At 41.1% G+C, this 57,671-nt stretch carries 48 protein-coding genes (1 of these 48 running past the window's edge); 28 read left to right on the forward strand and 20 right to left on the reverse strand.

The window, feature by feature from the left end; translation table 11 throughout:
• Positions 1-48: 48 nt before the first annotated feature.
• The 9 genes from hutZ (at position 49) to ACM2FC_RS03515 (ending at position 11,852) form a co-directional block, all read left to right on the forward strand.
• Positions 49-576, forward strand: coding sequence for a heme utilization protein HutZ (hutZ, locus tag ACM2FC_RS03475; protein WP_498479433.1), 528 nt, complete (start codon positions 49-51; stop codon positions 574-576).
• 159 nt (positions 577-735) lie between these two features.
• Entirely contained in the window at positions 736-2,187 is a 1,452-nt protein-coding gene (gene xylB, locus ACM2FC_RS03480) for a xylulokinase (protein WP_498479434.1), read from the forward strand.
• A 180-nt stretch (positions 2,188-2,367) separates the two neighbouring features.
• Complete coding sequence (locus ACM2FC_RS03485) at positions 2,368-3,540, forward strand: XylR family transcriptional regulator (RefSeq protein ID WP_498479435.1); 1,173 nt, start codon at positions 2,368-2,370, stop codon at positions 3,538-3,540.
• Positions 3,527-4,540: an aldose epimerase family protein gene (locus ACM2FC_RS03490; protein ID WP_498479436.1), complete on the forward strand. Its 1,014-nt coding sequence runs from the start codon at positions 3,527-3,529 to the stop codon at positions 4,538-4,540. Before ACM2FC_RS03485 ends, ACM2FC_RS03490 begins: the two co-directional genes overlap by 14 nt.
• Before the next feature lie 111 nt (positions 4,541-4,651).
• On the forward strand, positions 4,652-5,971 hold the full coding sequence (gene xylA, locus ACM2FC_RS03495; protein WP_498479437.1) for a xylose isomerase: 1,320 nt from the start codon (positions 4,652-4,654) through the stop codon (positions 5,969-5,971).
• 371 nt (positions 5,972-6,342) lie between these two features.
• The gene (locus tag ACM2FC_RS03500) at positions 6,343-7,794 is read left to right on the forward strand and encodes a sugar porter family MFS transporter (protein ID WP_498479511.1); all 1,452 of its coding nucleotides are present in this window, start codon (positions 6,343-6,345) and stop codon (positions 7,792-7,794) included.
• A 108-nt stretch (positions 7,795-7,902) separates the two neighbouring features.
• A complete protein-coding gene (locus ACM2FC_RS03505; protein ID WP_498479438.1) occupies positions 7,903-8,640 on the forward strand; it encodes an SDR family NAD(P)-dependent oxidoreductase in 738 nt (245 codons plus the stop codon).
• Positions 8,641-8,757: 117 nt separating this feature from the next.
• Positions 8,758-9,765: an ABC transporter substrate-binding protein gene (locus ACM2FC_RS03510; protein WP_498479439.1), complete on the forward strand. Its 1,008-nt coding sequence runs from the start codon at positions 8,758-8,760 to the stop codon at positions 9,763-9,765.
• 101 nt (positions 9,766-9,866) lie between these two features.
• A complete protein-coding gene (locus tag ACM2FC_RS03515) occupies positions 9,867-11,852 on the forward strand; it encodes an ATP-binding protein (protein ID WP_498479440.1) in 1,986 nt (661 codons plus the stop codon).
• A gap of 104 nt (positions 11,853-11,956) precedes the next feature.
• Here ACM2FC_RS03515 and ACM2FC_RS03520 read toward each other — a convergent pair whose 3' ends face one another.
• The 4 genes from ACM2FC_RS03520 to ACM2FC_RS03535 all read right to left on the reverse strand — a co-directional run bounded on the left by ACM2FC_RS03520 (position 11,957) and on the right by ACM2FC_RS03535 (position 15,444).
• Positions 11,957-12,124: a hypothetical protein gene (locus ACM2FC_RS03520; protein WP_498479441.1), complete on the reverse strand. Its 168-nt coding sequence runs from the start codon at positions 12,122-12,124 to the stop codon at positions 11,957-11,959.
• A 302-nt stretch (positions 12,125-12,426) separates the two neighbouring features.
• Positions 12,427-13,365, reverse strand: coding sequence for an ornithine cyclodeaminase family protein (locus ACM2FC_RS03525; protein ID WP_498479442.1), 939 nt, complete (start codon positions 13,363-13,365; stop codon positions 12,427-12,429).
• Positions 13,366-13,367: 2 nt separating this feature from the next.
• Complete coding sequence (locus ACM2FC_RS03530; protein ID WP_498479443.1) at positions 13,368-14,357, reverse strand: threonine/serine dehydratase; 990 nt, start codon at positions 14,355-14,357, stop codon at positions 13,368-13,370.
• Between the two features lie 166 nt (positions 14,358-14,523).
• Positions 14,524-15,444, reverse strand: coding sequence for a LysR family transcriptional regulator (locus ACM2FC_RS03535; protein ID WP_498479444.1), 921 nt, complete (start codon positions 15,442-15,444; stop codon positions 14,524-14,526).
• A 138-nt stretch (positions 15,445-15,582) separates the two neighbouring features.
• Between ACM2FC_RS03535 and ACM2FC_RS03540 the strand changes: the two genes are divergently transcribed.
• Complete coding sequence (locus ACM2FC_RS03540) at positions 15,583-16,356, forward strand: substrate-binding periplasmic protein (RefSeq protein WP_498479445.1); 774 nt, start codon at positions 15,583-15,585, stop codon at positions 16,354-16,356.
• 72 nt (positions 16,357-16,428) lie between these two features.
• On the opposite strand, the gene gnd is transcribed toward ACM2FC_RS03540, so the two are convergent.
• The 7 genes from gnd to ACM2FC_RS03575 all read right to left on the reverse strand — a co-directional run bounded on the left by gnd (position 16,429) and on the right by ACM2FC_RS03575 (position 26,242).
• On the reverse strand, positions 16,429-17,877 hold the full coding sequence (gnd, locus tag ACM2FC_RS03545) for a decarboxylating NADP(+)-dependent phosphogluconate dehydrogenase (protein WP_498479446.1): 1,449 nt from the start codon (positions 17,875-17,877) through the stop codon (positions 16,429-16,431).
• A gap of 21 nt (positions 17,878-17,898) precedes the next feature.
• Positions 17,899-18,615, reverse strand: a complete 717-nt coding sequence (gene pgl / locus ACM2FC_RS03550; protein ID WP_498479447.1) for a 6-phosphogluconolactonase — start codon at positions 18,613-18,615, stop codon at positions 17,899-17,901.
• Positions 18,612-20,114, reverse strand: a complete 1,503-nt coding sequence (gene zwf / locus ACM2FC_RS03555) for a glucose-6-phosphate dehydrogenase (RefSeq protein ID WP_498479448.1) — start codon at positions 20,112-20,114, stop codon at positions 18,612-18,614. The genes pgl and zwf overlap by 4 nt, the downstream gene beginning before the upstream one ends.
• 695 nt (positions 20,115-20,809) lie before the next feature.
• Complete coding sequence (locus ACM2FC_RS03560) at positions 20,810-23,686, reverse strand: HD domain-containing phosphohydrolase (RefSeq protein WP_498479449.1); 2,877 nt, start codon at positions 23,684-23,686, stop codon at positions 20,810-20,812.
• A gap of 151 nt (positions 23,687-23,837) precedes the next feature.
• Positions 23,838-24,497 carry an NAD(P)H-dependent oxidoreductase gene (locus ACM2FC_RS03565; protein WP_498479450.1) on the reverse strand — a complete coding sequence of 220 codons (660 nt, stop codon included), beginning with the start codon at positions 24,495-24,497 and terminating at the stop codon, positions 23,838-23,840.
• Positions 24,498-24,540: 43 nt separating this feature from the next.
• On the reverse strand, positions 24,541-25,560 hold the full coding sequence (gene curA / locus ACM2FC_RS03570; RefSeq protein WP_498479451.1) for an NADPH-dependent curcumin/dihydrocurcumin reductase: 1,020 nt from the start codon (positions 25,558-25,560) through the stop codon (positions 24,541-24,543).
• Between the two features lie 88 nt (positions 25,561-25,648).
• Positions 25,649-26,242, reverse strand: a complete 594-nt coding sequence (locus tag ACM2FC_RS03575; protein WP_498479452.1) for a TetR/AcrR family transcriptional regulator — start codon at positions 26,240-26,242, stop codon at positions 25,649-25,651.
• 181 nt (positions 26,243-26,423) lie between these two features.
• On the opposite strand from ACM2FC_RS03575, the gene ACM2FC_RS03580 reads away from it, so the two are divergent.
• Positions 26,424-26,867 carry an SRPBCC family protein gene (locus ACM2FC_RS03580; RefSeq protein ID WP_498479453.1) on the forward strand — a complete coding sequence of 148 codons (444 nt, stop codon included), beginning with the start codon at positions 26,424-26,426 and terminating at the stop codon, positions 26,865-26,867.
• 4 nt (positions 26,868-26,871) lie between these two features.
• On the opposite strand, the gene ACM2FC_RS03585 is transcribed toward ACM2FC_RS03580, so the two are convergent.
• The 3 genes from ACM2FC_RS03585 to lhgD form a co-directional block, all read right to left on the reverse strand.
• On the reverse strand, positions 26,872-27,525 hold the full coding sequence (locus tag ACM2FC_RS03585) for an aquaporin (protein ID WP_498479454.1): 654 nt from the start codon (positions 27,523-27,525) through the stop codon (positions 26,872-26,874).
• Between the two features lie 481 nt (positions 27,526-28,006).
• The gene (locus ACM2FC_RS03590) at positions 28,007-30,835 is read right to left on the reverse strand and encodes an FAD-binding and (Fe-S)-binding domain-containing protein (protein ID WP_498479455.1); all 2,829 of its coding nucleotides are present in this window, start codon (positions 30,833-30,835) and stop codon (positions 28,007-28,009) included.
• Positions 30,836-30,870: 35 nt separating this feature from the next.
• Positions 30,871-32,091: an L-2-hydroxyglutarate dehydrogenase gene (gene lhgD / locus ACM2FC_RS03595; protein ID WP_498479512.1), complete on the reverse strand. Its 1,221-nt coding sequence runs from the start codon at positions 32,089-32,091 to the stop codon at positions 30,871-30,873.
• 223 nt (positions 32,092-32,314) lie between these two features.
• Here lhgD and ACM2FC_RS03600 point away from each other — a divergent pair, with 223 nt between their 5' ends.
• Positions 32,315-34,675: a Lon protease family protein gene (locus ACM2FC_RS03600; protein WP_498479456.1), complete on the forward strand. Its 2,361-nt coding sequence runs from the start codon at positions 32,315-32,317 to the stop codon at positions 34,673-34,675.
• Positions 34,676-34,813: 138 nt separating this feature from the next.
• Entirely contained in the window at positions 34,814-35,953 is a 1,140-nt protein-coding gene (locus ACM2FC_RS03605) for an ABC transporter substrate-binding protein (RefSeq protein WP_498479457.1), read from the forward strand.
• Between the two features lie 57 nt (positions 35,954-36,010).
• On the opposite strand, the gene ACM2FC_RS03610 is transcribed toward ACM2FC_RS03605, so the two are convergent.
• The gene (locus ACM2FC_RS03610) at positions 36,011-37,348 is read right to left on the reverse strand and encodes a 6-phospho-alpha-glucosidase (protein WP_498479458.1); all 1,338 of its coding nucleotides are present in this window, start codon (positions 37,346-37,348) and stop codon (positions 36,011-36,013) included.
• 81 nt (positions 37,349-37,429) lie between these two features.
• Positions 37,430-39,055, reverse strand: coding sequence for an alpha-glucoside-specific PTS transporter subunit IIBC (locus ACM2FC_RS03615; protein WP_498479459.1), 1,626 nt, complete (start codon positions 39,053-39,055; stop codon positions 37,430-37,432).
• Positions 39,056-39,340: 285 nt separating this feature from the next.
• Between ACM2FC_RS03615 and ACM2FC_RS03620 the strand changes: the two genes are divergently transcribed.
• From ACM2FC_RS03620 to ACM2FC_RS03630, 3 genes are all read left to right on the forward strand, one after another.
• Positions 39,341-40,039 (forward strand): GntR family transcriptional regulator, encoded by a 699-nt coding sequence (locus ACM2FC_RS03620; protein ID WP_498479460.1) that lies wholly within the window; start codon positions 39,341-39,343, stop codon positions 40,037-40,039.
• A gap of 194 nt (positions 40,040-40,233) precedes the next feature.
• The gene (gene rarD / locus ACM2FC_RS03625; protein WP_498479461.1) at positions 40,234-41,133 is read left to right on the forward strand and encodes an EamA family transporter RarD; all 900 of its coding nucleotides are present in this window, start codon (positions 40,234-40,236) and stop codon (positions 41,131-41,133) included.
• Between the two features lie 109 nt (positions 41,134-41,242).
• Positions 41,243-41,407: a hypothetical protein gene (locus ACM2FC_RS03630; protein ID WP_498479462.1), complete on the forward strand. Its 165-nt coding sequence runs from the start codon at positions 41,243-41,245 to the stop codon at positions 41,405-41,407.
• Positions 41,408-41,491: 84 nt separating this feature from the next.
• Here ACM2FC_RS03630 and ACM2FC_RS03635 read toward each other — a convergent pair whose 3' ends face one another.
• The gene (locus ACM2FC_RS03635; protein WP_498479463.1) at positions 41,492-42,280 is read right to left on the reverse strand and encodes a hypothetical protein; all 789 of its coding nucleotides are present in this window, start codon (positions 42,278-42,280) and stop codon (positions 41,492-41,494) included.
• Between the two features lie 579 nt (positions 42,281-42,859).
• On the opposite strand from ACM2FC_RS03635, the gene ACM2FC_RS03640 reads away from it, so the two are divergent.
• The 3 genes from ACM2FC_RS03640 (at position 42,860) to ACM2FC_RS03650 (ending at position 46,658) form a co-directional block, all read left to right on the forward strand.
• Positions 42,860-43,663 (forward strand): substrate-binding periplasmic protein, encoded by an 804-nt coding sequence (locus ACM2FC_RS03640; protein WP_498479464.1) that lies wholly within the window; start codon positions 42,860-42,862, stop codon positions 43,661-43,663.
• A gap of 456 nt (positions 43,664-44,119) precedes the next feature.
• Positions 44,120-44,956 carry a hypothetical protein gene (locus ACM2FC_RS03645; RefSeq protein ID WP_498479465.1) on the forward strand — a complete coding sequence of 279 codons (837 nt, stop codon included), beginning with the start codon at positions 44,120-44,122 and terminating at the stop codon, positions 44,954-44,956.
• 484 nt (positions 44,957-45,440) lie between these two features.
• The gene (locus ACM2FC_RS03650; protein WP_498479466.1) at positions 45,441-46,658 is read left to right on the forward strand and encodes a hypothetical protein; all 1,218 of its coding nucleotides are present in this window, start codon (positions 45,441-45,443) and stop codon (positions 46,656-46,658) included.
• A gap of 137 nt (positions 46,659-46,795) precedes the next feature.
• Here ACM2FC_RS03650 and ACM2FC_RS03655 read toward each other — a convergent pair whose 3' ends face one another.
• Positions 46,796-47,098 carry a hypothetical protein gene (locus ACM2FC_RS03655; protein WP_498479467.1) on the reverse strand — a complete coding sequence of 101 codons (303 nt, stop codon included), beginning with the start codon at positions 47,096-47,098 and terminating at the stop codon, positions 46,796-46,798.
• Positions 47,099-47,318: 220 nt separating this feature from the next.
• Between ACM2FC_RS03655 and malI the strand changes: the two genes are divergently transcribed.
• Positions 47,319-48,365, forward strand: a complete 1,047-nt coding sequence (malI, locus tag ACM2FC_RS03660) for a Mal regulon transcriptional regulator MalI (RefSeq protein WP_498479468.1) — start codon at positions 47,319-47,321, stop codon at positions 48,363-48,365.
• Here the strand turns inward: malI and ACM2FC_RS03665 are convergent.
• Entirely contained in the window at positions 48,362-49,897 is a 1,536-nt protein-coding gene (locus ACM2FC_RS03665; RefSeq protein ID WP_498479469.1) for a PTS transporter subunit EIIC, read from the reverse strand. The two genes, malI and ACM2FC_RS03665, sit on opposite strands and share 4 nt — an antisense overlap.
• 584 nt (positions 49,898-50,481) lie before the next feature.
• Here ACM2FC_RS03665 and ACM2FC_RS03670 point away from each other — a divergent pair.
• The 3 genes from ACM2FC_RS03670 (at position 50,482) to ACM2FC_RS03680 (ending at position 52,454) form a co-directional block, all read left to right on the forward strand.
• A complete protein-coding gene (locus ACM2FC_RS03670; protein WP_498479470.1) occupies positions 50,482-50,709 on the forward strand; it encodes a heavy-metal-associated domain-containing protein in 228 nt (75 codons plus the stop codon).
• A gap of 183 nt (positions 50,710-50,892) precedes the next feature.
• Positions 50,893-51,654 carry a DUF4344 domain-containing metallopeptidase gene (locus ACM2FC_RS03675; protein WP_498479471.1) on the forward strand — a complete coding sequence of 254 codons (762 nt, stop codon included), beginning with the start codon at positions 50,893-50,895 and terminating at the stop codon, positions 51,652-51,654.
• 191 nt (positions 51,655-51,845) lie between these two features.
• Positions 51,846-52,454, forward strand: a complete 609-nt coding sequence (locus ACM2FC_RS03680; RefSeq protein ID WP_498479472.1) for a hypothetical protein — start codon at positions 51,846-51,848, stop codon at positions 52,452-52,454.
• A gap of 90 nt (positions 52,455-52,544) precedes the next feature.
• Here ACM2FC_RS03680 and ACM2FC_RS03685 read toward each other — a convergent pair whose 3' ends face one another.
• Complete coding sequence (locus tag ACM2FC_RS03685) at positions 52,545-52,808, reverse strand: EF-hand domain-containing protein (RefSeq protein WP_498479473.1); 264 nt, start codon at positions 52,806-52,808, stop codon at positions 52,545-52,547.
• A gap of 238 nt (positions 52,809-53,046) precedes the next feature.
• Here ACM2FC_RS03685 and ACM2FC_RS03690 point away from each other — a divergent pair, with 238 nt between their 5' ends.
• From ACM2FC_RS03690 to ACM2FC_RS03710, 5 genes are all read left to right on the forward strand, one after another.
• The gene (locus ACM2FC_RS03690) at positions 53,047-53,478 is read left to right on the forward strand and encodes a cupin domain-containing protein (RefSeq protein ID WP_498479474.1); all 432 of its coding nucleotides are present in this window, start codon (positions 53,047-53,049) and stop codon (positions 53,476-53,478) included.
• Positions 53,479-53,677: 199 nt separating this feature from the next.
• Positions 53,678-55,318, forward strand: coding sequence for an ABC transporter substrate-binding protein (locus tag ACM2FC_RS03695; RefSeq protein ID WP_498479475.1), 1,641 nt, complete (start codon positions 53,678-53,680; stop codon positions 55,316-55,318).
• A 74-nt stretch (positions 55,319-55,392) separates the two neighbouring features.
• Positions 55,393-56,115: a substrate-binding periplasmic protein gene (locus ACM2FC_RS03700; RefSeq protein WP_498479476.1), complete on the forward strand. Its 723-nt coding sequence runs from the start codon at positions 55,393-55,395 to the stop codon at positions 56,113-56,115.
• An 85-nt stretch (positions 56,116-56,200) separates the two neighbouring features.
• On the forward strand, positions 56,201-57,580 hold the full coding sequence (locus ACM2FC_RS03705; protein ID WP_498479477.1) for a ferredoxin reductase family protein: 1,380 nt from the start codon (positions 56,201-56,203) through the stop codon (positions 57,578-57,580).
• 9 nt (positions 57,581-57,589) lie between these two features.
• Positions 57,590-57,671 carry the start of a 4Fe-4S dicluster domain-containing protein gene (locus tag ACM2FC_RS03710; protein WP_498479478.1) on the forward strand. The gene runs 134 nt beyond the window's last position, so 82 of the gene's 216 nt are visible here — the first part of the coding sequence; it begins with the start codon at positions 57,590-57,592; the stop codon falls past the right edge of the window.

Here is a 57,671-nt window from a genome sequence, read left to right on the forward strand (position 1 = left end):
CTAGATAACCTTAAAATCAACCCCATGTACTCAAGGAAGAGATGAAGTATGGTCTTATCGGATGAAGAAAAACAGCGACGCTTACAAGGGCGACTAGCGCCAGAGATAAGAGAGTTCATTGAGCAATGTAAAACATTGCAATTGGCGACAGTTGACGAACAAGGCAATCCAAACGTCAGCTATTCTCCGTTTGTTCGAAATCAATCGGGTTACTTCATTCTCATCTCTTTCTTGGCTCGCCACGCACAAAATATCAACCAAAACTCTCAAGTCTCTATGATGATGATTGAAGATGAAGCTTCAGCTGAGCAAATATATGCTCGCAAACGTCTTACGTTTGATGCGGTGGGAACTTTGGTCGAACGGGATACTCAACTTTGGCAAGACGTTGTGACACAAATGGTTGAGCACTTTGGTGATATCGTGGCAGATCTAACCCAATTGCAGGATTTCAACTTAGTTCAATTTCAGCCAGAGCAAGGGTTATTCGTTAAAGGTTTTGGCAAAGCCTTTCAGCTGACAGGTGATGAGCTAGTAGATATCACCCATGTAAAAGGAACCAATAAAAACAGCTAAGTACCCTGTAAAGTATGCTCAAAATAGCAAATGTAGCTTTTCACAGAACCTAGCGCACAAAAAACATTTCTTCATAACCGGATGTCGATTTTCGTAATTGTCCAAGCTCTTTTTGAAATTTACCTTAAGTTTAAATGATATAACGTGAAGGTATTGAAGATGTATATTGGAATCGATTTAGGCACCTCTGGAATCAAGGCAATAGTATTGGACGAAAGCGGCATTATTGTCGCCTCGAAAACAGAGTCGCTGCGAGTCTCCCGTCCGAAGGATTTGTGGTCGGAACAAAACCCTGAACATTGGTGGACAGCACTCAACAAAGCGATTCTGGGTTTAAAAGAGCAGGTCGACCTGTCAAACATCATCTCTATCGGACTTTCTGGGCAAATGCACGGGGCGACGTTAATCGACAAGGAAGGCAAAGTTATTCGCCCGTGTATTCTGTGGAATGATGGCCGCAGTTCGCAAGAGTGCAGTGAAATTGAAGAAATGGTACCAAATTGCCGTGAAATTACGGGTAACATGGTGATGGCTGGCTTTACCGCGCCTAAACTGCTTTGGGTGAAAAGAAACGAGCCAGAAAACTTTGCCCGCATTGATAAAGTGCTTTTGCCAAAAGACTATTTACGATTCCGCATGTCTGGTGATTTTGCTTCCGATATGTCCGATTCTGCGGGTACCAGCTGGCTAGACGTGAGAAATCGTTGCTGGAGCGATGAAATGCTCTCAGCCACGGGTTTAACGCAAGATCACATGCCTCGTCTTTATGAAGGTACCGAGATCACTGGGCTACTCAGCAATGAGCTCGCGAACGAATGGGGAATGCCTTGTGTACCGATAGTTGCTGGTGCTGGAGACAATGCTGCGGGAGCCATCGGTGTTGGTATTGTTGAACAGGGACAAGCTATGCTGTCTCTAGGAACTTCGGGCGTTTATTTCTCGGTTACAGATACCTTCACATCTGACCCAGAAAACGCACTTCACTCCTTCTGTCACGCGGTTCCAAACAAGTGGCATACTATGAGTGTTATGTTGAGTGCAGCCTCCTGCCTAGCTTGGTTTGCAAAAACGGCTGAGTTCACTGATGTCAAAGATATGATTGATGAAGCTGAAAAAGCAGAGAGTTCAGAGTCAGTACTTTTCTTACCTTATCTCAGTGGTGAGCGCACCCCACACAATGATCCACAAGCTAAAGGCGTATTTTTTGGCCTAACCCCAGCAACCACTCGTGAGCAAATGGCTCTTGCTATTTTGGAAGGGGTCGGTTTTGCATTGGCAGATTGTATGGACGTATTACATGAAGCAAGTGGTTTCCCTGATGATATTTCTTTAATTGGCGGAGGAGCACGTTCAGTATTCTGGCGTCAGATGCTGGCAGATATATTCGGAATCTCTGTATCTTATCGCGCTGGTGGCGATGTCGGCCCTGCACTTGGTGCAGCGAGACTTGCTCATGTAGGTGTAAAACCCGAGAAAGACATCTCTTCGATCTGCCCGATCACTTCTCTTGTACAAACGTACGAGCCTACACCTGAAAAGAATAAGCAGTATATGATTAAACGCCGTAAATTCAACGAGCTGTATAACCGACTAAAAGGATTCACGATTTAACATATAAGATCTTAATGGCCTGCACTTCTTCAAGAGGCTGCGGGCCCGACTTTATATATCTGTGCCATATATTGAGTAATGGATGAGGAATAGATCACAGATTTAGTGAAAGCAAAAATGATATACCCTTCATGCACAGTCACATCGGCTGTGCATTGCCAGCAATATAAAGATGTCCAAATGAGTAAAATATACCGCATTCTATTACTGTTTAACGCTAACAAAATCTATGATCGTGAGATACTCGAAGGTGTTGGCAAATTCATTTCTTCTACCAAAGTAGATTGGGAAGTCTACGTTGAGGATGATTACCTCATCGATAGATCTTCAATCAATGACTGGTATGGTGATGGGATCATCGCTGATCTCGATGACCCCGATATTGCTGAAGCGTTGGCGGGGTCGACTATACCGATTGTTGGCGTAGGTAGTTCATATGAGCACCGCAAAGATTACCCACACTTTCCATATGTAGCGACAGATAATAGAGCGATTATAGAGCTAGCGATCGACCATCTAACACAAAGAGGGCTGACTTCTTTGGCTTTTTATGGCGCTAACCCAAGTTCCTATAACAGGTGGGCAAGAGAGCGAGAAAAAGCCTTCATATCGATCACAAAAGAACGTGGTTACAATAGCTCGGTTTTCCGTGGCTTTGATACCACTGCTAGAAACTGGAACTTTTGCATGAACCGAGTCACTGACTGGGTTCAACAATTGCCAAAACCAGTTGGTATCGTTTCGGTGACTGACGCAAGAGCCAGGCACATTATTCAAGCTTGCGCGAATATGGAAATACTCGTTCCCGAAAATGTCGCCGTAATTGGTATCGATAATGACGATATTGCGAGAAGCTTAAACAAGATATCACTCTCTTCAGTTGCTCAAAATGGCAATGAGTTGGGGTTTGTTGCGGCGCAAAAGTTACATCAAATGCTTCTGCAAAACGCTAATGTTTCTGAGCTGACAAAAATTGGTCCGCTAAGGATTCACGAACGACAAAGCAGCGACTTTCATGCTATCAACCACCCCTTGATTATGACCGCTCTGCATTTTATTCGTGTGAACGTTAATAAGGGTATCAAATCGTATCATGTCTTCGACGCTTTAAATGTGTCCCGCTCTAAGCTGGAAGCACTGTTTAAGAGTGAATTAGGCACAACGGTACACGATCAGATTTTTACGATTCGACTAAAAAAAGCGTGCCAGCTACTGAAGTCGAAAAATAAGTCTATTGATGAAATTGCCGAGCTTTCTGGATATCCGTCTACTCAATATATGTACTCCGTTTTTTCAAAAAAGCTGGGGATGACCCCAAAAGAGTATAGAGAAAAAGACCATGAGCCTATTTAACGAACCCTTAAGCCCTTACCATATTCACCCTTTAACCAATGACAATGGTGTTCAAGTAGATATCTCTCCCCTTGGGGCGACCATTGTCAACTTCTTGGTCCCCACCCAAGAAAAAATCATCAATATTGTTCTAGGTTACGACACGCCAGACGAGTATTTGTCTGGCGATTTGTTTTTTGGTGCTGTCGTGGGGCCCTGGGCAAACAGAATAAAAGCTGGTCGATATTACGATGGTGAAGACTATATTCAACTAGAGCAAAATGAGGGAGCGAACCACCTTCATGGCGCTGGAGCAAATTTGCATAAGCGTATATGGAATATCGAATCCAAGTCTACAAGCAGCATTACGTTGTCGCTATATGTTAGCAAAGGCGAAGGCGGCTATCCGACGGATATAGCAATAGAGGTCAAATATACCTTAGATGCCTATAACCAACTTCTGATTGATTACAAAGCGGTACCCGAGGCCAGTTGTCCAATTTCTATCACGCAACATAGCTATTTCAATCTGAGCGGTCAAGGGAGTGTGTGTGGCCATCTTGTTCAGCTCAATTCGGAAGCTTTCCTTCCGGTTGATGAAGAGTCAATTCCTATAGGAAGCGCGAAAGACGTTTCGGGAACGCCATTTGATTTTAGCTCGCCCACTGTGCTTGGGAGCAACCTGTCAAAATCTCATGTTCAAGTTAGCCAAGCGAAAGGTATCGATCATGCTTTTATCATTGCAGATTCAGCTAGCCCAGCGGCTGTTATCGAAAGCCCGATAACGGGATTACGGTTAGAAATGAAAACGGATTTGCCTGCATTTCAATTTTACACTGGAAACTACATTAATGATGTCCGTGGAAGGAAAGGGTCTACATACAATAAACATGCAGGCCTTTGTTTAGAAAGTGGATTTTTGCCTAATCAGCCGAACATCTCAGAGGCAAAAGATTGCTTTTTTAGTCCATCAAAACCGTTCATGTCACGAACAATCTATAAAATAACCCAGAAAAAATGAGAGATTGAACACATTAAACACTGGGTCACTATTCAATAGCAAAAATCGTAATTGTTGAAAATTACATAAAAGTTAGCATGTCACCACTAACATAGAAAAGTGGTGACAATAATGACTGAATATTTCAACGGCGTCGATAAAGTAACATTTGAAGGTAAAGAATCTACAAACCCATTTGCTTTTAAAGCTTATGACGCAAATAAGGTAGTTCTTGGTAAAACAATGGCAGAGCACTTGCGTTTTGCAGCATGTTATTGGCACAACTTTGTAGGTGTCGGTTCAGACCCATTTGGTAACCCAACTTATGACCGCAACTGGCTAAAAGGCAGCAACCCAATGGAGATTGCTACCAATAAAGCGGACGCGGCGTTTGAGTTTTATAGCAAATTGGGCGTGCCATATTACTGCTTCCACGACACAGATGTAGCACCTGAAGGAAGCAACCTTAGAGAGTACATCGAAAACTTTGGCTTTATGGTTGACTATCTTGAGAAGAAACAAGAAGAAACCGGTCTGAAGCTTCTGTGGGGTACAGCAAACGCATTCTCTAATCCTCGCTATATGTCTGGTGCAGCAAGCAACCCTAATCCAGAAGTTTTCGCGTATGCTGCAACTCAAGTATTTAATGCTATGAACGCGACCAAGCGTCTCGGTGGTGAGAACTATGTACTTTGGGGTGGACGTGAAGGTTACGAAACTCTACTCAATACAGATTTACGCCAAGAGCGTGAGCAGCTTGGCCGTATGATGCAGCTTGTCGTTGAGCATAAGCACAAGATTGGTTTCAAAGGCACAATTCTCATTGAACCTAAACCACAAGAGCCGACTAAACACCAGTACGACTATGATACTGCAACAGTATATGGCTTCTTGAAGCAATACGGCTTAGAGAAAGAGATTAAAGTAAATATCGAAGCAAACCATGCGACACTTGCGGGGCATAGTTTTCAGCATGAAATCGCAACGGCCATTTCTCTCGGTATTTTCGGGTCGATCGATGCGAACCGTGGTGACGCTCAATTGGGATGGGATACTGACCAGTTCCCAAATAGTGTCGAAGAAAATACGCTCATTATGTATGAAGTACTTAAAGCAGGTGGCTTTACGACTGGAGGGTTAAACTTCGATGCTAAAGTTCGTCGTCAATCGATCGATGTGAATGATCTTCTAACAGGCCATATCGGTGGCATGGACACAATGGCACTGTCTTTAGAGCGTGCTGCGAAGATGATTGAAAATGACCATTTAGCTAAAGTGGTTGCAGAGCGATATGCAGGTTGGAATGGAGAACTTGGCTCGAAGATCCTCAACAAAAACTTCTCTCTAGAAGATATTGCAAATTATGCGTTGGAAAATGACTTAAATCCAAAAGAAGTAACAGGTAGCCAAGAGTCACTTGAAAACTTCGTAAACCAAGTAATTTATAGCTAATTACAATACGTATTAATTACTAAAAGGATGGTTTAGCCATCCTTTTTTTGTGCTTGTGGTATTACCAATTATTTGGCAAATAATTGAAGCGATTTAATATAAAGTTAATCGCTCATTACTATCTTTATGGGTAATTTTTGTTAAATATTGATATGCAATTTATTTTATAATAATATTGTTGGGATAGCTTAAAATAAACAATAAGTTATGATAGTTACAATGAGTGATGACGTACGATTTTTTTATGTGGTTGCTTGTTGAAATAAAATATTTCTCACAACTTAAACTAATTTAAATATGTCTGACCGAAATCACACATAGCTGTTTTAATAATCATATTGGCTAATTACGTAATACAGCTCTGAACCTGAATTGACGAAAATACTACAAACAATTCTAAGGGGGCATATTACATGAGAAAGTCTACGAATTTAATGTTAATAACCATGGTGGCGGCACTTGGTGGTTTGTTATTTGGTTATGACACAGCTGTTGTAGCGGGAGCGGCAGAGTCACTGCAAGTTTATTTCCATTTATCGCCAGCAGAGCTTGGCTTTGGTGCATCATCAGCACTTATCGGGTGTGTAATCGGTGCGATTATCGCGGGTGGCTTGAGCACAAAGTATGGGCGAAAAGGTACTTTGCTAATGGCTGCTGCGGCATTTTTTATCTCAGCGGTTGGCACAGCGATGCCATTCCCATTTGAGTCTTTTGTATTTTTCAGAATCGTTGGCGGAATAGGTGTCGGTATCGCATCAATGGTTTCACCAATGTTTATTGCAGAAATTGCCCCACCCAAAAAACGCGGAGCCTTGGTATCTTGCAACCAATTCGCCATTATTTTTGGTATGTTGCTCATCTACTTTGTCAACTACGGTATTGCTTTGATGGGCGACGACGCTTGGTTGAATACCATCGGTTGGCGTTGGATGTTTGCTAGCGGCGTGGTACCTGCAGCGCTGTTTTTTGGTCTTCTTTTATTTATTCCAGATACACCTCGCTGGCTAGCAATGAAAGGCAGAGAGAGTGAAGCGAAAGACTTGCTCCGTCAAATCAACAAAGGTAGTGATATTGATGAGCAGTGGCAAGAGATAGAACAATCATTACATTCCACAAGCAAAGAGAAGATCAGCATCGTAAAGTCTGGCTTCGCGGGCGTGCTGTTTATTGGTATTGCACTAAGCGTTTTACAACAGATCACAGGTATAAACGTCTTCTTATACTACGCACCAGTGATATTTAAGAGCTTAGCGTCTTCAGGTACTGATGTTGCAATGTTAGAGACGATAATGGTTGGCGCGGTTAACTTATTGTTTACTGTCATTGCGATTTTTACCGTCGACAAATTTGGGCGAAAACCATTGATGATGGTCGGGGCGGGAGTCATGGCTCTGTCTATGTTCGCCATAGGTACTGCCGCATACCTTGATGCTGTGAGTGGGTACTTAATTGTGTTTGTGTTAGGGTATATCGCGGCATTTGCTCTATCTCTTGGTCCTGTTACTTGGGTGTTATTATCCGAAATTTTCCCCAATAAAGTCCGGGCTAAAGCTTTGTCCATTGCAGTATTCGCACAATGGGTTGCCAACTATTTAGTATCGCAAACTTTTCCAATGATGAACGCCAAGTCATCTTACTTGTACCAAGCTTACCATGGAGGTTTCCCCTTCTGGCTATACGGAGCATTTGGTATTGTGACTATTTTCTTTGTCGCAAAATGGATTCCAGAAACGAAAGGTAAATCTTTAGAAGAGCTAGAAAGAATTTGGGAGAAAAAGCCTAAAGTTGAGGATATGGGTTATGAGATTTCACATAGTAAATAATCTATGAATGGATAGCTAAAAGAGGCCAATGCTTTGAACTGCATTGGCTTTTTTTATTGTCGCTTGATTTAAGATAACCGTTTTTCGGTTATCAAACAGGAGTAAACAATGGCAGTTGCTTTTGTTAGCCGGGGCAGTAAAGGTATTGGATTAGAAACCGTTAAACGGTTGTTAGAGCATGGTCATCAAGTGATCACTTGTTCTCGACACGCAGAAACATGGGATAAAGCGGTTAATGATTCTCCCGAATTAACGTCGGTTGACTATATTCCGATAGATATCACGGATGAAAGGGCGCTGGCGGAGCTATTTTGCTACATTGGTGAGAACTATTCAAAATTAGATTTGTCGGTAAATAACGCCTCCCCTAAACTTGCATCAGGAGGCAGTTTCAGCCAAATACCAGTCGAAGATCTTCGTAGTACTCTAAATAACGATTTTTGGGCTCAGGCATTATGTTTAAAGTATCAGTTAAACCTCATGTCTCATGGTGCTTGTATCGTTAACATATCGTCTGTAAACGGGCTAAGACCGACACCTAGTGCCGCCATGTATTCTGCTGCGAAGCATGCAACTGAGGGGCTTACTCGTTCAGTAGCTGTGGATGCGATAAAGAAAGGTATTAGGGTTAATGCCGTCGCTCCTGGTGTTACATGGACTCCTAGGTGGCAAGAGAAACAAGCATCGGAACCGGATATTCGAGAGCAAGTGTCTAAAGTTGTTCCCGCGAATCGTTTTGCAGAGGTTGGGGAGGTTGTCGATGCAGTAATGTATCTATTGTCTGACAATGCGAGATATATTGTTGGTCATACGTTAGTTATCGACGGAGGACTATCTCTGACTTAATGGGTAAAAAATTCTTCGTTACTAGGTGAAATTTAACTAGTTTCTTACCGTGTTAATTTGACGATAAGCCGCGTTCGTCTATGCTCAAATAAGTGTGAGAGATAGAGGAATTCATGGATGAATAAGAAGCTATTAAGTGTGATTATTGTCGTTGTGGTACTTGGGATCATTGGCGCGTTAGTCATGCAAAACAGCTCTCAGCAACCTGCTCAAAACTCTAGTCAAACGACTGACAATAAAATTGTCGTGTCACACAATCTATGGCCGGGATATTATCCTATTACTATTGCGCAAGAAATGGGATTCTTCAAAGATGAAGGTATTAATGTAGAAACTCACTTTTCTGAAGATCAACTTCCTCAAATTTCAGAATTTTATGCTCAGAAGTATGATGCACTAGCCTTACCTTTAGGGAGTATCGTAAGTGCAAGTGGTAAGTACCCCGATGCTGATGTACGAGTGGTTTATGCCATCGATGACTCTGTTGGTGGTGATGCAGTGGTTGCGCGCGCTGGAATAGAAAGCATCAAAGACTTAAAGGGTAAGTCCATCGGTGCTGCGCTAGATGGGTTTGGTGAGGTATTCGTTATTGAGATGCTGAAAACCGCTGGACTTACAAGTGACGACGTCACAATTGTTAATGCGGATGCGAATCAGGTTTATGAACGGATTAAAACTAAGGAAATAGATGCGGGTCATACTTGGGAACCCTATATTTCGCGAGCGGTAAAAGATGGTGGCAAGGTTATTTTTACCAGTAAACAGACCCCAGGATTAATTGTGGATGTCATTACGTTCCAAGGTAAAATCGTGGATGAACGCCCACAAGATGTAAAAGCATTTATTAGAGCTTGTGATCGGGCAATTGAATATTGGTTAGATAACCCTGATAAAACAAAAGCTTTGTTAATGAAAAGCTTAAATATTTCTGAAGACGATATTTTCTTAGATGGGATTAAGCTGCTAACGGTTAAGGATAATCAGCATGTCTTTGACAAAAATAACCCTAACTCAGTTTTTCTAAACGCAGAAATTTACAGTCAGTTTTATTTGAATAATGGTACTTTGTCCAGAAAGCCAGATGTTAATAAGCTTATCAGCCAAATTATTTTAACGGAAAAATAAGTAATTACACGATAATGAGATACTCCATTCGGGTTAAATATATACTTGCATTTTTATTGGTGTCAGTGCTACCGATAATTATATTGCAAGTATATAACCAGATGGAGACGAAAAACTCACTGGTAAAATATTCTAACCAAAGCCTTGTGAATGTCACCAACCGGGTATTTGAAAACCTAAATGAGTTCATTGCAGGTAATTTAGATGTTGTTCGAATTGAAGCTTTATTACCTGCGCTTAAGTCTTTTCTCACTGATCCAGCCAATCCCGCCAAAAGAAAGATGGCAAGAGATACTCTGATAACTTTGAGTCGGCAAGATCATGTAAATATATTGTCCTATGCATTACTTAATATGACAGGAAGGGTACTAGTTGATTCATATAGCCCTAATGTCGGGAAAAGCGAGTCATCATCTCAATGCTTTCGTATAGTCAACCAGACTCGATTTCCGTCCGTATCCGGAATTACATTTTCCAAAAACTTTCCGGGTGTTAGCGTTATTAACTTTTGCGCAATTGTCCGTTATCGAGGTAAGGAAGTAGGTATTATTCGCTTGCGCTACAACGCTGCAGCGGTCATCAACTCAATTAGTAGCAAGGCTTCTAGTGCTCCTACGCCTTACTTTATGCTGGTGGACGAGAATAATATTATCATCAGTCATAGTGTTTTGCCTGAACTGGCGTTTAAACCTCTTACTAAGCTTGAACCTGTTGTGTTAGGAGAGTTATTTCAGCAAGGGAAAGTACATTCAACGCATGAAGTCAGGCCGTATGTTGAGTTGGAAGAATTTGAACAACAGTTGGCCAACTCTGATAATGATTCTATGTTTGTTACCCGTCTCAATTCATTACAAGATACTCACCAGACTGTAGAAAACTATGTTGTCGTAAAGAAACTCAGTTATTTGCCGTGGAAATTAATTGGAGCTCAACCTCAAGATATTTTTGATGAACCCATTATGAAACAGCAGCAAAGAGCTATATGGCTAGCTGTGGGTATTGTTGGAGTGGTGATCATTTTCTCTTTGTTACTTACTCAAATTATTTCTGGAAAACTGAAAAAGCTGACTGAAGCCGTTGTTAAATATAAGGTGGGGGAAGAATTTAATAAGTTAGAAATCAAGTCAAATGACGAGATTGAAGTATTAGCAGAGTCCTTCAATCAAATGGCAGAACGCACACGAAATAGCATGTTAGACCTCGAGGAGTCAGTAACGAAGTTAGAGGCGGCTGAAAAAGAGGTCCGGATGTTGAACTCAGATCTGGAGGAGAGAGTCGCTGCTAGAACAGAGGAGCTCAATCAGTCTATTGTTGAGCTTAAAGAAGCACAGCAACAGCTGATTACACAAGAAAAAATGGCGTCTTTAGGAAGGCTTGTGGCAGGTGTTGCGCACGAAATTAATACTCCAATTGGAATCAGTGTGACTGCGGCGTCTTTTCTATCGGGCGAGTCAAAACAAATTATGGCTGACCTGCATGAGGAAAAACTCTCCGAACACGATTTGATCACTTTCATTAACCAAATTGAAGAATCAGGGGATATTCTGCAGATCAACTTAAAAAGAGCCTCAGAAATTATCACCAGTTTTAAACAATTAGCCGTATCTCAGTCCACGGAACATATTCAAACCTTTGATTTGCATGCACACCTTGAGTTGATGGTACTGACATTAAAGCCACGCTTACAAGATACTGGCATCTCAATCGATTATCAGTGTCCGAAAGATCTCCAGTTGACGTGCGATCCCGACAATTTGTCTCAGGTAGTCGATAATTTAATTACAAATTCAATGACACATGGCTACAAAGGAGATAGTTGTGGAGTTATCTATCTAAAAGTCATTGAATGTGGCGAAAATGTTCAAATTTCCGTTAAAGATAGTGGTGAGGGCATCTCGCCTGAGAACTTAGAGCACGTATTTGAACCCTTCTTCACGACTACGAGAGGTTCGGGTGGAACGGGACTAGGGATGCATCTCGTATACAACATAGTACATCAAAATTTGAAAGGCATTATCAGTTGCGCAAGCGAAGTGGGTAAAGGTACAACCTTTACAATAACAATTCCTTTGAATTGCAGTGGGTAAAATGCAATCGAATACAAGTCGAAGCTTTGAGGTTGGTACCCAGACAGATGTTTACTCTATTTTCAAGGCAAGTTAGCTATCTGGGCAAAATAAATATTGGCTGGTTATAAGATTGGTTGCAGTGCATCAGTAACGGAATAACCACCTTGTTTTTGAGCTTGCTTAACCATGTTCAGTCTTTCTAGCTCTTTTTCAGCCTGAGTACTTTTAATACATGGTTGAATCGATTCATCGTTCAAAGGTACGAACACATAGTATTTATTAGTCATCATCATTGTACACCTGTCGTTCATCTTACTTATAAGTTTATGTTTTCAAATGGTGGCAGACATCGTCCGCCTAATTTTTATTATAGGCGTAGGAATGAGGGCTTATAACGTCCATTTTCAAATTTGAGCGGTGGAGTATAGTTGTCAAAAGGGGGAGGATAAACGACTGCAATCATAGAATTTGCATATCGAGGTAGAGCAGGTAACTAGAAGTCTTTCTAAGGCGAGTCGCTGCGCCTAATCTTTAACGAAAACCTCAACTTAAGACCTGTTGAGGCTGACACTAGAAAAGGCGCACCGTTCAATTAGAGCCTGTTATTGGCTGCGGCCAATTTGCCATAGACCATACTTGAAATGACCATATCTTGAACTGCCACTCCAGTAAAATCAGCAACAGATATTCCTTTTTGCAAAACATCAGGTTTACTTAAAGCATCCCCAAATTCAATAGCGATTGATTGAGTTGTTGCATCCGCATATTGAAGTTCACCATGATCAAAACATTGCTGTTTACTATCTACCATGATCAAGTTTGCGTGTTCCAGTACGTTTGCTTTCAGCTCTCGTTTTCCAACAGAGTCGCAACCAAAAGCATTGATATGTACGTTTGACTTACGCCAATTCGCATCGATAAATGGCTCTTTACTTGGTGTCGCTGTTGTAATGATATCGGATTGGCGACAAACCTCTTCAGCACTGTTCGCAGCTTCTATTTGGATGTCATAGTCGCTTAACTTTGCCTTAAATGCTTCAATCTTTTGTGGAGAGCGGCTATATGCTACAACACGTTTGATGTTGGTTGCTTGGCAGGTATGTAAGGTCTGATAGTAGCCTTGAATACCGCAGCCAATAATACCCATTACTTGTGCATCAGGGGCAAACTTCTTCGCTATGAGTGCCCCGGCAGCTGAGGTTCGGTAGTCTGTGAGAAGGCCTTCATCTTGAAGGAGTGCAAGCGGAAACCCTGTGCTGGTATCAATGACCATCATACATCCAGACGAAGAAGGTAAGCCTAGTTCACTGTTGGTGTAGCTACCCGCGGCAATTTTAATCGTGGCGTAGTTCGATTCTTTCAACATCCCGTACTTAATATGTAGCTCGCCGTGGGGGAGGGGTAAATACCCAACTGGCGGTATCACACATTGGTTGTTCGAATAAGAGATATATCCTGCTTCGATGCCAGCCATTAGTTCTTGGAGTTTTGGAAGGTGTTCTTCTACCTGTGTTTTAGTGACGATTTGCATGGCTAAGCTTGCTCCATGCTCATCGCTGACTTGAACGTGTCCTCAGCGATATTACCGCCGCAAAGAATCACTACAATGCGTTTCCCGCGATATTTTTCTTTATTTTTTAATAGACTGGCTAAGGCAACGCCTGCTGCGCCCTCTACCTTATAGTCATGATGTTGATAAACAAGCTTCATTGCCTGTGCGATTTCTTGCTCCGTGACTGTCACAGTGGAATCAATTACATCCAAACAAATCGGCAGAGTAATCGCGTCTTCGTCTAGACCACCAGCTGTACCGTCCGACAGCGTGTCTTTTTCCTGTACTTCAATGACTTTTCCAGCCTTCATACATTCCAACATGGTTGGTGCATTTTCTGGCCAGCAGCCGATGATATCTACAGATGAAGTTTGCGTTTTTACACTTGAGCCGATGCCACCAATTAATCCACCACCGCCGACGCTGACGAAAATGGCGTCAACGTTCGGCAGATCTTCAAGGATCTCTGTTGCTAAAGAGCCTTGACCAGCCATAACTGCAAGTTCGTTGTATGGGCTGATATAGGTTAATCCTTTTTCTTTGGCATCCTTTGCAGCTGCTCGTTCAGCATTCTCTGTTGCGCCTGGAACTTTGACAAGTTTTGCACCGCAACTCAGAATTTTTTGTTCTTTCGCTGGATTTATTGAACTAGGAACATAGATAGTCACTGGAATTCCCAGTGCTTTTGCCGCCATGGCTGTTGCTGCACCATGATTACCTGAGCTCGCGGTTAAAACTCCTGTGGATTTATGTTGTTCGTCTAAACACAGCATGGCATTGGTCGCCCCGCGAATTTTAAAGCTGCCAGTTGATTGAATGTTCTCGCACTTCAGGTAAACCTCACATCCAGAAATGTCAGAAAGTGCTTTGGAATGCAGAAGAGGCGTTTTATTCACACCCTCTTGAGAATAGAATGACGTTGGGTCAATTGATGCCGTTTGTTTTGCAACGCCGTGTTTGTCTAAAGCCATTTGGGTTTCCCTAGATTATTGCTTTTTTCAGTTGCTCAAGATTAAAGGAATTAACGAATTAATAAATAGTGACTTAGTGATGCAAACATTGGCTTATTGATATGTATCCAATCTATGCATGGGAATTTTCGATTTAAAAAATACTTCCTCTAACTCAATCAGGCTATCAACAACGAAAGTGCTTTTGTGCTAGCTTAATAAACAGTTCTAGAGAGAGGTTTTTATTGCTCTTTAGATAAGCGAGTTGCAAGTTACAAGAATACGCAGTTTGTTCGATTAGCAAAGGCTTCATTTTTCCTCGCTCTACCCAAGGTTGAGCATAGTGCTGAGGAAGATAACCAATGTAATTTCCAGATAGGATAAGAACAGCAATGCTTTCGATATCCCCTGTCAAATTTGCCGTTTTTAAAAATGGAGAGGGTGGAGGGGTCCAGTCCTGAGTGTAATCTCTGGCTGCATATTTTGAATTTTTAAGCTGTTCTAACGTAATCTCTTCTGTAGGCAGAGAAAATAACGGATGCTTAGAACCACAATATAAAACTTGGTATTCATCGTATAGATCAAAATGCTCTATAGACTCAGGGGCGGAATAAATCGGCGATACAATGATGTCGAGTTGTTTGTCTTTTAACATCTTCAACAGGTTTTTGGGCGCATTTTTGTATAGCTTAAGAGAGACCTCTGGTGCTTTTTCTTCGTACTCGCGAACCACTTGCGGTAGCTGAAAGTCTTCACAACTGGCGAGTACATCCACCATGCCAATGTTTATTTCACCAGCAAGTTGCCCGCGACATGTTGCAACGTCCGAACGAAAACCTTCTATCGCTGAAAATAACTTTTTCGCAGCTTGATAAACCAGTTCCCCTTGCTCTGTCAGTTGAAAGCCACTTCGCCCGCGGTGGCAAAGTGTCAGTTTCAACCTGGACTCTAATTGAGACATATAAGAACTAATCGCTGGCTGATTGAGGTTTAGTTCGTCTTTTGCCGCGGAGAAGCCTCTATTACGTACCACAGCCATAAAGACTTTTAGTGCTCGTAAATCGACATTATCTAAGTTTGGAGTGGCTGATTCATTTGAGGTTTTCATTGGCGTTGATTAAAACTATATCTGCATTATTTGTTCATGATAGCACCTTGGACAAGCGAAATGTTCCGTATCTAAGCACCAAAAGCAAGGTGTGAACGGAAAATGGAAAATAGGCCGACGATTGCTATAGTCTAAGCTATGAAATCTAGAATTAGTTTACTTCTCATTTTGCTCTCTACAGCCTCCTTTGTATGCGGGGCGAATAGTCATGTCGTGTCTATCGGTGTCGCTCATTTTCCTCCATATAGCATAGTGACTGAAGAAGGAATATCCGGGGTTGAAGTTGAACTTGTTCGCGAAAGCTTAGACATAATGGGGTACGAAGTAGATTTTGTCAGCTACCCTTATGGACGACTGCCCATTTCACTCAGAAATAGAACAATCGATGCAACCATCGTCACTCAGAAAAACTTCAATGATATCAAAGTATTTTATTCAGATTTAGTATTGCAGGAGTATCAAACTGTTGCTGTGCACTTAAAGAACAGAGAATTCGATATCTCATCCATCAGTGATTTAGAAAATAAGTCGATTATCGCTCATCAACGAGCGCATCTGTATTATGGCGAAGAGTATGGCCGAATCGCTAAGTCGTCTGACAATGAAACACGGTACAAAGAAACGGCAAACCAAGAATCGCAGGTGCGGATGCTTTTTAAGGAACGTGTAGATGTTATTGTTTTAGCACATGAAATATTTATATATTTTAAGGAAAGATCAGATTATAAAGACCATACGGATACCTATGAAATCTCGAAAATATTTGGCGACAAATTTGGTTTTCATAATGTATTTTGGGATAGACAAGTCAGAGACGACTTTAACACGGGGCTTATTCGAATAAAAAATAATGGTACGTATAATCATATTCTAAGAAAATACCTCAAAACGTATCAACGGAGTACTGATTAGGACGAACTATAAAAATGGGCCAGCAGAGAGATCTGCTGGCCCATTTAGTTCTAGCTAGGTTTAGTTAGCTACTTAAACGTCATAAGTCGTTGAAGCAGTGTCACCACCTGTACCAGTCCAGTTTGTGTGGAAGAATTCACCACGTGGACGGTCAGTACGCTCATAAGTGTGAGCACCGAAGTAGTCACGTTGAGCTTGAAGTAGGTTAGCTGGTAGGCGAGCGGTAGTGTAGCCATCTAGGAACGATAGTGCCGAGATAGTACAAGGCATTGGGATGCCTGCTTCTAGAGACTTAGCTGCCACTTTACGCCATGCGTTCAGGCTGTTTTGTAGGATGCCTTTGAAGTAGTCATCAGAACCAAGGAAAGCAATCTCTGGGTTTGCTTCGTACGCATCACGGATGTTGCCTAGGAACGCAGAGCGGATGATACAACCACCACGCCACATAAGTGCAACATTACCGTAGTTTAGGTCCCAGCCATTCTCGTTTGATGCTTCACGCATTAGCATGAAACCTTGAGCGTAAGAGATGATTTTTGAAGCTAGTAGAGCTTGACGAAGTGCGTCAACCCATTCTTGCTTGTCACCTTCAACTGGAGTGATTGTCTTACCGAATAGTGATTCTGCTTCAACACGTTGTTCTTTTAGAGCTGATAGGCAACGAGAGAATACAGACTCAGAGATTAGAGTCAGTGGGATACCTAGGTCTAGCGCGTTGATACCCGTCCATTTACCTGTACCTTTTTGGCCAGCAGTGTCTAGGATTTTCTCTACTAGAGCTTCACCGTCTTCGTCTTTGTAACCCAAGATGTCAGCCGTGATTTCAACTAGGTAGCTGTCTAGCTCAGTTTTGTTCCAATCAGTGAAGACTGCTTGCATTTCATCAGCTGACATACCTAGGCCATCTTTCATGAACTGGTAAGCTTCAGTGATTAGCTGCATGTCACCATATTCGATGCCATTGTGAACCATCTTAACGAAGTGGCCAGCACCATCGTTACCAACCCAATCACAGCAAGGCTCGCCTTCGTCTGTTTTAGCAGAGATAGCTTGGAAGATTGGTTTAACAGCAGGCCATGCTTCTGGTGAGCCACCTGGCATGATTGAAGGTCCAAAACGTGCGCCTTCTTCACCACCAGATACGCCAGTACCGATGAAGTGAATGCCTTTCTCTTTTAGAGCTGCAACACGACGGTTAGTGTCTGGGTAGTTAGTGTTACCACCATCAATGATGATGTCGCCTTCGTCAAGAAGTGGTACTAGATTTTCAATGAATTTGTCTACAACTTCACCTGCGCGAACCATTAGCATCACTTTACGTGGTTTTTCTAGCTTCTCTACTAGTTCTTCTAGTGAGTATGCGCCAACGATGTTTGTGTCTTTTGCTGGTCCTTCTAGGAACTCATCTACTTTTGCAGCAGTTCGGTTGTGAGCAACCACTTTAAAACCATGGTCGTTCATGTTTAGGATTAGGTTTTGCCCCATTACTGCTAGGCCAATTACACCAATATCACCTTTCATTGTGTGTCTCCGTTAAATCTCTTAGGCAATTTTACTTGCTGCGTTTAAATCAAGGTACCACTCTGTTTCGCCATTTGTTGAACGAATTTTTGCTGCTGGGTATGGCAGTTCGCTAGCTGGAGTAGTATGAATTTCTTCTACGATGTCGGCTTTACCGCTGCCTAAAACTAGATAGCTAATACGCTTTGCTGCTTCCAATACGCGCGCAGATTTAGATACGCGGATCTGACCGGACTCAGGCTGCACAGCGGTAATTGCTAATTTCGGTTCATCGTAGTTAGTTTTATTTGGGAACAGTGAGGCAGTATGGCCGTCAGCACCAACGCCTAACAGAATCCAGTCAAAAACAGGCGTACCATTTTCTGAAGGTATGATTTGCGTCATTTCTGAGGCAAAGCGCTCAGCCTCTGTTTCTGGATCGTTTTCACCGAGAATACGGTGGATATTTTCTGGTGGAATATCAATATGATCAAACAATAAAGCTTTCGCTTCTCCGTAGTTGCTCTGCTCATCGTCAGGCGCTACGCAACGCTCGTCACCCCACCAAAAGTGTAGGTTTTGCCAGTTGATAGATTTTGCATAATCTTCTTGAGCAAGGCGCTTGAATAGCATCTTTGGAGTGCTGCCGCCTGATAAAGAAATATGCGCAGGTGTTGCTTGCTCACTGATTTGTTTTAAATCATTGGCAAGGCTCTCTACAACCTGCTCAGGTGTGTCGAAAATCTTATGGTTGATCATAATTCACAGTAGTCCGTATCTGTTAAGTTTTTGCAAGGGAAACGCCAAGCTTTTCCATCACTTTGGAGTAGTTGATCAGATTCTTTTGGTCCCCATGTGCCACAAGCGTAACCAAACAACGCTTGCGGGTCTTGCTTAAAGTCCAAAATAGGTTGTACGTATTTCCAACAGGCCTCTACGGCGTCAGTACGCGCAAATAGCGTAGCATCGCCATTTAAAGCATCGTGAAGAAGTCTTTCATAGGCTGTCAGCATTTGTGTTTCTTCAAGTGATGCATAATGGAAGTTCATTTTGACTTCCTTCGCTTTAAAGCCAGCTCCTGGCTCTTTTAAGCCAAAGCTCATTTGAATGCCTTCGTCTGGCTGAATACGAATAACCAGCATGTTTTCTGGTGCATCTAGCCCGAATACTGGGTGAGGCGTACGTTTAAAGTGGATGACCACTTCAGTAACACGTGTCGGTAGACGCTTACCTGTGCGAACATAGAAAGGTACACCATTCCAACGCCAGTTGTTGATATACGCTTTTAGGCCAACATAAGTTTCGGTACGAGAATCATCAGCAACGCCGGGTTCATCGCGATAACCTTGCAAGAACTCTCCTCGAACATCTGAGCCAGTATATTGACCAAGAACTAGGTTGTTACGAAGGTCATGCTCATCAAGGGGTTTTAAACAGTGCAGCACTTTAGCCACTTCATCACGCATAGAGTCTGCGTTGATTTGTGCTGGTGGCTCCATACCAACCATCGCTAGAACTTGGAGGAGGTGGTTCTGGAACATATCACGAACTGCGCCTGAGCCGTCGTAATATCCTCCTCGCTCCTCAACCCCTAGGTGTTCAGCGCCTGTGATTTCGATGTACTCAATGTAATTACGATTCCACAGCGGTTCAAACATCGCGTTCGAGAAACGAAATACAAGAAGGTTTTGAACCGTTTCTTTACCTAGATAGTGGTCGATACGATAAATTTGGTGTTCTTGGAAGTGCTTGTGAATCGATTTGTCTAGCTCTTTTGCTGACTTGAGGTCGTAGCCGAATGGCTTTTCAACAATAAGGCGTTTCCAACCATTTGACTCGTTATTTAAGCCATGAGCGGCCAAGCTTTCGGGAATCACACTATAAAGGCTAGGAGGTGTTGCGAGGTAGAAAAGAGTATTACGTGTTTCGAACTGATATTGCTCTGATAATTGATCTAAACGAGTCGCAAGTCTTGCGTAATCTTGCACATCAGAGGTATTGATGGATTGATAATGTAGATGCTGAATGAAATTATCTAATGCTTCAGGCTCAGTTTCTTCCATCTCTTGAAGCGAGAGCTTGAGCTTCTCTCGGTATGAATCATCACTATATTCCGTTCGACTAACGCCTAAAATTGTAAAAGATTTTGGTAGCTGGTTGCTAGCGTATAAGTGGTATAGGGCTGGGATCAACTTGCGGTAAGTCAGATCACCAGAGGCACCGAAGATAACGATGCTGCTGTTTTCGGGTATTACCATCATCTTTCCTTTGAGAGCGACTTAAATTAAAACGCCACATTATTATTAGGCGCGAGTTTTTTAGATATTAGAAAATGCCAACTAATCTGATAGTGCAATTCAAACGCTAGTTATTCGTTATGAAATGCCAGTTTGATGCACAACAGGTGATACAGATCACTTCCAACATGATGTGTATTGTCTACGACAATTTGACTTACATCAATACCTAAGCTTGCAATCAAACAAATATTACACAGAGCTTGTTGATACATTTGTATGATTTTATTATATAACTAATTGATAAATATATAATAAATGCAATTAAGAAAGAATTTATAGAGCAATTATTCATAAGTTAAATTTTATATGTATCAAAGAGATAAAAGCCTTATGGTTGGTTTATGGAAAATTAGTTTGTCGAATGTTTGAATGAAACATAGTCACTAAGACGGTTGTAAAACACTAGCGGCTTAAGTGTATACTTCTTTGTAAAATCACTATATGCTTGCTGGCGAATAAAAATTGGGTCTTTTCGGCCTGTATAAAAAACATTAGTCTTTTTCAGCCAATAGAGAATTTTTCGTGAAATTAAACTTCAAAGCTATTTTGTTAGCCCTTTTCGTGATACTGATTTGTGGCGGTTTCTTTTTCATTTCCTATCAAATGATTCTGAGTTACAAATAGTGGTATGGCTTCTTTAGGGCTTAAAAGCTTTAAAAATGGTCGTTGATGTGTGCTTTTACTGTCTGTATGTGCTTTTCTCTATCTATCTCGGTGATTTGATCGTTCGAAAGGAACATTTTGGCGTACGTTTTATCTATCTCTTTTTCCAAAAATAGAATATAGAGCTTAGGGTCGATATGGCCTGTGGTTGCCATCTTAGTCATGATATTGATTGATTCTTCCAGCGACTTCGCTTCTTTATAGGGACGGTCACTCGAAGTTAGAGCCTCAAATACGTCAGCTATTGCCATGATACGAGCGGGAATAGAGAGCTCGTCTTCGTTCAAGCCCTTAGGATAACCTTTTCCATCCATGCGTTCATGATGACCACCTGCTATTTCAGGCACATTTTTCAAGTACTCAGGATAGGGCAAATGACTCAGCATGCTGATTGTTTGTATCACGTGATCGTTAATGATAAATCGCTCCTCTTCGGTCAGTGTTCCTTTTATGACCGAAAGGTTGTGCAGCTCGCCTCGATTAAACTTTACTTCTCCCGGTGTAAGGATAAATTTCTGGCTCCAGTTATCTTGAGGTGAACCGCCAGTTGGCCAAGGGATTCTGTGTACCATTTTGTCGGCTAAAACGGACTCGGTAGCGGGTAGTGTCGGCTTATGTCCCGCGCGTTGAATTTCAAGTCGAGATACGCCGAGTTGGTCATCAATAGTTCGTTTCCAAGTCCGTTCACTAATCTTGCGTAATCGAGCTAGATCATCCTCGCTCAATTCATCTTGCCCTAGGTTGCATTTCGCGATGAAGGCAAACTCTTCATCAAGTGTTTGATGGTCACTTCTAAGCTGATCACTAAGAACTTGCTTGTCTTCACCTTCACTTAGGCCTTGCCAATAATTCAATTCTGCTTGTTTTTTTAGAAGTTCAAACCTCATTCGTATTTCATGAATCCTATCGTATACGGTTTCCAATTTGGTCGCCTTGTCTGCTACATAATCTGGAGTTGTGACTTTGCCACAATCATGTAACCATGAGGCGATCCAAAGTCCTTCCCATTGTTGGTTAGATAAGCCAAATTGAGGGAAATAGTTATCGTCATCTTGGGCAGCTTGAGTGATCATTTTTGTCAGTTCTGGTGTACGTTGGCAATGGCTTCCTGTATATGGAGATTTAGAGTCAATAGCTGAAGCAATAAGTTCGATAAACGCTTTCAGCATCTGTTTTTGCTGCTGAATTTGGTCAATATTTTCTTTTGCCATTTCGGCAAAGCTAAGAAGCTCTTTTAAAAAATCGTGTTTTTCAAGTTGCTCAGGGTTGGCTGGACGCTCGTACCCTAAGATTAAAACTCCTACTAACAATTGTTCTCTGCTTAAAAGAGGAAATAGGTAAATATCAGAATTGAACAATATCTCTTTGTATGGAGATAGAGCGTTGTCATTGCCCGGTATATGGACAACTTCACCTTTTTTTAGTGTATTTGACAGCCAAGCAGTATCCTTAAGTAACTTATTTAAGTCTACGTTGAATGGGATAATTGCGTGGTTAGCTGAGACACAAAACTCATTCACTTCCTTCTTATACGTATAAAGAACAATAGTTTCGGCTTTTGTCACCAAATAACTTTGCCGTGTAATAGTTTTAGCGAGCAAATCAAAATCTTGGTTGCTTGCCGTTTCTCTCAATAAGGAGAGCAAATCGTGCAGAGTGTGCTCCATCAATTCTATGGAGTTGGTGAGATCTGCAACTTCCTTAATATGGCTTTTGGGATAGCGAGTCTTCTGGAAATCGAACCGTGCAATATTACTGGTCGATTTCACTAATGATTTTAGAGGTAGAGCAATACGGTTTGCTATAAACCATACAACAACACAATAAATTGCGAGCATGGAAAGCGCGACTGAAATTTGTTTGTCCCTTAATAAAAGTAGATTGCTGAGCAGGTCGGACTGGGGTGTTGCCTCCGCAAGAAGCAAATGGACATTTTTATTTAATATTACGGGGGTAAGTGTAATAGACCACTGCTTACCCGCGTAGTTTTCTACTTCGTAAAGAGGTTGGAGCGCTGTCTGGTTCATTACCGACTTGAAGACGCTCTTTTGTAGCTGATTTGAGATCTGCTTGGCTGGCTCATCATCGTTAATATCAACTTGATGGTGAGCTAACACTTGGAAACCTCTATCAAATAAGATGAGTTTTGAGTTGTTTGAGAATCCAACCTTAGCAACCTGTTCCGATAACGATTGCAAGGTAAAATCAGCGCCGACAACAGATTTATTGTTATGGGAACGTCGAGACAGCGTAACTCCATGGGTTTTAAGAAAATAGAACATGTAGGGTTCAGTGAGGCGAATCGTGCCATCAGATTCAGCATTGGTATACCAAGGGCGAATCCGAGGATCGAACTTGTTGTCCTTAGTTTTGCGATGTCCGATTCTATTTAAGCTGCCATCAAAATAGTAAAACTCATTTAGACCGGAAACTTTGGTGTAGTTGAGCAGCATTGTTGCTTTATCAGGCGAATTAAACGCTAGCCTTTCTTTATTGCTTCTTAAAGGCCGAAATAAGGTAAACGAGCCTTTATCGTTACCATAGAATAGAGCGGCAAGACCTGGATTACGTTGGAACATCAAACTTATGCTTGCTAGCCAGCGTTTTTCGTTAACGGGAGGGTGGACTTGATCGATAATTGGGCTTAGGGCAACAAAATCAATGGTAGTAAATATCGGGTCTGCACTTTGCCGAAAAGAGGACTCTAGCTTTAGGCTATTTTCCTTGCTGAGTTCTTTGACGCTACCTGACAGCAATTCCTGTGAATGCTGAAAACTAATAGAGATCAGGATGACACCTATTAAAGTCGTTAGCACTAGAAATAAGCTAGTTATGTGAATACTTAACGAATAGCGCCGCTTTTTCATAAGCTCCCCAGTAGAAGTGCTGCGAGCTTTAAGTATTGACCAATACTTAAAGGATGCAAAAAAGTCTACGTGAGGGAGTTATTGTTTTTTGAACAGTTTTTGGAAAATTTGGGTGTGGTATTGAAAGGGGCTCAAAAGCCCCTGTAAAAAGTTAGATAACAGTGACTACTTCTTCTCTTGCTAAACGAGATTTAGGTAACTTAGCGTTGTAGTCTTCGTCTTTATGATGGTAACCAATAGCAAGTGCCACATCGCATTGATAGCCACCTAGCTCTTCTTTAAACAGCTCTGAAATCATTTCGCTGTCCACACCTTCCATGGTTGTAGAGTCAATCCCCAACCGAGCTAACACGTGAAGTGTATTACCTAAAGCAATATAAGTTTGTGCTTTCGTCCAAGTACCATTATTTCCATGTGAGTCTGTGTTTAGCTCAGCAAATGCGTAGCCACCAAAGGCTTGCTCACGCTTATCTGCCGGTGTACGCCCATCTTCAATACCTTTGTCTACGACTTTTGCATAGTCGTCGCGAGTATAGTTTGGGTTGTGAGCAAATAAGATAATATGTGATGCGGCCTTAATGTGTGGCTGGTTAAATTGGTGTTTATTAACGAATGTATCGTGCATACGCTGTTTCGCTTCTTCACTTTCAATAACGATAAATTTCCACGGCTGTGAGTTGATTGAAGATGCAGATAAACGCATACTTTCGTAAATGACTTCTAGTTCTTCAGGTGAAACACGTTTGTTTTCATCATAACGTTTTGCTGTGTATCGTAAGTTTAAATCATTGATAATAGGATGATTGAGCATAATTTGTTTACCTTTCTTAACCTTAGCTAATCCGAAGCTAAGGTTACTTAGTTTGAATAATGAGTTTGCCGAAATTGTCACCGTTTAGAAGACCAATAAAGGCGTCTGGTGCGTTTTCTAACCCTGCTACAAGTTGTTCTTTATATTTGATTTTTCCTTCGGCTAGCCACTTCTCCATATCTGCCGCAAACTCGTTGTATCTATGGCCATAGTCATCAAAAATGATGAAGCCCTGCATTTTGATGCGTTTAATGAGTAGCGTTGCCATTAGCTGAGAGGTACGATCTGGACCTTCGGGAAGAGCAGTTGCGTTGTATTGAGAGATCAATCCACATACAGGAACTCGAGCACCAGTATTTAGTAGAGGTAACACCACATCAAACACTTTGCCGCCAACGTTTTCAAAATATATGTCGATGCCGTGGGAGCAAACCTCAGAAAGCTGCTTAGCAAAATTTGAATCCTTGTGATTGATGCATTCGTCAAAGCCCAATACTTCTTTTGCGTACTGGCACTTTTCTTCGCCGCCAGCAATGCCAATGACTTTGCAACCTTTAAGCTTGCCAATTTGACCGACAACTGAGCCGACAGCGCCAGTGGCTGCTGCGACAACCAAAGTGTCACCTGCTTTCGGTTGGCCTATATCTAGTAAGCCCATGTAAGCAGTGAACCCTGGCATCCCCATAACGCCTAGTGCGTATGAGGGGTGACTTGGTTTTTCTCCTAGCTTAAGTAAACCTTCGCCATTGGAAATCGAAAAGTCTTGCCAGCCGATATAGGCAAGTACCCATTCTCCGGCAATAAAGTCAGGGTGATTTGATGTTTCGACTTGGCATACTGTGCCACCAATCATGACATCGTTGATAGCAACAGGCTCAGCGTAAGACTCTTTGTCACTCATTCTGCCGCGCATATACGGGTCTAGAGACAAGTAGATGCTACGAAGAAGCACTTCTCCTTCATTCGGAGTGGGAATGGTACTGGTTTCTAAACGAAAGTTGTCTCTTTTGGGCGTGCCGTTAGGGCGTGACGCTAAAACAATTTTTCTGTTCTTATTCGACATGAAATCTTCCTTCGTAATTAGACCGGTCGTCTAGTTTTGAGTTAAAAAATATCCCGCCTTAAGACGGGTTGTCTAAATTTTAAAGCGATCAATGGCTATTCGATAACAAAAGGCGTTTAGTCGTTGTCATTGTTTCTTCGAGCTCGAGCAAATTGTTGCTCAACTTACTGAGTAAACTTGCCCCTAGCCATAATTGATAAAGAGATCTGGCCGCCAGTAAGCTATCTTGCTTCACTATATCGCCGTCCTCAATCCCTTTTTCTATGCATTGAGCAATAGCCGTTACTATGTTGTTTGCTCCTAATCTAAGAGCCTCTCGCATTGGCTCAGAGAGATCAGAGACTTCAGCACTTAACTTAACAACCAGACACTTGTGAGCATTACAAGTGCCATCGACAACTTCACGCCATCCATTAAAGTAATGAATAATCTGTTCGAGATGATTGCCATTAGCTGCGCTAAAGGTCACTTCTAGGCGCTGCATATAACTGCGGAAGTAATCTTGTATCAATGCCTCACCAAATTGTTCTTTAGACTTAAAATAGTGGTAGAAAGACCCTTTTGGTACTGCGGCATTTTTCAATAACTCTGATAGTCCTACATTAGTAAAGCCTTTGCTGACCACTAATTGGTAACCAATGTCGAGTATGTGCTGTCTTGTATCTGATGTTTTCTTGTTCATGTCGGCTAATATATATAAAATTAGACCAGTCGTCTAGTTTTATTTTTAGCGTTGTTATTGATTGCTAAATCCGTTGGTGTTCTCACTTTTGGCAAATAAGGATTTCAAAAATTCGTTGATAGGTAATTTGTTGCAAAAATGACCTATACATATAGAAGGATACTATGAGATAGGGATCAGCATGTTATCACTGAATTATCATATTCACATCCAATCAAAAGTGGAAACGGTTTGGAAAGTGTTAACCGAGCTTGAAGACTATAAACTTTGGGCGAAAGCGTTCTCACCCGATCCCGCCTTCGAAGGGAAATGGCAAGTTGGTGAGGAAGTGACGTTTTTTGATCCATCTTTGGGTGGCTCGAAAGCTGTCATTGATAAGCTTGAAGTGGGCAAGTGTATCGAATATCACCATACCGCCATATTTAACCCAGAACATATCCAAGATATTGATAGTGATCTTGCTAAAAAATGGATTGGATGCAAAGAGAGGTTAGAAATTCAGCAAGACAAAGATGGTGCAGTTTTAAATGTGACGGTGGAAACTCATCCAGACTTTTCTAATATGTTCAACAATAGCTGGAAAGCAGCACTTCCAGCTATTAAGTTGCTAGCCGAGCAGGGGTAGATGATTAATGGGCGGACATCTCCTTGGAAGAAGCATGATTTCGTTCTTTTAGTAACGCCATGCTCACTAATGCCCCAATAACCGCCCCAACAAATGGCATTAACAAATAGTCCCAATTCCAAGCCTTCGTTGCAAAGGCAACCGCAGGATTTAACACGCCAAATGATGCATTGTGTGAAATAGTGATTCCTATTAACAAAGACGTTCCAACAATAAACCCGATCAGACTTTTATTTACATTGATATACAGTGTAGAAAATACACCAAACGCGAAAAATGCTGCGCCTAGAAGCTCTCCCGTTCCAGAGAATAGGGTCGCGTGTTGTGGGATAAGCCATGTTTCTTGGCCTGAGGGTACATAAAAGCTAATCATCAAATACGCTAAATAAGCGCCTACAAATTGCGCAATGAAATACTCAATTAATTGCTTTGAATTTATTTGTCTCGAAATAAACATGGCTAGTGATATCGCAGGGTTAATATGACAGCCAGATGTATTTCCAATTAAATAAACGTAAAGTCCTAATGTGATAGCTGCAGCAATTGGGGTTGCAACTGGGAAAGGAGTTTCAGGTGTTAAGGTAATTAATACAATAGATGATAGGGCAAAGGTACCAATTAGCTCGGCAAAAAATGGTCTATTAACAATAAACTTCATAATAAATCCTTATATAAAAAGTACAATTGGGAATGTTTCAAGCGCTACTCATCTTACGATGAATATATGCTTATGCATCAAGTGAAATATAATTAACCAAGTGTGTAAATTATGTAAATATAAAAACTCTATGTAATTAATTTATTACTCTATAAGTTGATTACATACGAAATATCTATATTGATTTGACGGAAAGTGAAGGTGGTTCTTATCTAGCTTGATAGATACTGAAATCAAAGTTTTATTGATAATTAGTCTTGTTTTAATTATCACTGCCAGCAGTGGCTTAAAGGTTCAGGATGTAAATTCCTATTTAAGGCATGCTCTATATAGGTAAAAAGGGCAATAAGGGAAGAAGCGTTTTTGATTTCTAATCATCTATGAAGAATGAATTTTCCGGGTTTTAGAAGCGCCTTGGGTGTTTTATAAAAGCTCTCAAGCCGCTCCTTGAACGGTTATTAAATGTCTCGAAGACAGACTGCTATACAGAGGCGCTATCAACCAAATACATAATTGATTGATACGCTATTCCACTGTGGTGAGATAGGCCAATTTCGCAGGTGCGGCTATTGCTAAAACCTGTGGTGCATCCCTCTGGGACCTGCTCTTTTAAGCTGCTGACAGCGGCGCTGTTGAGTTCCGGTGTAGTAAAACCTTTGTCACCAGCCCAACCACAACAGTATACATGCTCTGGTACGACGACTTTCTGAGCACACTTTTCAGCGAGCTTGAGCAAAGAATCTGACAGCCCCATTCTTTGTGAACTACAAGTCACATGCAACATCACTGTTTCATTGATTGGTGTAATGGTGAGTTTGTCCAACAGATGGCTCGCAACAAATTGGGACGGTTCGAATACTTTAATGTCATGCTGAAGATGCTCAACACTGCGTTTTATACAAGGGCTGGTGTCCATTAGAATAGGCAGTTCACCTTGTTTTGATTCTTTCCAAAGAGTTTGCTCTAGCTGCTCTAATTTTGATGCGGCGATGTCGTTCATTCCTTTGCTTTCATATGGCATACCGCAGCACAGCTCTTTTATGTTGTCAGGAATAATTACTGAGTATCCAGCTTTATGTAACACTGATAGTGTCACTTGTGTTAGAGACCGTTGGTCCTGTGCTGATGTTTGTTGGCCCATGTTTCGGCTAACACAAGAAGGAATGTAAATGACAATGTTTTCTGAAGCTTTAACCGATGAAGCTTCTCGTTGATAGTTGTGTCTATTGGCCTGAGGGTATTCCGCCATCCAATATGGGGACTTGCCTTTTGTTACCTTTCTCAGTCCGTTCACTAATGTGCTAACGGCATTATCTCCAGCTAATTTTTGCAATAGGTGATTCGATGAAAGCCCAAACTTAGCTACTGAGCCCGTTAAACTGGTATGGTCAGCGGTCCACTTCGCGATTGAGGTATAGCGTTGATATTTTTCAGTACGCAGCTTTTTCACCAAATCTCCCGTATTAATGCCCACCGGACACCTGTCTGCACATAATCCAGTGGCGGCACAAGTATCTAGTCCATGATATTCAAAGGATTTATATAGACTTTTATAATTGTTATTCCCAGTCCCTTTTCGGTGTTGTAGCTCTCGATATAAAACGATTCTTTGTCTTGGCGTAAGGGTTAGCGTTTTGGAAGGGCATACTGGTTCGCAAAAACCACACTCGATACATTTGTCTACGATAGGATCTGCAGCCGGCATTGGCTTTAAGTTTTCGACGTGTGCTTGATTGCTATCATTGATAATAACACCAGGGTTTAATAGCCCTTCGGGGTCAAAAATGGCTTTCACTTTCTTCATTAGTTCATAGCCATCTTGTCCCCATTCAAGCTCGACATACGGAGACATGTTTCGTCCGGTACCGTGCTCTGCTTTGAGAGAACCTTGGTACTTGGTTGCAACGAGCTGTGCTACCTCATCCATAAATTGACTATAACGGTCAATTTCGGCTTGTTGTTCAAACCCTTGGGTAAAGACAAAGTGGAGGTTTCCTTCTAAAGCATGGCCAAAGATAATGGCTTCGTTGTAATTGTACTTGTCAAATAGCGTCTGAAGATCTCGCACGCCATTAGCCAAATGTTTTACCGGAAAGGCAACATCTTCAATAATAACTGTGGTACCCGATTCACGTACTGCACCTACAGCTGGGAACAAACCTTTACGAATTGACCACAAAGTCGAAACCGTACTTGCATCGGAAGTGAAAGGCACGGACTTGAGAATCGCAAAAGGCTCAAGAGCAGATAAGATGGTTTGAATCTGCTCATCAAGCTTATTTTGGTCTTTTGCTTGAGTCTCAATTAATATCGCGCTCGCCTCGTGATTCAGTGTTTTGATAAAGGCTGGCATTCCCTTTTTGTCAGAAATGGATGCTAATGAACGACCATCCATCAATTCAACCGAGGCAACAGGGCTTTCCGCAATTGCGCTGACGGCTTGACTTGCCTGCTCTATATCTGCAAAGACGAGTAGTGCGGTTGCTTTGCTCGGTAGCTCCACCACCGTGTTGTAAGTGATTTCAGCGATAAATCCCAATGTTCCTTCTGAGCCAATCATTAAATGCTCAATGATTTTAATTGGATCTTGGAAGTCGACTAAAGCGTTGAGAGAGTAACCGGTGGTATTTTTTAGGCGGTATTTATGTAGTATTTTTTTTGTTAACTCTGCGTTGTTGCTGGTTTCTTGGTGAAGTTGAGTGATGGCTGCAATGATATCGGGTCTTGCAATATGAAAGTCGGCAATGCTTTTTTCGTTTGAGGTGTCAAGCAAGGTGCCATCATTAAATACTACTTTCATGCTATCGACGGTTCTGTAGGTATTGTGTGCAGTACCACAGCACATACCACTCGCATTATTTGCCGCAATTCCACCTATTTTGCATGTATTAATGGACGCGGGGTCAGGGCCGATTTTTCTTTGGTATGGTGCAAGGTACTTGTTTGCATCCGCGCCAATCACGCCAGGCTGAAGAGTTATCTTGTCGCCATTATCGTGGATATGATGGTTTCGCCAATTATCGTCTAGTGTGATTAATACGGAATCTGAAATTGCTTGACCAGAAAGGCTGGTACCTGCCGCACGAAAGGTATAAGGGATGAGATGTTTACGGCACAAACGAATAGCGAATATAACTTCTTCCAGAGTGTTGAGTCTAAGAACAAATTCTGGAATCAGGCGATAAAAACTGGCGTCAGTTCCATAAGCAAGTCGATGTTCTTCTTGGGTGAAAATCTGGTTGGAGTCCAGCTGAGTTAACAGGTTGTTATATAGTTCAGCATACTGTTTGTTCTTAAATTTGCTCACCATTTTTGTTCCTATAAGTATTGTATATTCAGCGGTTTTTAACTTGCACTCATTTCATCTTCAATCTTATTAACTATGTATTCGCCGATTGCAATTGACGAAGTGGCGGCCGGAGAGGGTGCATTGCAAACATGTAAACTCCTTGGACTTTGTGCGAATAGAAAGTCGTGAACCATCGAACCATCCGACATAACCGCTTGAGCGCGAATACCTGCAGGGTGAGGCTGTAAATCTTCCAATGTAACACTCGGGCAATATTTTTTAACTTGCTTCAAGTAGTTGCTCTTAAACCAAGAGTTTTTTAACTCATGGATACCAGCCGATAGGTGCTTCCACGTTACTTTCCAAAATCCAGTAAAAGTCAGCATTTCCCACGTATCATTTAAATTGAAATTCAAATTCTGATAGCCTTCTCTTTTCCAGCCTTGCACAGCATTTGGGCCTACCGTAACGCTACCATCAATCATTTTCGTTAGATGAACGCCCAAAAATGGCAGGTTGGGATCAGGGATTGGGTAGATAAGGTGGTTGACTAATTGGTTATGTTTTTGAGGTAATTGATAATATTCGCCGCGATAGGGAATGATTTGAAAGTCGATTTTAATATCAAGCATCTTAGCGAGCCTATCTGACATCAGCCCGGCGCAGGCAATCAGATAACTGGTACGGATGGAGTGGTTTTCATTCCCTGAACCGTAGCCAATTTCCACCCAATTGTCCTGTTCTTTTAGATTGGCAACGGTTGAATTTAATAAAATTTTTCCGCCTAAAGTAGTAAACTCTTGCGCTAATTTTGACGTGACCACGCGAAAGTCAACGATGCTTGTGGCTTTAACTAACAAGGCGCCTTCACCTTGTATTTTTGGTTCTATTTCGTTTAGCTCCTGCTTGTTTACCTTAGTCACTTCAATGCCATTATCCAAACATCGTTGGTATAGCTTTTCCATTCGACTGAGTTCTATTGAATTGGTTGCAACTAAAAGTTTACCGCAGTTTTCTGTGGGGATATTGTGTTGCTGACAAAATTGCTTAATCAGTGCGCTGCCGCGTTTGCACAGTTCGGCCTTTAAGCTGCCGGGAATATAGTAGACACCTGCGTGAATAACACCGCTGTTGTGTCCAGTTTGATGGCACGCAAGTGTTGGCTCTTTTTCTAATAAAGCTATTTGTTTGGTGGGGTACTTTTGTATCAGTTGCCAAGCGGTTGCAACGCCTACAATACCTCCACCAATCACGACATAATCGTAATTATCAGGGATTGGCGCTTCCATACAGTATACCCTTTGTACGTGGATTGCTGAAAATGCATAAAAACAACTTTGACAACAGTGCCTTAAAGATAGGCAAAGTGCAACTACAACAATATGAATCGTACGTTATTTATCCACTTAAGCTTGATTAGGCGGTAAATCACTTAAAAGATCACAATTTGCATATACACTTGAAAAGTCGTAGGAAAATTATAAGTAGAAGGAGGTGGTAATGGCGATACAAAGATTGGGCTCTGAGCAGCTTTATCACAGTGCAGAATTGGAAAAACTGCCGTGTAAGTCGACCAAGGAACTGGCTCCTATCGATGAGATAGTTGGGCAAGAGCGGGCGCAGAAAGCGGTTGAATTTGCCATGTCTATCAAGGAGAAAGGCTACAATATATATGCCATTGGCCAAAATGGTTTGGGTAAGCGTACTATGATACTTCGTTACTTAAACCGTCATAAGCATGATCACGAAGACTTATTTGATTGGTGTTATGTAGCCAACTTCAAAGACATCCGAACGCCAAGAGTATTAAAGCTACCTTGCGGTGTCGGTAATCAACTTAAGCAAGATATCGAAAAGTTGATGACTAAGCTCGTCAATGCAATTCCTTTGGCTTTTGACAATGAGATGTATTTCTCAAGAGCAGATAAATTAAAGAATCAGCTAGCGACGAAGCAACAAGCAGAGCTTGACCATATCAGCAAAGAAGCAAAAGAAAAGGGAATAAGCTTAACGTTGACGTCTCAAGGCGATTATCAATTTGTTGCATTGAACGGTGAAGAGCCTCATACCGAAGAAACATTTGAAGAATTGTCGAAAAAAGAACAAGAGTATTTTGGTTCTACCATCGATGATCTAGAAATCAATTTGCGTGGTATGGTGCGCCAGTTGACGGAATGGGAAGAAGCCTACAGCGAAAAAATTAAAAAACTCAATAATGAAGTGACTCTTGACGTTATTACTCACTTTATTAAGCAGTTAAAATCTGATTACTCATCTTACACTGAAATCAAGTCTTACCTGACTGAATTACAAAAAGATATTGTTGAAAATGCAGATATATTTTTGGAGGAAGGTGGTGAGCAAGGTGAAGTTGCAACGGCTTCTCTAGATAAAAAACTGCCTCGTCGATACAAAGTTAACGTACTAGTAAGCCGCGAAGATCAAGAATTACCAATAGTGGTTGAAAATAACCCCAACTACCACACACTGTTTGGTTATATTGAAACGGCGACTTTCAAAGGCACCGTATTTACCGATTTTTCTTTGATTCGACCGGGAAGCCTGCACAAAGCGAATGGCGGCGTTTTGTTGATGGACGCAGTCAAGGTGCTAGAACAACCTTACGTTTGGGACGGTTTAAAACGAGCGTTGCGTTCTCGTCAGCTAAGTTTTACCTCTCTCGAAAAAGAGCTCACTTTAACCGGTGCGGTGTCACTTGACCCAGAGCATATACCGCTTGATGTGAAAATCATTTTGTTTGGGGATTATCGAACCTATCAACTGCTGCAGCATTATGATCCAGAGTTTAGTGAGTTATTTCGTGTTACTGCTGACTTTGAAGAAGACATGCCTAGAACGGCAGACTCTGAACTTCACTATGCTCGCTTTATCTCCAGTATTGTTCATGATAACAACATGTTGCACTGTGATAGAAAGGCGATTGCTCGCATTATTGAGCACAGCTCGAGAATTGCTGGAGATCGAAGCAAGTTATCTCTACATTCTTCGCACATTTCTATATTACTTCGTGAATCCAATTACGTTGCTAGGCAAGCGAACTCAAATATGATTCGCTTGAACCATGTCCAAGAAGCATTAAGCAACCAAGAAATGAGGGTCAGCCGCTTACAGGACAATGTGATGGAGTCATTCATAAATGGTACCACTCTGATTCATACTGACGGCAAGGCGGTAGGGCAAGTTAATGCTCTTTCGGTTCTGTCGACCAGCGATCATATGTTTGGGGCGCCAAACAGAATCACTGCGACAACGTCATACGGGGATGGAGATGTCATTGATATAGAAAGAAGTGTAGACCTTGGTGGCAGCATTCACTCTAAGGGCGTGATGATACTGACTGCCTATCTTTCCTCGGTGTTTGGTAAAACTGCCAAAGTGCCACTGACCACCACAATTACCTTTGAGCAATCTTACGGTGGTGTTGATGGCGATAGTGCGAGCATGGCGGAGTTTTGTGCTGTGGTGTCGGCTTTCTCCAAGCAGCCAAACCGACAAGATATTGCAATTACCGGTTCAATGAACCAGTTCGGTGAATCGCAACCTATTGGTGGTGTAAATGAGAAGATCGAAGGTTTCTTTGATGTGTGTAAAATCAAAGGGCGTAGCAACGAGCAAGGCGTCATTATCCCTAGATCGAATACGCACAATCTCATGCTTCGCTCTGACATCGTTAAAGCAGTAGAAAAAGGCGAGTTCCATATTTGGGCAATTGACCACGTGACCGAAGCAATAGCGATTTTCACTGGTAAATCGGCAGGTGTACCAAGTGAGGAGGGGACTTATCCAACTGACACGATATTTGGTATTGCTCAAGCGAAACTGAATGCTCTGCGTAAGTGACTGAATTTAAGTTTGTATTCTACCCTTTGGAGCCAGCGAAAGCTGGCTCTTCTATTTAGCCAACAATTTGTGACCTTTCGCTCTATACTCAAATCACAAGGACTTTGTTTTAAATGCACCAAGCATAAGAGAGTTAGAATGGATTATTTTAATGTCAAAAGGATTTGGCTGATAATCTTAGCGTTTGTAATGAGCAGTCCTTCATTCGCTAGCCAGTCAGTGTCGAATCAATTGAGCAATTCACCATCCGTTGTTTTTATTAACCCCGGCTCTATAGATGACCCATTCTATCGCTTAGTTGATGGCTTCATGCGCGCTTCCGCTGAAGATTTAGGTATAGATTTGGAAGTGATTTATGGTTCTCGCAATCATATTAAGAGCAAAAATGCTGCGTTAAAAGTATTACTCAGGGATAAGCTACCGGATTATTTGTTTGTCATTAACATTAAGAAGAATATGTTGGATGTCATTCCCCGTGCCAATGAGAGAGGGGTAAAAGTGTTCTTATTCAATGGTGGATTACTTGCTGAAGATAGAGAGAAACATGGTTTTCCTGAAAGCAAGTATCCTAATTGGATTGCAGAATATATTCCGGACGAGATTCAAGCAGGGTATTTGTTGGGAAAACACTTAATTGATAGCGCTTTAAAAAGAAACATGGCTGCTGATGACGGTATTTTGTATGTTGCAGGTATAGGCGGGACAAGAAAAACTACCTCTGAAATGCGCATTGAAGGATTACGTAGAGCGGTATCAGAATATTCCAATGTCAAGATTGTTAAGTTGGCGTATGGTTATTGGGAGCAAGACAAGGCCAAATTTATTGCAGAGCAAGTGCTTAAACAAACGCCTCAATTAAGCGTCATTTGGAATGCGAGTGATGGTATGGCTTTAGGGGCCGCCGAAGCAGCGGTAAATAAGGGCAAAATACCCGGGAAAGATATATTCATTGGTGGTATCGACTGGGCTGCATCAGCAGTCGATGGCGTATATGAAGGCGGACTTTCCTCCACGGTAGGTGGCCATTTTATGGATGGAGGGTGGGGGCTTGTAATGGTTCATGACCACTATCATGGTATCCCAATGGAAAACGTTTTAGGCCAGTCAAAATTCTCTATTTTAACGGCAGATAATATTAGTGAATATAAGAAATATTTTGGAGAAGGTGACTTCAGTGGTATCGACTTTACTCAGTTTTCTAAAGCTAAAAACTCTGATATCAAACGATATAATTTCTCGTTGCAAGAAATACTGGCTCAGCTCCATACGACCAACTAACAGAAAGTACAATGCCCTGACTCGCAGGGCATTCAGGCGTTTTAATTGAAGAACAAGTTAGCTCATTTTAGCCCAGTAATCTCTATTTACTTCCAGCAAGTCATCCAAAATTGCTTTTGCGACAGTTGCACTTGGAATGGTTGCGGAGAGTGTTAGTGCTTGCCAAAGCTTTTGGTATGAACCTTCCACATGAGCTTCAACCACTAGTTTTTCAACTGATACTTGCTGATTCATCATTCCTTTTTGGAACTCAGGAATATTGCCAATTTGGAGAGGTTTAGCGCCAGTATTGTCAACGATACATGGGATCTCGACCATCGCGGTTGGATCGAAGTTAGTAATAGCGCCATTGTTTGGCACGATAAGCAACATGCGCTCTTTAGTGTTGAAGGCAATTGCCGTAGCTAGGTCGACAATATAAGAAGCATGCTCTTCCACTTCGATGCTGGTATCTTCAGCACTGCCGTTTGCGATAATACGGTGACATTCGGTAAACACTTCTTTTTCTCGACCTTCCATCACCTCGTTGGCTCGAGTGAACTTCTTATCTGAATGTTCTACAACGTAATCAGGATACATATAGTATTTCAGATAAGTGTTTGGAATGGTTTCAGGGTCTAGAGCATAGACATCGCGAACTTTTCTAAAGGTATCTTTCCAAGACTCGTCAGTATGCTGCGCACCGCTAATGGCGCTTGGTGGCAAGTAGCCATTCTCTTTTATGTATTCTTTGATGCGTGGTAATAGGTTTTCACCTGTTTTCGAGTCTTTGAACTCTTTCCACCAGCCAAAGTGGTTCAAGCCGTAATACATAATGTCGAACTGTTTTCTATCTTCGTAGCCTAGGATTTCAGCAACGCGAGTCTCAATACCGATCGGCATATCGCAGATATTTAACACTTTGGAATCTGGACGCATAACTCGGCAAGCTTCTGCAACTATCGCAGCTGGGTTGGAGTAGTTTAGCATCCATGCGTCAGGCGAATATTTCTCCATGTAGTCAATCATCTCGATTACAGCAGGAATCGAGCGAAGCCCATATGCGATACCACCTGCGCCACAAGTTTCTTGACCAACGCAGCCATGACGCAAAGGAATTTTTTCATCTAGCTCGCGCATTGCGTATAGACCAACACGAATATGTGCCATACAGAAATCAATATCGGTAAACGCTTCTTCTGGATCCGTGGTGTAGGAAAACTCAATGTGTGGCGCACGCTCTTTTAGCAAGATTTTACAAGCTTCTGCAATGGTTTCTTGGCGAGAAGCGAAGTTATCATAAAACTTAAGTTTTCTAATAGGGAAGCGATCTTGGTTGTTAAGTAGCATCATCACAATGCCAGGTGTGAATGTTGAGCCACCACCAGCGATAACAACAGAGAATTCCTTTTTCATAATATACCTCTTCTGGTTTTGGAGCGGCGTAATCACCGCCCTAAAAATAGTGTGTTTTATGTTCGTTTCTTAACTCAATCGTTAACTTGCAACATTGAGTTCTAAGTCTTTCTGAGCCGGTTGAGATTCATGGTTAGCGACGATTTTTTCGCATTCCTCTCTAAGCTGGGAGACGCTTAGACCAATAATCACTTGGATTGCATTGCCACTTTTCACCAGATTCACAGCTCCGGTTTCGATAAAATATTGGGCAGATTCAACCTTACTGACATCGTCGACTGTCACACGCAGGCGGGTTGCACAGTTGTTTAAGTTGACAATGTTTTCCACGCCTCCCAACCCTTGAATCGTTTCGATTGCTTGAATACGCAGTGGGCTGAGCGCTTGGCCATCACCTTCGGCAAGACCGTGTTTTTTATTGAAGTCGTCTTTGGTGTGAAGCTTCACTTCAGTATCGCCACGGCCAGCAATCGGGATGTCAAATTTGATGATGAGGTATTTGAAAACAACGTAGTAGATAGCGGTAAATGTTAGGCCTATTACAAGTTGTGTCATCACCATATTGGTATGATTTCCAAGTAGAGGTATCCAGTTACCGGTCAGGATTTCAAGAAGACCTCCACCCATGTTACCGACAACGCCAAAGCTGTACATAACCATCGCCATAGCGCCAGCAAGCAGTGCATGGATGGCAAATAACCAAGGCGCAATAAATAAGAAGGTAAACTCAAGTGGTTCCGTTATTCCTACCAATACAGCCGTTAGTGTGGCAGGGATAAGTAGCGCAGCGACTTTTTTGCGATTTTCCGGTTTGGCGGTGTGGTACATCGCCAATGCAATGCCTGAGCAACCAAACACTTTTGAGTTGCCATGTAGAGCAAACCCACCAGCAGGAAACAGATCTTTTATCGCTTGGCTAGAATGAGTAAATGCTTCTAAGTTTGTGTACCAATCGGCGGTGATGCCATTTGGAGTTACGACATTGCCAAATACAAAAGGTGCGTAGACAAAGTGGTGTAAGCCAGTTGGTATTAGAATACGTTCCAAAAATGTATATAAGCCAACACCAAATGCTCCGGAGTTAACAAAGAAGGATTGCAGTTCAAGAATACCGTGTTGAACGGAAGGCCAGACGTACAATGTTATCCAAGCAGCCGGCAACATGGCAAAAAACGAAACCATAGCGACAAATGAAGCTCCTTGGAAGATTCCGAGATACGCCGGCAGCTGTTTTTCAAACGTTCTATTGTGAATCCAGGTGACCAACCCGGCGATTATGATGGCGCCAAAAATTCCGGTGTCCATGGTTTTTATACCAGAGATCTCGGTTAAGCCAGATGTGCCGCCAACTGCTTGGGAAAAGTCGACACCAAAGTAGCTGCCCCATATAGTTCCCATTGCTGCGACAAAGTAATTAAATGTCAGGTAGGAAACGAGAACAACTAGCACTGCTCGCGCTTGTGCTGTTTTAGCTAACCCGATAGGTAAACCAACGGCAAAAATGAGGGGCATATTGCGGAAAATGGTCCAGCCACCTTCTTCAATCACTTTTAGTATTTGATAGAAAAGTCCATTTTTGTCTGCCAGATCGCCGACAAATACAGGATTTTTAAGAACAATAGTAAATCCAACTAGAATTCCTACAAAAGGAAATAGAAGGACTGGCGTAAACATAGCGCCACCTAGACGTTGTACTGCACTTAACATGGCTGGTCCCTTAACAAGTTTTTATACATTTTTAAATGTTCAACTTTCCGATGCGCTTAACTTACTCTCACACATAAAACATGACAAATATAAGATATGTCAAATGTGACATGGTACAAATAGATAATGAATAATTGAACGTTGCTCACTTAATAGGCTTTTATATGCAACTTAGAGAATTTAATAGGTTGTTAAATATAAAAATATGCTCATAACCTTGTATAAAGGTCATTGATTTGTTCTGTTTTCATATGCTAGTTTTGTATTACAAGGGAGACGCTAGATATGTTGTATAAAAAAGTAATGCAAGACCTCAGAGCCCGCATAGACTCTGACGAATTTGCAATTGGCGATATATTACCGACTGAGAAGGAGTTGATTGGACATTATTCGGTGAGTCGTATCACAGTGCGCAAGGCGATAGATGACCTAGTAAAACTTGGAATGGTGCAAAAGCGTCAAGGCGCTGGATCGACCATAATTGGTAAGACTTTAATTAGTTCTGTTTCGACACTGAAAAGTACTATTGAATACCTTGTTGAAGCTGGTACACACTTAGAATATAAAATTTGTGAGTTTGCACTTATTGATGCAACTGAAGAAATAGCTCAAATATTGAATATTAAAGGAGGCGACAAGGTTTATTTCATTCGTCGTTTTAAGCTGATTAATGACTTGCCTTCTGTCTATGAAGATTCTTACATGCCGATGGCCTTGTATCCAAAGATGAATGTCATGTCGATGGAAGGCTCTAAATACAATTATTTGGAACAAGAGTTAGGTTTTGAAATAGATGGTGCCTATCAAGACTTTGAAGCAATTTTACCCGATCAACATATGTGTGAAACTTTGGGTGTTGAGGCGAATAAGCCTCTTATCTGTGTGCTTTCTACAGGAATATTAAAAGATGGAACTGTATTTGAATACACCAGGATTGTTTCTAAACCTGAAACGATGTCTTATAAGCATTATTTAAAAAGATAAATAGGCTCTTTAATTGTTTCAGTAACTTTATGAAAGAAAACCAGTAAAACTTTAGTCAATATTTCGCAGTAGCTGGGTTGACAAACTGACGCTAAAATCTGACTATCTGATCTTGTTTATCAGGCATATATTCAAACAACAAAACACGTGACTCAATGTGTTTGATGAATATTTAATTTGCAAGCAGGTCAGCGATGAAATCAGTACGTCTTGGCAATTCTTTAGCGGCTCTTTCGTTTATTTTTTGGGGTATTACACCTCTCTACTACCAGTACTTGCCAAACTCTTCGACAGAAGAGTTGTTAGCTGTTCGTATTATTGCTTCTGTTCCCTTTATGGCGTTACTTGTTTTATTGTTGCGTGGGAAACTGCCGGATATTAAGGCAATTTTACAAGACAAAGCTTCTTTTAAGTATGCATTTTTCGCTAGCCTGATCTACTGCATATCTTGGTACACCTTCACTTGGGCGATTACAAACCACCATGTATTGGAATCAAGCTTAGCTTTCTTTATTAGTCCGATCACTATGGTCGCACTTGGTTATTTTGCCTACAAAGAACCAATCTCTTCGGGTAAGTTTTTGGCTATCTTATTTGCCTGTATTGGCGTTTTATATCAGTTGGTTATATTTGGGCATATCCCGTATATCGCACTGACGATGGCTATTTGTTTCACCGTATATGGCTGGTGTAAGAAGAAGATTTCTTACAGCTGGGATATTTGCTTGTTTGCGGAAGTGTTGGCTTTGATGCCTTTTGCGCTCGTATTTTTGTTATTCAAGTCAACTCAAGTAGGCTTAGAGTTTACTGGTTCAGGGTGGGGGACTGCGCTTCTATATATAGGAGCAGCACCTGTAACTATTCTACCCTTAGTATTCTATTCAATGTCGGTGCGAATGACAGATATGTCTAATATTGGCCTTATGCAATATATTGAGCCTTCTTTGCAATTTGTATTGGCTGTCTTAGTCTTTGGAGAGGCTTTCGATTATGTTAAGGCTGTGAGCTTTGGATTTATCTGGTTAGGGCTTATGTTTATTATTGTTGAATCAGTATTGAAGCGAAAAGCGGCATATAGGGTTAACAAGCCATAGTAGTGATGTAATGGCAATAAAACTGACATTTGAAGTTGATACTTTTTTATGCTGCATGGTCTAATTTTAATAGGGACAAAAAGATCAGTGATGAAAGGAAGGGCTAGGTATGAATGATAATTTTAAAATATTAGTGTTGGTTTCGGTAATTATGATGGCTTTAGCTGGATGCCAGCTGCCACCAGGCCCTGGCGGACCGGGACCAAGTCCTGGGCCGGGTCCACATCCGTTTGCTGCAACGATTTCTTCATCGGTTGATATGGCTCAACAATAAACCTCATTAGGTCAGGTTTGAGTCTTGAGTTTTAGAATCGATTCATTAGTGGTTGAATCGATTCTAACTATTGAGCTTTTTAGGCTAGCAACTGTGGGTACAACGCTCTTGTGCTATCTTTATAATTTTCAAGACCTTTAGTATTTGAATGCTAGTTTTGTTTCTAGGCTTAAACTTTAGAATCACTTTGGCGACAAATGAAATTTTACGTAGCCTATTTCCCATAGAGACCAAAGCTAACCAATCTTGTTCTTCCACTCTCTCTTTCCAGATAAACAACGCATCTAATATTGCTTCTTGAGAGATAGATTTGATTCGGTGAAGATCCATTAGTAGTAAGAATACATCTCTGGCTTTCAGCTTTGAGTTTGCTTTGAGTGTTGCTTCCTCAAAATCAATGAGCTGAACCTCGTTGTTTTCATTAACTAAAATATCTCTCAATGCTGGTCGTCCATGAGCGATATTGTTCTCATGTAATACGGAGAAGATAAGTAGTAGTTGCTCGATAAGTTGGTCATTGACCAACGCAGGATCGACTTGTTCAAAAGGTGTACCAGCATCCATTGTGATGAAGTAGTCTTCATTCTCATCAATGATTTTTGGTACAGGAAAACCTTTGTCTTTCAAATGAGAAATAATTAGCTTCTCATGTTCAAATCTTTCTGCTGGGCTAAGTAGCGCATTAGTTTTCAAAAATGAAAGTGACTCCATTTTTGCGATAAGAGATGAAATATAGCGAACGAAGTTCGATTTATTTTCTCCGCAAACTTTAACCCAGTATGTTGAATTATCCTTAATAAGCTTATATACACCTGCGGTGTTATTAAGCGCAATGTCTTCCGCTGACTCCTTTAATGTATCGGTGTCTGACATGCTAGAATTCTTTTAACTGCTAATATTTTACCGCGAAGTTAAGTAATTAGTACTTTACTCTCAATTGCTTATGACCCTTATGGGCACGACAAGCTTCTCAGACTTTATATGACTTTTTTACTTTATATTGATTCTGCCATTAATCTGTCATACTACCTCGTTAACATCTGCCGCTTAGAAATATGGTCCTCTACTGCGAGCCGTTATTTGCCTGATTACAGGTGATGTTTAATGAGACCAGTTTGATATCGCTCGTTAAGCTATTGTACGGTGTTCAATTAGTGCAAATGCTAACGTTTTCTATTCTCGTAGTCAATGCGAAGAATGCACTCAATACAAGACTTTACGTTTGTAAACATATTGTTTTAATAGTGTTTGTTTAATGTTTTAAAAACAACTCCCCCCTTAATTTCTCAAAAATACCAGACCTCGGCCTATAACTCAGTATCGTCGACTTTTTTCTACGCATTCTGCAGCCAATGGCGTCATTTCACTGTTAGGTTATAACAATCTCAAACATAAGCTATGCTAGTTAGAGGACAGATTATGGGAAAGGTCATGATGTTAAAAGGCTCTATTATGAAAATAGCATTGACGGCAACACTATGTGTCACCAGCTCTTTTAACTCGGTCTATGCACTAACGCTCTCGACACTAGAGCTTCCTCCTTTTTCAATGCGCTTGCCAAATGGAGAGATCGGTGGACCGTTTATAGAGATTGTCAGAGATGTTTGCGATGAAATGGCGGAGCAATGTGTATTCGAGCTATTACCTAATAATAGACTGAAGCATGTTGTCCGCTCGGGTGGCACTGGCGCTGGTTTCCCTTATGGCTGGAATGAAGAGCGAGCTAAATATCTATACTATTCAATCCCATTTTTGCAAACTGAATATGGGTTGTTTGTTTCAGGATCAAACAATAAGACTATAACTGGTCCTGTTGATCTTCAAGGTTTCACTATTGGTGTATTTGGTCCGTTAACGAACATGTATCATAGACTCGAGGAAGTTCAAGCCAAAATGACCGAGCAGGGCTTATCGCCATTTGAGATACATGCCAGCACGGATACTACAGGTGAGTTGGTTAATATGCTCAATCTTGGCAGAATAGATGGTTATTATGTTAACAAGGCGTTAGGGTACTTTCGTGCAAATCGCTTCAATGTAGACAATATTAAATATGTTTGGAAGCACATGGAAATTCATTACTTTGTAGTTTTTCCAAAAGCGACAACCGATATAGAGTATGTCAGAAAATTTAATCAAGCTGCACTCAAAGTCATTTCAAAAGAAGGTTATTTGGAAAAGAAATTGTTGCCGCTGAATATCTCCTTTCCTCCTTTTGAAGAGGATATCTATATAAAATATGGTGTCGCTAAGTAACAAAGCTGTACGTAATAGTGTCTCAAATATAAGGGACACGTAATGAAAATTGAAAAGGCACTTCCAGACTTTAAAATGGTTTTTGTTACTAAATTTATACTAATAAGATGACAGTGTATGAGCAACTTGGCATTTAAGTTCGAGACGTCTCATACTATGTTGGTTATAGCGTTAACCAATGAGTTGCCATCGAGCACTCGCTTGAATATTTTTATCTCTGCCGCTTTGGGAACAAACATCCCTTTTGTCTCTAACGACTTTATAGTAATACTTAAGTTTATATATAAATTTAAAAATTAGCTCTCTTGTATCAATTGCTAATAATATTGATGTCGATCTTCAATAATTATTTTATTAAATCAGAAAAATAAGATAAAAACACCGTTTGGTCATTTAACCTTAACTTATTTCAATTATTCGACTGACAGTATATGTCGTCACCTGTTGGAGTATAAAATGAATACTATTCATGTTGAAGAAAACGATAACCGAAGTGTTTTTGCAATCGCTCGCCAACACCTGAAAGGCGTTAAGCGTGCGATCATTATTCCATGGATATGTTTTGCCGCCGTTATGCTTGTTGTTGACTCTCTTTTCCAGCTAATCATGGTGCTTTCTATGGGTTCGGCTGGCTTAGCGAATGGCGAGTATGCAGGTGAGCCTACACTTTTTGTGTTTATCGCGATACTCATTTCGATAATCCGTGAATTTCTTATTTCACCAGCTTTAATGGCTATTCCGCTAGCAGGGACTAGCATAGTGGCGTTGCGCAAACTAAGAGGTGAGGTGATTAGCTGGAAAGATGGTTTCCAGCGCAATGGTTGTTGGACGAGAGTATTTTTGATTAGTCTTATTCAAACGGGGATTTACATCGTAGTAATGCTTCTAACGGCGCTGTTTGCTTCGATACCACTGGCGTTTGGCCAGTCAGACATTCAAAACTATTTCACAAGCGACTTTGCTGTTGTTTTCATCGCTTTTCTTATTATTTATAACACGCTATCAGTATTGATTATGTGTGCAGTGTTCCTTGTGGTTGATAAAGATATGGGCGCGATTCAAGCGGTGACCTCCTCAGTGAAGCTAATGAGTCAAAAATTCTTTGCAGGTTTTGTGCTTATATTGGCAATCGAACTAATGGTGGGCTTATCTATGTTGACCTTTGGTATAGCACTAATTTGGACTGCTCCACTCTCGCTGCTAATGATGGGAGCATTTTATATAAAGTATATTGAATCAAGCTCTAATAGACGACCAGTGGAAACTATCCCAATGCATCAATATTTAGATTAGTTGTTAGCCGGATTAAGCCGTTTTCAGGCTTGATCCTAGCGAAAGAGCGTTGAATGGTTGACCTTTATCTATCTATAGGTCTGCTTGAGATTCGAATAAAACGAGATACGCTCTGACGTATTTTTAGTATGAATTATTTTAAATAACTATGATATCTAATAGTCGTATTAATAATTAATACTAAATTGTTTTACTAGTTCAAATTCATTTCATTTTCATTCTGTTTACGTTCTCGTAATTAGCAGATGCGATAACTTCACATGTAACACACATTAAAAAAACATAAACGTTTTTAATGGGTTATCAGCCTCAATTTTATACAGTATTCCACTTTCAGTGTTATTTATTCATTTTGTTCATAAAACATATTCCATAAGGTTATTTGTACATTGTTATCTGGATTTGAAAAATAATGCTATGAAAATGCACCCAGATATAAATAAATTTCACTTAACTCATTTATAAAGACCTTGGTTGATTTCCTATGACTGTATTTACTGTGTTTTTTAATGGTACCGGCTCAAACTCTGAAGATGTGCATAAATCTTCTTTTATGGAAGGGGAGCTGATTTCCACCTTAGCGAATAATGTACGGGGTAGTGAATATTTAGATTATATTCAAGTGGATGGAGTAGGAAGTGGTAATCAAGATGAGTGGCAAAAAATGTCACGAAACGGTTACTATAGTAATCCCAGAGGGAAACTGGGTGGAATGGGAGTCCAATTAAACATTTCACATGCACTAAATGTCATCCTCGGTAATGACGTTCAATATAGAGATAGCCATTATTTACGTAGAGCAGAGCATCTGTTGTACAGCGAAAGTACGTCAGATCGCATGGCACAGAAACTGAAAAGTTGTTTTTCAGGCACTAATTTCAGTACTGAAGTTAAAGATTTAGCACGAGACCTAAAATTTGCTGATAAACAGCGTGTAAAAGCGATTCGTGAACATCGTAAAAAACACCCGATTAAAGCAATCAACTTGATAGGTTGGAGTCGTGGCGGTGTTACTTGCTTTGAAATGGCGAATAAGTTGCGAGAGTGTAAAGGATTAGAACGAGTAGCCGTAAACATTTTTGCCTGCGATCCCGTACCTGGCGGTTCGAATGACTTTAAAGATTATAAAAGGCTAAGATCTAATGTGAGGCAAATAGTGTGTTTATTCGCTGAGCAAGAACGTTCTCGCGCATTTTCCGCACGTATGCCTAGATTAAGGAGTACTACTGAGTATTACACGTCATTTATGCCAGGCAGACATGCAACGCTTGTTGGAAATTGGGCGACAAATGGTGGAAAAGTAAAAGATATCAAGGATCAACGCTTATCAGGTGTTGGCAAAATTACTCGAGATTTCGCGGAAAAAGTATTGCAAGGGTGGGGAACGCGTTTTAGAAATGGAAAAACGTTAAATTTAGATAGTATAGAAATGCGTTCGCTATATAACCAAATCGCTAAGAACAGGCGGGATTATGTGAATATGTCTTCTTATTCTTATCCTCTTGGAAAAGCAAAAGTCAGTCATCCTTCGGAACGAATCAAATACACTGATCGCACAGGAATGAAATCTCAGTTTAAAGGCCTACAGCAGGCTAGTTCGGAGAGGTTTGCCTGTCGCCATCATAAGGATGTGCTGCAAGGTAGTCCTTATGTTATGTCTGGTGATCCCGATGAAATTAGCTGGAACTCTTCTAACCTGTAAAAAAACGTTTTAAGGATATTACGGGGAGTGGGCATACATGATGTTGATAACTAACAACGGTATGCCCATACCACCCCCGCTTTTGTAATGGCATCTACTCAGAAGTTCTATTAACTTCGCATGGTGATTCACGCAAGTCAGCACCGAGTTTGAAACTCTATCCAGTGCAAAGCGTTCCCTACAACTACAACGCTTCCAGAAACGATAATGCTCGTGGTAGCGACAACGCCGCTTAAGATAAGGTAATTTTTAAGTTCCTTAGAACCCATGTTCGAGATACTCCCATATTCTTGTGGTTCGAGGGTCAACCAGCGAGTAGCCATAGAGCATTCATTTGCATATTGTTGTTCATCTGATGTATGAGGAACAAACACACATGATGAACATAGGAGTGCAAATAAAACCGTAATCATCAACCTGCTCAGCCCTTTGAGTTGCACTTAATGATTCCTTTCATCTCACATTGTTTAGCTTATGCAATAACTATATAGCAGATATTTAAATAACGGAGCGAGAGTAACGGAAAGTAAAGCGTAGACAAGAGCTGTCATGTATCGAGTGATTGAGGTTAACTTGTCAAAGTAGGCTGACAGTTAGGCCTTATACTATGACTATATTTAATGTAACATCCTGCCTATATTCGCTTTGAAAATTTGTACTATGAGAAGCAAAAAGGTCACGATTAAAGAAGTTGCAAGGCATGCGGGCGTTTCTATAACGACTGTGTCTATGGTGCTTAGCGATAATGGAAAAATTTCCCAAACAACGACAGATAAAGTCAACAGGGCAATCAATGAACTGGGCTACATTCGCAATCGATCGGCGGCCAACTTACGCTCAAAGGACAATAAAGTCGTTGGGCTTATCGTCAATGACATAGCAGACTCCTATTATTCTCAAATCATATCCGGTGTTATCAACGAGATTGAGACGCATGGGCGCATGATTTATCTCGCAGAATGCGGACATGAACCAGATGACTTTAGAAAGTATATTCAAGACATGTCGCGGCAAGGTGTCGGTGGTATTGTGGTGTGTTCAAATGACCAAGCTGCGCATACTCATGAGAAATTCCATGTCGAAGATGAAATACCGATTGTGTATATTTCTTCATGTGCGGTTGAATCAAACATTGATAGTGTTTATCCCGACAACCGCCATGGAGCGAAATTAGCCGCCGAGTACCTCATTCAAAATGGCCACAAATCCATGGCGTATTTAGGTGGTAAAAGTGGCTCGAAATCCCGCGCAGAAAGATTGAGTGGATTTGGGCAAATTCTGAAAAATCACGGTTTGACGCTAAAGCCAGATTGGATATTACCAGCGTCAACGGAATCAATTTCTTATCAAGTCGAGCGCCTGTTATCCAGCTACCCTCAACTTACCGCATTAATCTGTGACAATGCGCCTACTGCGATGAGTGCTATTTACGGTGCATATGCGGCAGGTAGGCAAGTCGGAAACGAACAATATATCGAAAAGCAGATAAGCGTAGTAGGATTTAATTGTTTTGAAACCAGTGACGTTCCGGTCACAACCATCAACGTTAACGCGAGAGAAATGGGAAACTTAGCGGCAAAGTATTTGATTGAAAAAATCAACAGTGCAAGTCATGAGCCCTTTACACTGTTGATGCAACCACAGATTGTTAAAGCCGACCCGAAAAGTAAGATTTTATCCACCGTAAAAGCGGATAAGCGCAGTTAGGTCACGTTTTGAGTGACCATGGCTACGGGTTGCCCGGAAGCAGCTCTTTCTTCTATTGCGTTGGAAATAAATTGAGCTCTTGCCCCAAATATCACTTGTATGCCTGTTTTACCAACATAGACAACGCCCTTAGAACCAGTAGCAGCAAGCGCATCTTTATTGACCAAGTCCATATTGTGAACCTGTAACCTTAGACGCGTAATACAGGCACCGTTTGTGGCGATGTTAGACTTACCACCGACCGCTGCCATGATAATGTCTGCTAGCTCTTCATTGCTCACGTCTTCTGTAGACGCAGCTGTTTCTGCTCTGCCGGGTGTTTTTACATCGAACTTTCTAATTACAAAGCGGAAAACGACGTAATAGATGATTGCCATAGGCACGCCTACGATAACCGCCGCAAGATAATTGGTATCGAAACCATTGAACGATGGCAGTATGCCGAAGGAAATATAGTCAATGAGTCCGGCAGAAAATGATTTGGCGATATGTGCTCCTAATAGATACATACTCATATAAGACAGACCTGCCATGATCGCATTAAAAACATAGAGCAAAGGCGAAACAAAAATGAATGCGAACTCTACTGGCTCTGTAATACCCGTTAGAAAGCATGTGAGAGCCGCTGAGAATAGAATACCGGCAGCGACCTTTTTCGCGTTGGAATTCGCTTCATGATACATAGCTAAGCATGCTGCTGGGAAAGCAAATAACATGAGCGGATATTCGCCTTGCATGAATTTTCCAGCATTTTGGTATGTCGATGAACTAAATGATTTTACTCCGTCAGCAAGCATTTTGAACCAAATGGTTTGGTCACCATGCACAACTTGGCCCGTTGGAGTGACATACTCGCCAAACGAATACCAAAACGAAGGATACCAGACATGGTGTAGCCCAAGAGGAATTAACGCACGCTCAACCAAGCCAAATACAAACGTAGACAGCGCTTGGTTTTGTCCATTAACAACGCCAGATAGACTGTCTATACCACCTTGAACATAACCCCAGATATGCGGCAGTACTAATCCAAGGAGAAATGACAGGAAAGCGGTAGCAATAGCGACAAATCGTTTACCTGAGAAAAAGCCCAAAAATTCGGGGAGTTGGATTTTGTGGAATTTGTTATAGCAGGTGGCAGCAAGCACCCCAGAGATGAGCCCGCCAAATACGCCCATTTGTAGTGTTGGTATGCCAAGCACCATGGCGTATTTTCCGCCTTGCATTGCCATTTCAGGTGTAATACCTAGCACGGAACTCGTCGTAGTATTAATGATCAATACCGAAACGGCTGCTGAGAGCGCTGCAATTCCAGATTCCGATGCAAGTCCTACTGCTGAACCGATTGCAAATAGGAGAGGTAGGTTGTCGAAGATAACGCCACCTGCTCTAGTCATTAAATCAATGCCAAGTTTGTCGCCGAAAGCTAGTAGCAGACCAGCGGCAGGTAGTAAAGAGATTGGCAGCATCAACGCGCGGCCTATCGACGACAAACCTGATACCCCAGATTTCAATTTTTCTAATATGAGCATGTTCAAACTCCACATCTTATTTTGTGATGCAAAGAATACGTTGTTCTTGCTGTGGAGTGTGAACAACCTGACTCAGTTTTAACGTTTTAACCAGCAAAGTTAACTATCAATTAAAACGTTTTAATTGTCGTTATAAAAACTTATAGTGGTAAAGCGGCAATTTTTGGAGCAAGATGAATGCTTGAAGTGACACTTTATTTTGTTGTTTAAATTACTACTATGTTGGGTTAAGTCAGCATAGTAGTAATTTGAACCTTGATACCCAAGCAAGCACGTTATTATTTCTTGGGTAGCTCCCATTAGTTATTTATCTTTTTCCCCACCATGGCTAAGACCATGACCAAAAAGAGGCATCGCGATAAATACGATAGCAACCAATACCCAACCCCAGTTCTGTGGTAGCCACTCCACATTGATACCTATCTAGATTTGTTAGTGATTCGCTATACCTTAAACCTTCCAGCAAAGGAAAGGTCAATCACTTTCGTTAGATTAAAATGTAAAAATCTCATTGACCTTACTACAAGGGTAAGGATTAACCTTTAGGTATTGAAGTTCACTTTAAATCCACAAGGGGAAATATCATGCGCATAAAAACGGTAAACAAAGCACAAACTTTTAATCTACAAAAAGTATCCTGCCAAGGCTGTGCGGATACTATTCAGAAAACGCTTGATGGTTTGCCAGGTGTTACCACCGCCATTATTAACTTTGACAAGAAGCAAGCTTGGGTTGAAGGAGAAGTACAAGCCAGAAGCGTGATTAATGCTGTTGAGAAGGCTGGCTACGGGGCGACTCTCAAAATAAGGTAGAGATTTGGGCTTATCGGGACAGCCAGTAGTAGGTGCACACTGAACTCGTGTAGGTAACGTATTCAGTGTGCTCTTTGGTTGTTCATCAATTTGTGAGCTCGCCTCCAGCACTTTCGATAGCAAATTGTCTATTCGCGATTCTTTTCCAACACTAGAGCTATTGTTTGTTGCCGAGAATCCTAAATGCGTACCATCTTTGTTGCGATTTCACTAATGTGCTTTACCTCATTTGCTGTTTCAGCCAATATCGAAATAAAATACTCGCAGCCAGTCAATGCCCAAGAACAGGAGGCTAAGCAGGAGATAGAGGTCAGTGGTATCAATCAGATTTTGATTGAGCTGTCAGATAAGGTATTTCCATTCAATAAGCCATTGACTATCCGGTATGGCGGAGCTCAAGGGCCGTTGTACGACCCCGATGTGAACGTTGTTTTCATTCCATATCGTTTTTATCTCGACGCTATCAAATATTTTAAAAACAATGACTACAAGAATAAGTTTGGCAAAGAAGCGAAACTTGGAGCTATGGATACACTGCTTCACACGTTGCTGCATGAAGCTGGCCATGCGTATATTCACGATAAAGATATTCCAATCTTAGGCAAAGAAGAGGACGCCGTTGATAACTTTGCGACAGTTTTGCTTATTGAATATGTTGATGGTGGTAGTGATAGCGCAATAAGCGCGGCAGATATGTTTGCGTTCGAGTCAGATGATCGTCCAGATTATTATGAGTTTGATGAATACATCGATGAGCATAGTTTTGATCTGCAAAGATATTTCTCTACTTTGTGTCTTGTTTATGGCAGTGATCCTGAATCTCACGCAGAGTTGTTAGACGAAATTGAAAAAGAATATTCCGCTGATAGGAAGGATTTCTGTATTCATCAGTACGAAAATATTTCTGATAATTGGCATCGTTATTTAAAACACGCTTCTAGCTGAGAAAACTTAGAATTCCGGAGTGGATTGACAATCATTGTTAGCTTTTGAAACCAAATATGACACGGCGGTTGTATCCTTATCGAATAGCAATATCATGGCTAATGATAGAAATATTTATATTGTAGAGCATCAACGCGATAAGCCCTGTTGGCATATAGAATCTGTATAATTATTAGTTGAAAGGATTTAATATGAATAAAATGCCTGAAGATAATGGAAGTATTGAAATTAATAGTGATTACTTCGAAGAAGTGAGTGATAAACATTTCGAATATATCAAAACATCAGATACTCGACTAACAACAGGAACCACTCAGGACATCAAGTTGGGTAATATCGTGAATGTTAAATTTGCAGAAGAGAACTCATTGAATCTATTTAATAGCAACTCTTTTAACTTATTATCTTCAAGCTATGCATACAGCAGTGCTTCATATGCTAAGAATGCCCTAAATGGTCGACATCTTTACTCTGAATACAACGTTTATAAAATTGGGGTTCAGCAAAAAAAGTTAGATGTTGCAGAGCAGGAATATGAATCTTCAATCAGCAAAATTATCGCTAACCAGCAGCATTATGAAAAAAACTGCTCCCAGAGAGTAATAGACGCTCAGACGGCAATAAATACAGCTAAGTTTAAGGCAGCGACCAACAAATATCTTCAGCAAAAAGACGAGATAAAAAACGAGCAAAGTAAGTTAGTGAATAAAGTGAACGAAGCGTTGGTAGATAAGGTAAAGAATATCGTAACCAATAATGAAATTTCGATAAACAGTGGTAAGTTGACCATGTTTGTTTAGAAGACATTGTTATAGAAATATCTTTAACGGCGAGAGACATACTGTACGTACCCTCGCCTTTGTTATATTTCACAAGTATCCAAAAAAGGTTTACTGGTCTGTATTACAGCCTTGTGATGAAGGTGGAGTAGGTAGTTCGCTTTTTTCTAGCACACCATCACCATTAGTATCTAATTTATCGAAGTCTTGTGCGAGAGGACCTTTTACTTCACTCTTCTCAAGTACACCATCACCATTTGTGTCCATCTGGTCAAATGTTGGTGGGCAACGTGGATGATCTGCTTGCTCGGCGAAAGCAATGCCACTTGATAGGAGTAATGTTGTGAAGATACCAGCAAGAATTGTTTTTTTCATATTGTTCCCAGTCGAAAGTTATAAAGATGAGTAATGGAATTTACTTAACCAATGTGGAGAAACTATGGAGAAAATAAGGATTTATGCTGATGAAGAGAATATTTGTTCCTTTATTAAGCTTTTTTAAAAATTTGAAAGGAGAGCCACTCCTCAAAATTTTGATTTTAGACATTAGGTATCTTTTCGTCTCTACTGATGCTTTGTAACATGGTACCTCATTGTTATGGGAGTATTTTATATGGATATTAAGAAGTTATTGGTCACGTTAGTTTTTTCTATTTCTTGTGTTGGTTTCGTTCAAGCTGATGAAGTACACGATCACGGTAAAGCTCAGGTAGAAGTGTTAGTAAAGTCAACGCAAAGTTGGGATGGTGCGACATTGCCAAAATATGGTGAAGGCCAACCAGAGATTCAAATTTTAAAAATTACCATTCCAGCCGGTGCGAGCCTACCTATGCATAAACACCCTGTAATCAATGCAGGTTATCTATTGCAAGGTGAACTCGAAGTCACTACTGAACAGGGAGAAAAGAAAAAGATAAAGGCTGGTGAGGCCTTAATCGAAGTGACTAACAAATGGCACTATGGACGCAATATCGGTGACGAACCAGCAGTCGTTGTCGTCGTTTATGCAAGTACAGAAGGTTCACCAGTGACTGTTTTAAAGTAAACCTGCAAGGCTTCATTGGTATATTAATACGTACCTTGGAGCTGAATGTATAATTTGAACCTTTTAGTTTTCTGAGGTGGATAGCCTTTGTTATGCACTCATTTCAATATGTAAACCTAAGATACCTCTCTATAGTCCCGGTTTTCATTATGTTAGCTTCATGTTGACGGAAGTGAATGACAAAAAAGGAAATCACTAAATGCATCAATGCAATAAAGCATCTAAGGCTATCCTCTCTGTAGCGGGAATATTACTTTTTCAATCCTCCACTTTAGTTTTTGCCGCAGATGTTCCAGCAGGAACTCACCTCGCTAAAGTTCAAGATCTTGTTCGCGGTAACGGGCTTGAAGTGGCGACAATCGACCCACAAAAAACGGAAGGTAATTCTGAATCCAACATTACCCATGATCTTTTTGAAGGGTTGGTTTCTCAAAACGCAAATGGTGATGTTGTCTCGGGTGTTGCGACGAGCTGGCAAACGAAAGATAATAAAACCTATATTTTTCATCTAAGATCTGATGCTAAATGGTCAAATGGCCAGCCTGTTACTGCTGAGGACTTTGTTTACAGCTACCAGCGAGCAGTTGATCCTAAAACAGCTTCGCCGTATTCATGGTATCTCAAGATGGCGAGGATAGTGAATGCGGGAGACATAATCAAAGGCAAAAAAGACAAAAGCGCTCTGGGTGTAAAAGCAATTGACGCCCATACGTTGCAAATTCAACTAGATACGCCAGTGCCTTACTTTGTCCAGATGCTAGATGACAGTGTTATGCTGCCAGTTTATCAGCCTGCAATTAAAAAATGGGGCGATAAATGGACAGAACCTGAGCATATGGTGAGTGACGGTCCCTACAAACTAGAAAAGAGGGTAATTGGTGGCAGAATTGTGCTGGAGCGAAACCCATACTATTGGAACAACAAGCACACGGTCATTAATCAAGTGACGTTCTTACCAATCACTGACCCTGTGACGGAAATGAATCGCTTTTTGGCTGGCGATATTCAAATGACCTATACGCTGCCTACGGATTATTATGCCAAACTCAAGAAAAACCATCCACAAGATGTAAAAACAACCGGGTCTTTGTGCACTTATTACTATAGTTTTAATAATAAAAAGAAACCTTTCAATGATGTGAGGGTTCGGAAAGCGTTGTCTTATGCGATAGATCGCAAAATCGTCGCAGACAAAATATTAGGCCAAGGGCAAAAGCCAGCGTATAACTTGACACCCGACATTGTAGCCGGATTTACTCCAATTATTCCCGAGTGGGAAAAAATGACACAAAAACAGCGAATTGAAAAAGCGAGAGAGTTATTAAAGCAAGCTGGCTACGATAAAAATCACCCACTCACTTTTTCACTGCTGTATAACACAGCGGGTGTAAACAAACGTATTGCGACTGTTGTGCAAGCAATGTGGAAGCAAGAGCTTGGCGTTAACGTAAAATTAGAAAATCAGGAATGGAAAACCTACCTTCAATCCCGCCACCAAGGCGACTTCGATGTCATCCGAGCGAGTTGGTGTGGTGACTACAATGAAGCATCAACTTTTCTAAATTTACTTACTTCAAGCAATACCGAGAACAATCCTCAATATCATAACAAGCAATACGACGATCTTATTTCGAAAGCGATGACAGTCACCAGTGAAAGCCAGAGAGATAAGCTATACAACCATGCTGAAGAGCTGCTTGCTAATGATATGCCTATTGCACTGATTTATCAGTACGTGACTACCCGACTGGTTTCTCCATCAGTAGGAGGGTATCCCATGCACAATGCTCAAGATCACGTATACACCAAGGATTTGTATATCAAAGAAACTCGCGGTTAAAGTTGACGCCTGCTTTGGTAGATAATTTCGCAGCACCTATACTCAATTCAATACCGAGTTTTTGAATTGAGTAAATGAACTACGCTTTACCACTACTGATCGCAGTCCTTGGGTGGGTTGTTCTACCCACATATGCAGAAACTGTCACTATTTCGACTATTGATGTAGTCCCTGCAGGTTTTGAAGACAGTGGGCAAGTAAAAGGCATTACTTTTGATGTAGCCAACGAAATCGCCAAGCGTGCTAACTATCGATACACCAATAAGTTAAAGCCATTTTCAAGAGTTATCCTTGAGCTTCGAAGCGGCGAGGCTGACTTGTCGATTCTTTTGCCCAATAAGGAGCTAAGCAATAAAGTTGTTCTCATTAGTCCTGTTTACTTGCTCAAGTCGATGGTGATTACAATGCCAAAGAAGAGGGTAACCCGCCTAGACGAGCTTAGAGGAAAGAAAGTAGGGGTGCTTAGAACATCGACTTTTTATACCAAGATACCTGAACATGAACAGATAGATTTCTATCAAATCACCAACTATCGGCAAGGAATTAAAATGTTGAGGTACGGTCGTATAGATGCATTGCTTGCTATCGACCATTCTTTTTATTTCCTGCTAAAACAGATGTCTCTACCAAGAGAAGAGTTTGCGCCTCCGCTATTTTTTGACCAACAACAAATATATTTGCAAGCCTCTGAACAATTTGCTGATAAACAAAGAGTAGAACAGTTGTCTCAGATAGTATCGGCACTTAAAGCCGAAGGTATAATCGAGCAAATCATAAGTCGTTATACTGCTCAGTAAGTTTTAATCTCCATACTTTCTCCATAGTTCACTCACAATGCTTCGATATTGTAGAGGCTGTTAATGAGTATCTGTGGAGTAACGTATGGCAATTCAACTCGCACCGCCTTCGTCTGCGGTAAAGAAGCAAGGATTTTTTAAGTCACTAACTAACCGCATGGTTGGTTACTGCTTAGTTTTGCTAGTCCCTTATATAGCGACATATTGGGTGAATATAGACTACAAAGGCTGGTATATCACGCTAGTTTCAATAGTAAACTTTATCGCAATGGCGGCATTTTTTGTTCAATTTCCATTAGGAAGTCGAGTGAAAAAAATATCACTATTTTCCAATGTAAACTGGAGCATTGATCGACATAAAACCGTTGGTAAATGGATAGGGTTCGTTTTTCTTTTGCATCCAGCTTTAATTTTAGCTCCTAGGTTTGTCATGTCTTGGCATGAAGGAGTGCAAAGCGTTGTGCAAACTTTGACTGCGCCGCAAATGCTAACCGGTGTTATTGCATGGGTACTACTTATCGTTTGGGTTCTCATTTCAATCTACAAAGACCGCTTAAGCATGAGTTATGAAAAATGGCGATTGACACATATGCTCGGCTTTGTACTGATTGCCATACTTGCTACTTTGCATGTCACCTCAGTCGGAATTTACGGACAACATCAAGCTGCTTTTAATGCATTCTGGTGGGGATTATCGGCTAGTTCTATTGGGTTTGTAGCATACAACTATTTTGTTAAGCCTAGAAAGTTAAGATCTCATCCGTTTGTACTCAATGATATTTGCAAAATTAGCAGCAGTGATTGGCTAATGACATTAAAAGTGCCTCGAAGTTGCGATTTTAACTTTAAAGCAGGGCAATTTGTATGGCTCAATAGTGATGACCCAACAAAGGTGGTCAACGATCATCCATTTTCAATTGCTACTATTCAGAAAGATTTACCATATGTTTCTTTTATAATCCGTAACCTAGGTGATTACACCTCTAAGTTGGGAGAGCTAAAAGTTGGACAGAAAGTATATGTCGATGGGCCTTATGGGAGCTTAACTAGCAAACAAAGCGAAGACAGTATCGGGGTGACGCTGATTGCTGGTGGCAGCGGGATTGGACCAATGCTTTCTTTATTGCGGGAGTTTGCAAATAATAACGACCCTAGACCTATTCGGTTAGTGTACGGTAACCGTCATTACGATCAGTTTGTTTTCCAAAATGAAATAAAACAGATTGAATCCAAGTTGAAAAACTTCTCTCAAACCATTGTTTGTATGGACGGTGGGGAAGGTGAGGATATTTATCGAGGGTTAATTGACGAGACCTGCCTATCTCAATCATTTGTTCCGTCACTCAAAGACCAATGGAGCTTTTATGTATGTGGCTCAAAAATCATGGTGAGTGGGGTAAACGAAAACTTGCGTTGCATGGATGTTCAACCCAAGCAAATTCATTTTGAAAAACTCGCATTTTAGAGGTGGTATATGGCTATTCATCAAATTAGTGGTTGTATTGGGTGTAAAGAGTGCATCAAAAGCTGTCCGACAGACGTAATTAGATTCAACA

Source organism: Vibrio sp. A37, from assembly GCF_059777565.1.

Bases quoted from the DNA above. Each gene is read 5' to 3' on its own strand.
- hutZ (WP_498479433.1), top strand. From the start codon at position 49: ATGGTCTTATCGGATGAAGAAAAACAGCGACGCTTACAAGGGCGACTA.
- xylB (WP_498479434.1), top strand. From the start codon at position 736: ATGTATATTGGAATCGATTTAGGCACCTCTGGAATCAAGGCAATAGTA.
- ACM2FC_RS03485 (WP_498479435.1), top strand. From the start codon at position 2,368: ATGAGTAAAATATACCGCATTCTATTACTGTTTAACGCTAACAAAATC.
- ACM2FC_RS03490 (WP_498479436.1), top strand. From the start codon at position 3,527: ATGAGCCTATTTAACGAACCCTTAAGCCCTTACCATATTCACCCTTTA.
- xylA (WP_498479437.1), top strand. From the start codon at position 4,652: ATGACTGAATATTTCAACGGCGTCGATAAAGTAACATTTGAAGGTAAA.
- ACM2FC_RS03505 (WP_498479438.1), top strand. From the start codon at position 7,903: ATGGCAGTTGCTTTTGTTAGCCGGGGCAGTAAAGGTATTGGATTAGAA.
- ACM2FC_RS03510 (WP_498479439.1), top strand. From the start codon at position 8,758: ATGAATAAGAAGCTATTAAGTGTGATTATTGTCGTTGTGGTACTTGGG.
- ACM2FC_RS03515 (WP_498479440.1), top strand. From the start codon at position 9,867: ATGGAGACGAAAAACTCACTGGTAAAATATTCTAACCAAAGCCTTGTG.
- ACM2FC_RS03520 (WP_498479441.1), bottom strand. From the start codon at position 12,124: ATGATGACTAATAAATACTATGTGTTCGTACCTTTGAACGATGAATCG.
- ACM2FC_RS03525 (WP_498479442.1), bottom strand. From the start codon at position 13,365: ATGCAAATCGTCACTAAAACACAGGTAGAAGAACACCTTCCAAAACTC.
- ACM2FC_RS03530 (WP_498479443.1), bottom strand. From the start codon at position 14,357: ATGGCTTTAGACAAACACGGCGTTGCAAAACAAACGGCATCAATTGAC.
- ACM2FC_RS03535 (WP_498479444.1), bottom strand. From the start codon at position 15,444: ATGAAAACCTCAAATGAATCAGCCACTCCAAACTTAGATAATGTCGAT.
- ACM2FC_RS03540 (WP_498479445.1), top strand. From the start codon at position 15,583: ATGAAATCTAGAATTAGTTTACTTCTCATTTTGCTCTCTACAGCCTCC.
- gnd (WP_498479446.1), bottom strand. From the start codon at position 17,877: ATGAAAGGTGATATTGGTGTAATTGGCCTAGCAGTAATGGGGCAAAAC.
- pgl (WP_498479447.1), bottom strand. From the start codon at position 18,615: ATGATCAACCATAAGATTTTCGACACACCTGAGCAGGTTGTAGAGAGC.
- zwf (WP_498479448.1), bottom strand. From the start codon at position 20,114: ATGGTAATACCCGAAAACAGCAGCATCGTTATCTTCGGTGCCTCTGGT.
- ACM2FC_RS03560 (WP_498479449.1), bottom strand. From the start codon at position 23,686: ATGAAAAAGCGGCGCTATTCGTTAAGTATTCACATAACTAGCTTATTT.
- ACM2FC_RS03565 (WP_498479450.1), bottom strand. From the start codon at position 24,497: ATGCTCAATCATCCTATTATCAATGATTTAAACTTACGATACACAGCA.
- curA (WP_498479451.1), bottom strand. From the start codon at position 25,560: ATGTCGAATAAGAACAGAAAAATTGTTTTAGCGTCACGCCCTAACGGC.
- ACM2FC_RS03575 (WP_498479452.1), bottom strand. From the start codon at position 26,242: ATGAACAAGAAAACATCAGATACAAGACAGCACATACTCGACATTGGT.
- ACM2FC_RS03580 (WP_498479453.1), top strand. From the start codon at position 26,424: ATGTTATCACTGAATTATCATATTCACATCCAATCAAAAGTGGAAACG.
- ACM2FC_RS03585 (WP_498479454.1), bottom strand. From the start codon at position 27,525: ATGAAGTTTATTGTTAATAGACCATTTTTTGCCGAGCTAATTGGTACC.
- ACM2FC_RS03590 (WP_498479455.1), bottom strand. From the start codon at position 30,835: ATGGTGAGCAAATTTAAGAACAAACAGTATGCTGAACTATATAACAAC.
- ACM2FC_RS03600 (WP_498479456.1), top strand. From the start codon at position 32,315: ATGGCGATACAAAGATTGGGCTCTGAGCAGCTTTATCACAGTGCAGAA.
- ACM2FC_RS03605 (WP_498479457.1), top strand. From the start codon at position 34,814: ATGGATTATTTTAATGTCAAAAGGATTTGGCTGATAATCTTAGCGTTT.
- ACM2FC_RS03610 (WP_498479458.1), bottom strand. From the start codon at position 37,348: ATGAAAAAGGAATTCTCTGTTGTTATCGCTGGTGGTGGCTCAACATTC.
- ACM2FC_RS03615 (WP_498479459.1), bottom strand. From the start codon at position 39,055: ATGTTAAGTGCAGTACAACGTCTAGGTGGCGCTATGTTTACGCCAGTC.
- ACM2FC_RS03620 (WP_498479460.1), top strand. From the start codon at position 39,341: ATGTTGTATAAAAAAGTAATGCAAGACCTCAGAGCCCGCATAGACTCT.
- rarD (WP_498479461.1), top strand. From the start codon at position 40,234: ATGAAATCAGTACGTCTTGGCAATTCTTTAGCGGCTCTTTCGTTTATT.
- ACM2FC_RS03630 (WP_498479462.1), top strand. From the start codon at position 41,243: ATGAATGATAATTTTAAAATATTAGTGTTGGTTTCGGTAATTATGATG.
- ACM2FC_RS03635 (WP_498479463.1), bottom strand. From the start codon at position 42,280: ATGTCAGACACCGATACATTAAAGGAGTCAGCGGAAGACATTGCGCTT.
- ACM2FC_RS03640 (WP_498479464.1), top strand. From the start codon at position 42,860: ATGAAAATAGCATTGACGGCAACACTATGTGTCACCAGCTCTTTTAAC.
- ACM2FC_RS03645 (WP_498479465.1), top strand. From the start codon at position 44,120: ATGAATACTATTCATGTTGAAGAAAACGATAACCGAAGTGTTTTTGCA.
- ACM2FC_RS03650 (WP_498479466.1), top strand. From the start codon at position 45,441: ATGACTGTATTTACTGTGTTTTTTAATGGTACCGGCTCAAACTCTGAA.
- malI (WP_498479468.1), top strand. From the start codon at position 47,319: ATGAGAAGCAAAAAGGTCACGATTAAAGAAGTTGCAAGGCATGCGGGC.
- ACM2FC_RS03665 (WP_498479469.1), bottom strand. From the start codon at position 49,897: ATGCTCATATTAGAAAAATTGAAATCTGGGGTATCAGGTTTGTCGTCG.
- ACM2FC_RS03670 (WP_498479470.1), top strand. From the start codon at position 50,482: ATGCGCATAAAAACGGTAAACAAAGCACAAACTTTTAATCTACAAAAA.
- ACM2FC_RS03675 (WP_498479471.1), top strand. From the start codon at position 50,893: ATGCGTACCATCTTTGTTGCGATTTCACTAATGTGCTTTACCTCATTT.
- ACM2FC_RS03680 (WP_498479472.1), top strand. From the start codon at position 51,846: ATGAATAAAATGCCTGAAGATAATGGAAGTATTGAAATTAATAGTGAT.
- ACM2FC_RS03685 (WP_498479473.1), bottom strand. From the start codon at position 52,808: ATGAAAAAAACAATTCTTGCTGGTATCTTCACAACATTACTCCTATCA.
- ACM2FC_RS03690 (WP_498479474.1), top strand. From the start codon at position 53,047: ATGGATATTAAGAAGTTATTGGTCACGTTAGTTTTTTCTATTTCTTGT.
- ACM2FC_RS03695 (WP_498479475.1), top strand. From the start codon at position 53,678: ATGCATCAATGCAATAAAGCATCTAAGGCTATCCTCTCTGTAGCGGGA.
- ACM2FC_RS03700 (WP_498479476.1), top strand. From the start codon at position 55,393: ATGAACTACGCTTTACCACTACTGATCGCAGTCCTTGGGTGGGTTGTT.
- ACM2FC_RS03705 (WP_498479477.1), top strand. From the start codon at position 56,201: ATGGCAATTCAACTCGCACCGCCTTCGTCTGCGGTAAAGAAGCAAGGA.